We start from the raw sequence: 57,671 nt of genomic DNA, 5'->3' as shown, positions 1-57,671 counted from the left end.
CGACTCTACTTCGCTTGACCTGTGCTCTTTCAGCGACTTCGCCTCGCGTCACTCTCGAGTCGTTGCACCGACACGCGCCGTACACGCTCGCTGCGGCGATCGCTTCGATCGACCGACCAAGCAGGAGATTCTCGTCTTTGGCACTTCTGAAAAGCTGACACGCCTGATCACGAACCGTCTCTGAGACTCCCAGCGCGCTTGCGATCCGACGAACTTCGCCCAAGCCGTGCGCGAGATTCCGCTCGCTTTTCGACCGCCACCGACCCCGGCGCTGTTCTCGACGCAGTCGGCCGAGCTGTCGGCGCTTTCGTGCTGAGAGCTGGGTTCCACTCGCGTCTCGCCAGCGTCCGATTTCAGTCGAAAGACCGCGATCGTGACGTGCAACGGTGAGCGGAGCACCTGTTCGTTTACTGGAGGACTCATCATCGTCGAACGTCCGCCACTCTGGTCCGTGGTCGATTTGTTGTTCGTCGATAACGAGTCCGCAGTCTTCACAGGCTGTCTCTATTGAGTTCGTTCTGACTCGCCCGTTGCACTCCGGACACGCTGTCGTATTGTCTGTCGGTACGTCTTCGTCGAAACCGCTCTCGTAGATATCTCTCGTTGCCATCGATCATCAGCGAGGCACGCTGTCTGCACCCCGCATCCCTCAGGGGGCAGAAAAACTACCGCGGACGTGTTGGTGTTGATCCTCTTCCCCGAGATTATGAAAGAAGAGGCTTCCCAAAGGTCGACTTTACATTCGATGAGCCCGGCGAATAGTCTCGGCGCTTCTGGATAGCTACCGTTCCGGCCGTGGTGCGGTCTCGTACCGCTTGATCTGGTCGGTCTTCTCAACGCGCTCGTAGACCGACTGAAGTGTCTCTTCGGCTCGCAGTAGCCCGTGTTCGTCAAGGAACGCTCGCCCGTCGTCACTGATCCCGTAGAACTTGTAGGGGAGGTTGTTCCGACGTCGGTCTTTCGGGAGTGTGGCTGTCTCGACGATACCCGCGTCAGCCAGCTGTTGGAGATGCTGGCGGATCGTCGTTTGGCTCTTGCTCGGGTTCACGTAATCGAGTTCTTTCAACGTCGAGAGCTGACTAGGATGGCCGAGAATATCCTGCAAGAGCGAGAATCGCGTTTCCTGCGTTACGACGTTCAGCCGTTCTCGGACGCGGTCGATATCGGTCGGCGCCGGGCCAGACGTACTCATACCTATCAGTTCTTCCAGAATCAGCATAGTCATTTCGCTCGGAAGCGAATCGGTGTAGACTGAATCGGTAGGTGATGAAATCGACTCTACACCTGGAATGCCAAAGAAGAGCTAATCGACTGTGTTGAAGACCTCCCGTAGAGCGACTGAAGAGTCGAGTACGGCTTTCAGTGGACAAACCTCAAACAGAGTTACGACGGCTACTTTTTAGGAAGTGTCTTCCGACCAGTCCGAACGCAGTCCCAGCAGGGAAGTTCGTCATTGAGTTCGTCGCAGTCACATTGATCCGATTCAGCAGGTTCGCATCGGTCGTTAGCTGTAGTTCCGCCGTCTGCCGCGACCTGCACCTTCGTCACGAGCTCAAGAATTCGGGGCCGAATCGCGACAGCGACTCGGTGTTTGCAGGGGCCCTCATACGTAGCGTCGGCGGGGCACTCACAAGTAGCCGGAATACCGTCGACAACGGTGACGAGGTACTCGTGGTTTGCTGGGTTTTCGTAGCTCTCATTCCGAACTCGGATGTCTCTGTCGAGAACTGAAAACGCGAAGGCTTCGTACTGTGCTCGTTTCAGCACGCGACTCGTCGGCTCGAAATCTGCGGGTAGTCTTTGATTCATCGGTGAGTGCAGTGCTTGTACGCAGCGCTGCACGGCTCACAGCGCCGATATACTCTCACCGATGCTGATGCTCTGTGGGTGGCTTGACTAAACTCTATCCCATGAGTGGAGTCATGCGAACAAATCACACATCATGAACAAGCAGAGAACTGCAGTTCGTATGCACAGTAATGGCGCCAAGTACGTTCACTTGGGTTATGGTGGGTTTGATGCGCTATTCAGATGCTCAACGTCGTTGTTTTCGTACGCTGCCCGCCACATTGCGTGGACCGCCCGGGTCACGAGTGACACCTCAGTTACGTCGATACAGGATGGTTCGGCCGCCACAGCGGCCGCGTCGGATGGCGGATGAAAATGAATTTCTGGTGAGTGCGTATTCGGGTGGCGGTCAAATCGCCAGTTGCGGCCTTCGCTATCGATGTAATAGAACGAATACATCCGTAGTTCGCTCCACTGGATATCGAATCGCGCAGTGTCGGCATCTCCAAGCCCATCAGTGAGACTGATCTGTAATTCTGTTGGTGCGACGACGTTATCGCACGACGTTTCCTCGACTAACGGTTCGAGTTCGAGCCAGAGATTACGAATCCGCTGGAGGACTGGAAGATAGATGGGGCCGAACTCACCGGCTCGGTCGTCCTCACTCATACAGCGAGCTGGTGACTGGCCTCGTCGTAGGCGAGTGCTGCTTGGGCGACCGCGAGATTCTGTCGCGTCGTCCGCCACGCAGTGAGATCGTCCCAGCCCTCCGTTTCGTCGGCGTCAAGTTGCTGGGCGAGCTCCTCGGGTGACACTACGTCGTAGCGATTCTCGTAGCGACGAACCTCGGCTTTCATCTCCTTGATGCCCTCAAGCAGCTCTGTCCGATTCGTCTCCTCGCGGAGTTCCCGGATCCGGGACATCAGAATCCGGTCGCTATTGCGACGGTACAATGTCGTTTGACCGTCTGGTTCCGTCTCGGCGAAGCCTGTGTTCACGAGTGACTTGCAGTGACGCCGGGCCGTCGGCTCGCTCACGAGGGCACGGTTGGCGATCTCGGCTGCCGATTGTCCGTCGTGAGTCTGCTCAATGATTTCGTATACCCGCTCGAATGGCGTGGTGTCGTCTTTCCAGTCCGCTTTGACCTGCTCGTTGACGTCATCCCACGTCTCGGTCATACTGGATGCTACGTACTGTAACTGCAAATAATTTCCTGAGGAAACTATTCTTTTCTCTATTGTAGTGGTGATCAGGCGGCCAACAGACTCTCATTGAGTCTGGTGCTATGCGAGAGGATCAGATTCCAACACCGAAATTTCGGCTCCCGTGATGCCTCTACGCTTGGTCCCGAACCCACGAGGCGATCTGTTGACTGTATGTATCGTACACCGTGAGTCCTGTTTGAAGCGTTTCGTACACCTCTTCTACATCGACATGCCCATACTCGTGTGCGAGAACGTTCCTGAACCCGACCGCGGAGACGAGCGTCGTCATCGTCTGTTCCTCGATAACGCCCTCTCGGAACAGGACACGGATCGCTTCCTTAGCGGTACTTCCGTCGTATCCGAAATCGCGTGTTGCGATGTGTTGGGCGAGGTCGGAACACGCTTGGATAGCGTTCTCGAACATCCGCTCAACAGCACGCTGTTCAGTTGTGTTCTGGAGAAATTCGTCGCGAGACAGCGTCTTCTGCTTCTCAGTCAGTTCGCCATGGTACTGCTCGATCTGTTCGAGTTTGATCGAGACGACTCGCGTATCAGCCACGCAGTCCGTCCTCCGCGATCCGGTCGATCACGGCACGCTGCTGGCGGCGAAGGTCGTCACGTTGGTCACCGAACGTCGCTTCGATGTCTATCCTGAACTGCTCAAACGCGTCCTTGTCACCGCAGACGAGCGTCCCGTTGACAGCGTCGTGCGCGATGTCGAGAGGAAGCGTTTCAATGTCCGAGATGTCGATGAATGGCCATTCCTCTTGCTGAAGATCTCCCGACAGGAAACACCGCTTTTCGAATCGTTCGCTGCTCGAGAGATCGTCGGAGAATTTGACGGCGATATCGAAATCGGATGCGTCAGTCGCCTCTCCGGTGACTTGGGACCCGAACGCGACCACGAACTCGACGTCCGGGTCGGGGCACGCCGACTCTTCAAGCGAGGCGAACAGTGCCGAATCCTCGTCGCCCTTGCTCATACGTGAACCGACGGCGTATCGTCACAAAAGAATTCCCCCGCATTGGATTGTATGCGGACCCAGACGACATTTAGTACAAACCACCCACCGACGGCGTCTCCGCTGTGATGTGGTGCTTCAGTTTGGGGTTCGCAGCTCCCCAGTGAGAGTAGTGGAGAGTGTACGTGCCATCGGTACGTTCGTACGCAACGAGTGCGCGATGTCCCATCTTCAGTCACCTCACGGGACGATGCTCGTACTGGATCGCCCCGCACCCCTCTCGGGGGATGAAAGACAACTACCGCTTAATCGGCTCGAGGGAACTGAGGTCTGCGTGGAAGACCTCATCGTTGTGAACGACGTACCGTTTGGCTAGCACCGGGAATCGACACTTCGTGAACCCAGCCGTCTGAATGTCGAATTCCTCATCTGGTTCGAGATAGCTGGCGAGCGTCCGGAGGAACTCGTGGGTCACGATTCCACCTTCGTAGTCCAGAAGATCGTTTTCCTAGGCCTCATACGCCTCGAAACCATGCTTATGGAATCTGAAAGTGAACCTCGCTGAGCTAAAGATCGAGAACTCTCAACCGCTCTGTGCGCAATTCTATAGTTTCTGGGTAATCATGCTGACTGGTCACACTGAGTGCGCCGATACCACAGCACAACCATCCCTATACAATCCCTTTCGCTCACCGCTACCGGGACCAGAGCACGACTGTCCCCTTCATCACGTTCGAGAGCCGCAAGAATGGGCCTGGTGAGGTATCTCTTCTGTATGGAATGGACGTACTCGACTCTCAAATCAACGAGCTAGCGGAAGAGGAGACATGGACTGGGTACTTGTTCCCCTCCTTACAGGGAGAAACGCCGTACGTCACCCGAGATACGATTCGAAATTGGTTTCAGAAGCTTGCATCGAAAGCAGGCCTTCCCGAGCGAATCGAGGGAGAGTGGCCGAGTCCGCAGCTCTGTCGTCGCTTCTGGTACGATACCTATACAGCAGTCCTCGAAGGTGTCGACGAAATCGCTGCAGAACAGGGAAGTAGTGATCCTCAAGTGGTAATGCAGAATTACCTCTCAGAGTCGCGTTCTCGCCGAGTCCGCCGCGAGTTCATGCGGGAACTGCTAGACGAAGCCTTCGGAGAGAAGACCTAGCATCAACTTCCGATCTTCTCGTGGCCATTCCAGGGTTAGTAACTGAGTAATGGATCAATGAATCACGGATTCCATGAAGTAGTGGTTATTGGAAATAAAGAGTCAGAGATTACAGGACTCCGAGAATAGTGACGGCACAGAGATAAGGATCAGGAGGTCCAGGAATATTTGAATCATTGAATCAGTGAGTTCCTAAAACACTGACTTAGCCTTCGGAGAGAGGCCGTATCATTAACCTCCGATTTCCCCAGGTCATTCTATGGTCAGTAAATGAATCAATGAATCATGGGTTCCATGAAGTAATAGCTGGAATAGAAAGTCAGAGATTCAGGAATCAGTGACGATACAAAAAGAACGAGTATCATAGAATCGGTGAATGGTGCAATCATTGAATCATTGAATCAGTGAGACGAGCGTAGCCCTGGACTGAGGATTCAAGAATCTATTAGCCTGTGAAGTAAATCAGTGAATCAATGAAACCTATACATTATGAATCATTGAATCAAGGATTCAGTGACTAAAAGAAGAAAGTGCGAGATAACATTTACAACCCCTCACACACGCATATTCGATAAAACAGGTTGAGAGCTACGATGGATTGTCTGACGCGGATTTATGAGTCATTGATTCAATGATCGAATTATGAGCGAGTCACCTCGTGGATGGGGCGCTACACCCTCGACTGGCATCCCCACAATCGCCTTTGGAAATCAGAAAGGCGGGACCGGGAAGACAACGGCTACCATCAACAGCGCAGCAGCACTTGCTACTCGCGACCACAACGTTCTCGCGATCGATATGGACCCACAAGCCGACATGACGAAGGGACTGGGGCTGGGTCCAGGCGACGATAACGACCCTTCGAGTCCGAAGAACGACCTCCCCAACACCCTAGTCAGCGATGACGCAAACCTCCTCGACGTACTCGTTGATAACCCACGTACACACGATACTAGACTGTCGGAAATCGTAATCGAAACCGGAGAGTACGACCACCTGAACTTCGACCTAATTCCCAGTCACAAAGACATGGGTCTGGCACGAGACTGGATGGATGACGCCAGCGCTCGTCTTTCGCTGAAACTGGCCCTCGAAGGAATGGTCGACGACGGCTACGACTACGATTTCATTTTGATCGACTGCCCTCCAGACCTCTCTGTCTTGACGGACGCGGCGTTCATCGCGGCGCAGAACGTCTTCTTGGCCGCGCAGACCCAAGCAACATCACGAGATGCGCTGGACGACCTGTGGGACCAGCTGGAATCCATCGAGGACAATCAGCAGATCGAGATTGCAATCGTCGGACTGCTGGCGAACATGTATCGAGACGACGGTCAGTCGAAAAAGTTCCTCAACGCCTTCGACGAGTCGTTCGCGTCGATGGCACCGATTTTCAAACTTCCGATGCGGGTGGCGATTCAGCGTGCATGGGACAACGGACGAGACATCTTCGAATGGGAGGATCCGAACGACCAGCAAGTAGAGCGTGACGTCTTCCTAGAGATTGCAGAGACGATGGAACGAGCGTTCGACAAGACGCAGGTGGAGGCGTAAATATGCCTCGAGGAATGGACGAGCGATTCGAGAATCCTTCAGACGGAGGGGACAACGAGAACGCAAACAGCGAAGAGGAGACCGCGGAAACGCCAGTAGAATCGGAGGCAGAGAATCGCGATACCGGGGCAGCCGCTGAAAAACAGTCGAACGAGCAGAGAACCGAATCCACGGCAACCACTGAATCATCCACGAATGAAACAGAAGAATCAGACGATGAACCGCTGAACATCCGGGAGGACTGGGATTCAGCTACGATATATGTTGAACCGGAACAGAGCGAGGACATCGAAATTACGTTTACGCGTCTCAAGAAGCAATTGAAACGCGAGGGCCTCACTCTAGAAAAGAACAAACACTTCTATCGCGGCGTCTTCGAGGTAGCATTCAGCGAACATGGAGAGGAGACGAAAGAAAAGATTCGCGAACTAGCAAATCAGGATGCAGATCAGTGAATATGTGAGTTACTGAATCTCGGATATTGGAAAGTGATGGTCTCCGAGCGAGGCCCACAGCACTAGTCGACTATTCTCTCAAGGCCACAATAAACTGTTATACGCGATACTACTACGTCGCTCCTGAAACTCGTAGAGATTCTGTGTACTGATTTCTACAAACAACCAACTGAAGAGCGTCTCAGAGTCGCTGAACTAATACCACGTGTGTGGGTTTGTTAATACACCATACTCAAGGATAAAGTCAAGAACCGCTTTCTTCATCGAACTCTTCCACGAGTCTCAACGGAGAACACATATAGGACCGATAGGACTGTTAACATCCACCGAATATACCCAGATGTATGCGTCCTAGCTGGAACAGCGGCGTCCGCGTCTCGACCGAGTTTACGTACCGAGGCCTCGACACGATACTCTTGGAAAACGCTCATCTCCGAGTTATCCTGTTGCCGGGGAAAGGCGGCGATATCATCTCGTTTCGCGACAAGCGTACCGACGTGGATGTCATGTGGCACACACCGCATAACTGGCACCCACCGGCGGAGCGGTACCTCCCCTCCGAACCGAACTCGACGTGGAACGACCACTATCCGGGCGGGTGGCAGACAAATCTCCCGAACGCTGGCGGTGGTCACGAAATCGCAGGGAGTGCGTACGGCCTCCACGGTGAGAGTGCGTTGCTCCCGTGGGACGCGTCAGTCGTGCGCGCCGACGAGGAGGTTGTCACCGTCCGTCTCACCGTCGAACTCGTGCGCTACCCGTTCAGAGTCGTACGCGACCTGACGCTCCGCGCCGGCGAGTCGCGACTTCGCATCGCGGAGTCCGTCACGAACGAGGGCGAGGTGGAACTTGAGTACGCGTGGCAGCAGCACATCGCCCTCGGTGCGCCGTTGCTCGCACCGGGGGCACGATTGGACGTGCCCGCCCGTCGCGGTGTCGTCGAGGAGTATGGCGACGGCTATCCGAACCGTCGACTAGAGAGCGGTGCCGAGTTCGACTGGCCGGCCGCGCCCGGCGACGACGGCGGAGAAGTGGACCTGTCGACCGATATTCCCGGAAGAGATGCGGGCATTCACGACCTGGCGTACGCTCTCGACCTCGAAGACGGCTGGTACGCACTGACGAACCCGGACCTTGACCTCGGCTTCGCTCTGCGTTTCCCGACGGATCCGTTCGAGACGCTGTGGTACTGGCAACCGTTTGGCGGATACGAGGAGTCGCCGTTTTGGAATCGGACGTACAACGTCGGCCTCGAACCGACCACCGCTTATCCCGGCGACACGCCCGGACAACACGAGACGGGCACGGTGAAAACACTCGAACCCGGCGAGACGGTGGAGGCGGAGTTCGTCGCGGCGATATACGGTGGTCTCTCGGCCGTTGGCACAGTCACGCCGGACGGCGAGGTGCGCGGAACTGAGCACTGAGACGAACCTCTCATCGGGGACATTCCTAACGATGAACGCAACGGGTACGGTGACGGACACCACGTTTCATAACCCGCGGATGCGCAGGCACACGTAGATTCGACATGCAAGAAGAGACCATCTACGAGGAGTTGGGCGTGCCGCGCGTCGTCAACGCAGCGGGGACGAAGACGCGAATCGGCGGGAGCCTCATCCGACCCGAGGCCGTCGAGGCGATGAGTCGCGCCGCGGAATCGTTCGTCCGCCTTTCGGACCTGCAGGTTCGGGCGGGTGAACTCATCTCGGAGGTGACGGGCGCGGAGGCTGGATACGTCGGAAGCGGTGCGGCCGCCTGTATGACGCTCGCCGCCGCCGCCGCCATCGCCGGCGACGACTTGGGGACGATGTCACGACTGCCCGAGACGGAAGGAATCGCAGACGAGATAGTGATGCCGCGCACCCACCGCAACGGTTACGACCACGCGTTCCGCGCGGCGGGCGCGAGAATCGTCGACGTCGGGAACAACGACAACTATCTCGGCACGGGGTCGAACAGTACCGAACCGTGGGAGATAGCCGACGCCATCACCGAGGATACCGTCGCCGTCGGCTACATGGAGAAGGCGTTCAGCACGCCGCCCCTCGAAGAGGTGATCCGAGTCGCTCACGATCATGACGTCCCGGTCATCGTCGACGCCGCCGCCGAGGTACCGCCGCGCGAGAATCTCTCCGCGTTCGTCGACGCGGGCGCGGACATGGTCGTCTTCAGCGGCGGGAAGGCTATCCGCGGTCCGCAGACGACCGGTATCCTAGCAGGCAGGCAGGAATACGTCCGTTCGGCCGCTCTGCAACACCTCGATATGCACGTCGCCGAGTCCGTCTGGGAACCACCGACCGAACTGTTCGACAAGGCGTCGCTGGCGGGCGTCCCCCGGCAGGGAATCGGCCGCCCGCTGAAAGTCGGAAAGGAGGAGGTCGTCGGTCTCATCGCGGCACTGGAGGCGTTCGTCGAAGAGGATCAAGACGCGTTGGACGAGGAGTGGAACGCCCGCCTCGACATCGTCGAGAAGGGACTCGACGAAATAGCGGGCGTGACGACGCGCCGCGAACCCGGTGGCAAACTGATGGTCGCACCGGAGGTACACGTCGAGGTCGACCCCGCAGCGGCCGGCACCGACGCCGTCGAACTCGTCGGGTCACTTAGAACGGAGAACCCGCGCATCTTCGTCGGGTCCGACGACCTGTTGGACGACGCCTTCACGGTGAATCCGATGTGTCTCACCGACGAGGAAGCGGGGTACGTCGCCGAACGAATTCAGAACGCGCTAGAGTAGAAAAGCGGGAGCGACGGGTCAGTCTTCGACTGCGGCGATAACCTCTATCTCGACGCCGATATCGATGGGAAGGTCTGCCACTTCAACGGCGCTCCGCGCCGGGTACGGGTCGGTCACGTACTCGGCGTATACCTCGTTTATCGCGTCGTAGTTCGACATGTCCGTGACGAACACAGTCGTCTTGACCACGCTGTCGAGCGAACTCCCGCCGGCTTCGAGTACAGCGGCGATATTTTCGAGCGTCCGTGCGGTCTGTTCGCCGATGTCCTCGCTCACTACTTCGCCGGAATCGGGGTCGACTGGACCCTGTCCGGAGACGAATATTCGTCCGCTGTCGATGATTCCCTGCGAGAAGGGGCCGATGCTATCGGGTGCTGCGTCCGTGTGAATCTCTTTCATCCGTCGTCCGTGAGGAACACGGGGGCAGGCTTAGTGGTTTCTCTCCAAGAAGCAGGGCGATTCCGAGTCGCTCTCCCCATACGCGGCGGAACGGCTTTGTGGGCAGCAAACGACCACAGATCATGGTCCGACCGGCGATTCAGCTGTACACGCTCAGAGAGATCGGAGAACCGCTGACCGAGACGCTCGACCGCGTCGCCGAGACGGTGTACGAAGGCGTCGAGTTCGCCGGATTGGGTGAGGAGTCACCCGATGCCGTTGCCGACGCTCTCGAATCGACGGGTCTCGAAGCCGTCGGCGCGCACGTCCCCCTCGACGACCTACAGGACGACTACGAGGCGACTGTCGAGGCGTACGACGTGATAGGATGTGAACGAATCGTCGTCCCCACCTACGGCGAGGAGGGATTCACCTCCGAGTCGGCCGTCAAGGCAACAGCCGAGGAACTGACGACGCTCGCCGACCGACTCGCAGACGACGGCTTCGAGGCCCACTACCACAACCACGCCTACGAGTTCGCCGAGATGCGGGGCGAGTTCGGAACGGCGTACGACGCCTTCGCCGCGCGCACTGACGACCGACTGGGTTTAGAGTTCGACGTCGGACTCGCCCGCCACGGCGGCGCCAGTCCGACAGCGTACATCGACCGCTACGCCGACCGCATCTCCTTAGTCCACCTCACCGACACAGTACCGGACGACGAGAAGACACTCCACGTCGACCTCGGCGAGGGCGTCGTGGACCTCCGGGCGTGCGTCCACGCAGCCACAGACGCCGACGTAGCGTGGCTTATACACGAGAATGGCCTGACGACAGACCCCAAAGCGACGCTGACTCGGAGCGCGGACCGAGTCCGAGAACTACTCGACGGCCCGTAGTCCGCACGACCTAACGGCAGCCGAAATAACCGACGGCGGCGTAGGCGGGTCACAATACTTATCAGAAGCGCTGTGGTACGCTGGCGCATGCGAAAAATCGTCGCGGTCGGACCCGAGACGGCGGTGCGAGCCCACGTCGAGCGGTACGACCGGTTCGACGATGCATCTGTTGTCGGCGTCGCTGGCGTCTCCGAGACGTTCGCCGACGACGTGGGCCTATCGCGGTACGAGTCGGCCGCGCGTGCGCTTGCGGACACGTCGGTGGACGGCGTCGACGTTTGCGGACCCGGCGCGGCCCACGGTGATGCTCTCCGCTCCGCTCTCGGTGCGGGGGTTCCGGTTCGGTGTGACCCGCCGCTGGCTCTCGATGACCACGAATTCGACCACCTCGTTTCGCTCGCCTCCGAAGGGGACGGTTGGCTGACAGCGCACTCACCGCACCGGCACTCCCGACTGTACGACCGCCTCCGCTCGGCCGTCGACGCAGGCACCATCGGCAGTATCGGTGTCGCCCGAATCAAGCGCACTGCGCCGTTCGACGGCGCGGGGTGGAACAGTTCGTATGCGGGTGTCTCGGCCGCCGCGGATCCGGTCGACGTCCTCTGTTCGGTTCTCGCGCACGATGTGGACGTGCTCACTTGGACGTTTGGAAGCGTCGAACGCGTGTTCGCGCGAGCGCGAACTAGCAACCAATACGATTACGCGCACGCAATGCTAACGTTTCGGGATGGCGGGCAGGCGACCGTCGAAGCGACGTGGAATAGCAAAAATGCCTCCGAACCGCGCGTCGCAGTCGAATACAGCGGAAACCACGGTCGCCTCGACTTCGACGAGTCCGACGCCGCCACCGCACTGCGAAACGGCGATGGGCCGCAACGCGTCGACCCCCCGGAAGACGACTGCCGAGGGCGACTTCTCCGGACGTTCCTCGACCAATTGGAAGGCGAAGAGCGGTCACCATCGGCCGTCGACCCCACGGCTCCCTCGCGCACCGCCACCGCGATGCGCCGGTCGGTCGTTGACGGACGTCCCGTCACGCTCCCGGGGGGGTCACGGTGACCGTCGACATCGGTATCTGCTCGACCAAGCACGTCAACGCCGAAGTGTACGCCGCTCTCCTGCCGAAGCTCTCCGAGGTGAATCTCGTTGGCGTATCGGGCGAACCACCGGCGCGCGTCCGTAAGCAGGCGAGCAGCGTCGACGCGCCGGCGATGACACACCGCGAACTGATGGACATCGCCGATGGCGTCGTCATCTGCTCGACGAACGCGGCTCACGAGGAGTTGATAGACCTCGCCCTCCGAAACAACGTTGCGTTCCTCTGCGAGAAACCCCTCGCCACGTCGCTGGCGACGGCGCAGGAGATTCGTGACCGCTGTGCGAACGCCAACGTGGTCGCCGGAATGGCGATGCCGGTCCGCTACAGTCGCCCGATGCAGCGACTCAAAGAACGATATGAGGCGGGCACCGTCGGCGAACTCGTGGCCGTCTCCGGGATCAACCGTGGTCGGATGCCTGGCGGGTGGTTCGTTGACCCCGAAGAGGCCGGTGGGGGAGCCGTCTCCGACCACACCGACCACATCGTCGATGTCGTCCGGTGGATAACTGGCGAGGAGGTCGAGGAGGTGTACGCCGAAATCGACACTCGGTTCTACGAGATTCCGGTCGAGGACGTGAATCTGCTCTCGATGACGCTGTCGAACGGCGCGTCGTTCGTGCTCGACGGATCGTGGAGCACCCCACAAAAGAACTCTTTCTGGGGCGACGCCAGCGTCGAACTCGTCGGCACGGAGGAGACGCTGTCGGCCGACTGCTTCGGCTACCAGTACGACCGAGTCAGTGACACCGGACAGGGACGGCACACCGAGTCAATTTACTGGGGTGCCGACCCGAACAACGCTCTCCTCCGAGACTTCGTCGATGCGCTTCGCGGTGAGTCCACGCTGATGGCAGCAACGATAGATGACGCCGTCCGAACCGCCGCGGTCATCGAGGCGGCGTACGAGTCGGCCGAACGGGGAGAACCCGTCGAAGTAAGCGACTAAACCGGCGGCTCTCCGCCTCTCTGCGTTCGTCGTCCGAATCAGTTCGTCGTCGCGGTCGGTTCGTCCGTCTCCACGGCGACGGACTCGGTTCGCTCAGCGGAGGCGTATGCCGCCTTCACGACGGCGACATCGTTGATGGCATCTGCGGCCGTCTTCAACGGCGGGCGGTCCTCGGCGACAGCGTCAACGAAGTCGGCGACGAGGCCCTCGTCCGGGTTCGACCCCCAGTAGATCGATTGGATGCCCGGATCCTTTGCGTCACGGGTCTGCTTTATTTTCTGGTCGAAGCAGTCGACGGAGACGACGCCCTCGGTGCCGACGAGACGGAGCGTCGCGTCGCCCCAGAAATCCCACTCGTCCGGCTTGCTCCACGATCCGTCGAGGACGAACTCCGTCCCGTCAGTGAGTTTCATCGAGAGAAGGTTCACGTCCTCCACAGGGATGTCGTTGAATCGCGTGTCGGTCTCGGCGTACACCTCCGCCACATCCTCGCCCGTGAGCCATCGGACGACATCGACGATGTGCACCGAGTGGTCAGTCACCGCGCCGCCGCCGGACGCCGCCTCGTCGACGAACCAACTGCCGGGCATCTGCCCCCGGTTCGTCCCGCTGAGGAACATGAGATCGCCGAGCAGACCGTCTTCGACCGCCGTCTTCGCGTTCCGAACGGGTTGGCTAAATCGGAGCGGCATCGCCACACCGACGTGCACCCCGGCTTCCCGGCCGGCGTCAACGATGGCTCTGGCCTCCGACACGGAGGGGGCGAGCGGTTTTTCACAGAGGATGTCGACGCCCGCCTCCGCGGCGCGTTCGACCCACGCGAGGTGGTTTGCGTTCGTCGAGCAAACGATGACGCCGTCGACATCGTCCAACAGGTCGTCCGGGTCGCGGAACTCGACGCCGTACTCGTCGGCCTTCGCACGTGCATCGTCGGTGCGGTCCCCGATTTCGGTGAGGCCGACGAACTCGGCATCGGGCATCTCGGTCAGGGCGGCGGCGTAGGAGTCGGCGTGGAGATGCGCGGTCGAACAGATACCGATACGGACAGTCATGTTCCCACCTCCGCGGGCGCGACAGGTTCACCGCACTCTGCGGACTCGATAGCCGCAAGGGCGATGCGGACGGCCTGCCGCGCGTCGTCCGGGGAGATGTCCGGTTCGGTTCCTGTCTCAACACACGTTACGAAATGTTCGAGCTCGGCCGTGTACGGACTCTTTGCGAGGGGACTGGCCGGAGCCTTCGTCCCTTCGGCGCCGCCAGAGACGCGAATGGCGTTCTCGTCACGGGCGTCGAACTCCAACAGACCCTCGTCGCCGGCGAGTTCGTAACTCGTGACGAACGGCGATCCCTCTGGGTAGCCCCACGAGGCCTCGACGTTGCCCGTCGCACCGTCCTCGAAGCGGAGGAGGACCGAGGAGTGTTGGTTCAGGTGCCCGTCGTCCCACTCAGCGGTGCGGGCGAACACGCGTTCCACGTCGCCGACGACCCAGCGGAGGTAGTCGAAGTCGTGGATAGCCATATCGAGAAGGACGCCTCCGCTCTGGTCTTTGTCGCCGAACCACGAGTTGCTGCCGTACCGTGGTGGCGCAGAGAGACGTTCGGTGGAGAGCGTTCCGGGAGTACCTATCTCACCCGCGTCGATTCGCCGTTTCGCTTCGGCGTACTCGGGGAAGTATCGCAAAACGTGCCCGGTCATGAACGTGATTCCGGCGTCCTCGACGGCTTCGACGATGGCGTCGGCGTCCGCAGCGGTGCGCGCGAGCGGTTTCTCGCAGAACGTATCGAGTCCACGCTCGGCCGCCGCCTCGACCAGCGGTCGGTGCGTCGGCGTCGGCGTGCAGACGTCGACGATAGTGATGTCCGCCTCGTCCATCATCGTCTCGGCGTCGTCGTACACGCCGGCCTCCGGTGCATGGTCGGCCGTGAACGCCTTTTTGTCGTCGTCGAGGGACGCAACGGCCACCACCTCGGCGTCCGATACCTCCTGGTAACTGTTAGCGTGAGTCGTGGCCATGAAGCCACTTCCCACTAGCCCAATTCGTTGCATCAGTGTTACCGTGCGGAACTACAGATATTAAACCTTCCCCAGCGGCAACTCGGATGCGGTCGGTGATCCGGACAGCGAATGGGAGGGTGGCTCAGATGTTCGACCACGTCGTCGTCACTTCGCCGGCGGAGAAACCGACGCCCGCAAAGCGGTCGCTCCCATCGAATCCCGACCGGATGACCGAGGGGTCTTCGAGGAGACGGTGCTGGAGATAGCTTCCGCGGGCGCGACCGCCGCCCGTTCGGGTTATCTCCAGCACTTCGAGGAACTCCCACTCGCGCAGGAGGTCGTGAACCCGCCGCTTCGACAGGGTCTCCAGTCCGGACTCCCCGCAGATATCTTCGTAGGCGGCGTACACCTCAGGCGTCTTGAACGTCCGCGTCTTCTCGACGAGGGCAAGCGAAGTGACGGCAAGGAGCGTGGCCTTCTGTTGTATCGTCGCACCGTCGATGAGTTCCCGCATTCGGTCCTGCTCGGCAACGTTCTTCGCGCGGTGGACGTGATCGACGGTGATGCGGTCGGCCTCCTCGCTCGCCGCGAGCTCTCCGCTGTGTCGGAGCAAGTTGATTGCCTTCCGCGCGTCGCCGTGTTCCTCAGCCGCTAGCGACGCGCACTCGGAAATCACGTCCTCGTCGAGGACACCGCCGTCGAAGGCGGCTAGCCGACTGCGGATGATCTCGCGGAGTGCCTCGCGATCGTACGGCGTGAACATGATTTCACGCTCTTGTAGGCTACTCTTGACGCGTTCTTCGAGTCGGTCGCGGTACCGCACCTTGTTACTGATACCGACGATGCCGACCGAACACCGGTCGAGCTTCTTCGCCTCCGTCGCACGGGACAGTTGCATTAGGAAGTCCGTCCCGTCGAGGCAGTCTATCTCGTCGAGGACGACGAACGCGACGTCGAAGCGCGCGTCCAACACTTCCCAGAGCAAACTGTAGTACCGCGACCGACCCAGCCCCGTTTCCGGAATCGTAAGGTCGGTGACTTCGGGGTCGTTCAGCCCGCGGACCGTCGCTCGGACCGCCCGCGTCTCAGTGTTGTCCTGCGAACAATCGACGACGACGCAGCCTACGTCGACTTTCTCCTCGGCCGCCGCGTCGACGATGCGTCTCGTCGTGTACCGCGCGCACAGCGACTTACCGGTGCCCGTTTTGCCATACAGGAAGACGTTGCTCGGTGCCGCACCCGAGATGGCCGGGTTCAGTGCGGTCGCGAGTCGGCGAATCTCCTCGTTGCGCGCGACGATGTGTTCAGGACCGGGGACGTAACCGACATCGAGGAGCGCTTTATCCGAGAACACGCCGTTGCGGGCGCTGAATGCGTCCCCGAGGGCGCTCGCGTTTTCGACCGGATCGTTGCGCCTTGCCATACCATGACAATAGCGCGACGCATCTGATAAATTCACCGGCGCAAACGAAATTGTGAACGTGAATTTGTCAGATTCTTCTACCGTCAACAGAGGTCTCCCGCTTGTAACCCCCACCCCTCGTTTCACCTGTATTGCATTACAGTACTACGTCTGTAACGGGATGTGAGATGATTACAATCACGTAGATTTGCTCGGCCAACGAGAAGCGAATTGGCAGCGGCTCAGCGATATCGATCTCCTCGCGTCGAGGCGTTTCGCAAAAACGATCCGCAGTTCGGTCGGACAGTGCGTCGCTCAGCCGAGGTAGTCGTCAGCGCTCTTGTGGAGGGGGACGAACCCCTCGGCGAACGTCACGCCACGAGTCCGGCCGAGCACCCTCGCCTCGGCGCGCATCCCCTCGATGAGACCGTCGAACTCGGCGTCGATACCGCCATGTTCCTCCAACCACTCGACCTGCGACTCGTGTTCGAGGACGGCATCCTCCTTCGTCGACTGGTGGTCGGTCACGTCAATGTACGTCTCGGGCTCGAACGACGAGGTGGCCTTGCCGAAATAGTAGACGTTCTCCGGTTCCCACGGTTCGGCCTCTGTCTCCAACAGAGGGAGGGAGCACATATAGTAGGCGTCTGTCACCAGTCGAGAGGTGGTCCGATGGTCGGGGTGCATGTCGTCGCGGAAGTGCGTGAGGACGACGTCCGGTTGGAGTTCGCGGAGAGCGTCGACAAGTTCGAGGCGATTCTCCAACGAGTAGGTGATGCGGCCGTCCTCGAAGTTGAGGAACCGCGCCTCGGCGCCCAGTGTCTCAGCGGCGGCCATCGCTTCCGTCTCGCGCGTGGCCGCGAGTTCTTCTTCGGTGGTATCGAACCCTCCGTACTCGCCGCGGGTCATGTACAGTACCGTTACGTCGTCACCGCGGGCAGCGTGCTTGGCTAGCGTTCCCCCGCAGAAGATGTCGGCGTCGTCGGGATGTGCAACTACTGCTGTGAGATGCATACACATGCAAGTCAGACAAACAGGTATTAAGCATTGTGCCGACTGCCGCGGAAGGCGATCCCGCGCGGTTACGAGAACAGATGTGCGAGGTCGGCGCGCACACGCGGCGGCATTCGTTCGGGCGCCGTCCGGTACGGCGACACCTCGGCGGTCACCCATCCGTCGTAGTCGATAGCTTCGAGCGCAGCGTTGACTGCCTCCCAATCCACGTCACCCTCCAGCGGGTAGGTAAAGCCGTCTATCGTGTCGATATCGGTCCGGTAATCTTTCACGTGGACACGTTCGACCCGGTCGCCGAGGATTCGAATCCACTGCTCGGGGCGACCGAACCGCCGGACGTTACCCACGTCGAAGTACGCTGCAACTGGACCTGACTCCGCCGCCTCGTCCACGAACTCGGCGAACTCCAGTGGTGACAGCAGGAAGTCGTTCCAGACGTTCTCTACACAGACGGTCACGCCGGCGTCAGCGCCGACGGCGGCGAGTTCGCCGACTGATTCGAGGGCGCGGTCGTACGCCTCGTCGTAACGCGTCGTCTCGTCTACGACCGCGGGGACGATAAGGACGGCGTCAGCGTTGAGGGTGTCGGCGACGGCGATCATTCGCTTACCGGCTTCGACGCCGGCCGCACGCGTCTCTGCGTCTGGGCTTGACAGCGGGCGGTCCCAGTGCAGCGTCGTCGACACCGCGGGTACGTCTAACCCGATTTCGTCGACGTGGGCGGCGAAGTCATCGACCAGGTCGTCGTCCCAGAGGGGACCGTCGGCGGTCAGATTTGGTTCGATGCCATCGTAGCCGGCGTCAGCCAGTAGCTCGGCGTTCGATTCGAGGTCCTCTGCCGGAAATCCCATCTGGTTGAGTGCGAACCGCATGCGTACCGCTTCGCCCCCGCGCCGAGTTATAGCTTCGCGTGGCGGGCCGAAACGTCGGCATCGGAGCACAGACGTTGACGACGAAGCCGACGACAACGCTGGGACGCCAGCAGATACGCTTAACACGGTGCGACAGTGAGGGTGGAACCGTGACACTCTCGGTCGGATTCGTCGGTGCAGGAGGTATCGCCTCGATTCACATGGAGACGCTGGATGCCGCGGTCGGCGGTGAGTTGTCCGGTTTCGATGACGAAATTGTCGATGTCGAACTGGCTGCCGTTGCCGACGTAGATGAGTCGCGGGCGCGGGAAGTCGCCGGACCGCGGAGCGCGACAGCCTACGTAGACGGCGTCGAACTCATTGAAGAGGAATCTGTGGATGCCGTCGTCGTCGCGGTGCCGCCGTTCGCTCACGGCGAGTACGAACGGGCGGCGGCCGACGCGGGCGTCGATCTGTTCGTAGAGAAACCGCCCGGTCTCGACACAGAGACCGTGCGCGAGACGGGTCAGCACGTCGACGAAGCGGGAATTCTCGCTCAGGTTGGTTACGTCTGCCGCTATGCGCGGATAACGGAACGAGCGCTGGAACTGCTCGACGGCCGGACCGTCGGACACATCGACAGCACGTACTGGGCGCCGATGCCCGAGACGTCGTGGTGGCGCGAACGCGCGCGATCCGGCGGGCAGATAGTCGAGCAGTCGACGCACGTCTACGACCTGCATCGGTACCTCGCGGGCGACGTGACGGAGGCGGCGGGAAGCGGAACCGACGAGCTCTTCGCGGATAGCGTCGACTTTCAAGACTCCACGTCGGTGACGATGGACCACGAGTCGGGTGCCGTCTCGCACGTCTCCTCCGCATGCGCCTCACCCGAGTTCCGGTTCGAGGTTCGAGTCGCCGCCGAGAACGTCGTCCTCGAACTCGACTACGCCGAACACACCCTGACGGGAACGGTCGACGGCGAGTCGATATCGTTCGAGGGCGACGGCGACTGGTATCGCCGAGAGTTCGAGTTGTTCCTCCGCGCAGCGGCTGACGACGGCGCGTCCGGCGGAGACGATGCAGCCACGAAAGCCGGGATGGCGCACGGCGACATCCGGTCGGACTTCGCCGACGCGACGGAGACGCTGGCGCTGACACTCGGAGCCCGCGAAGCAGCGGAATCGAACCGAAGGGTGACGTTTGAGTAGTCCCAAAACGGACTGTCAGACTCAGAAGTCGGCCTGTGCATTTATTATGTACTACCCCAATTCGGCACGTAGTGAGTTTCCATGGGTAACTTAGACATCCGTAATCTCCGAAAGGAGTTCGCGGACGGCGACAGCAGCATCGTCGCCGTGGACGACCTGAACATCGACGTGAAGGACGGCGAGTTCATCGTGTTCGTCGGTCCGTCCGGGTGCGGGAAGTCGACCACGTTACGCTGCATCGCCGGCCTCGAACTGCCGACGAGCGGCACCATCCTCCTCAACGACGACGATATCACGAACCAGAACGCGACCAACCGGGATATGGCGATGGTGTTCCAAAACTACGCGCTGTACCCCCACATGACAGCGCGGGAGAATATGTCGTTCGGCCTCCGGATGGGGACTGACCTCCCGAAAAACGAGATAAACGAGCGGGTCCAGAATACGGCCGAGATGATGGGAATCGAGGAACTCCTAGAAAAACGGCCCGGCGAACTCTCGGGCGGACAGCAACAGCGGGTCGCCCTCGGTCGGTCGATCGTCCGCGAACCCGAGGTGTTTCTGATGGACGAACCGCTCTCGAACCTCGACGCGAAACTCCGCACGACGATGCGGACCGAACTGCAGGAGCTCCAACAACGCCTCGGCGTCACGACTATCTACGTCACTCACGATCAGACGGAGGCGATGACAATGGGTGACCGAGTCGCCATCCTGAACGACGGGCGACTTCAGCAGATAGGAACGCCGTTGGAGTGTTACCACGAACCAGCGAACGAGTTCGTCGCGGGATTCATCGGGTCTCCTTCAATGAACTTCATCGACGTCTCGGTCCGATCGGAAACGGGGGAACTCGTCCACGACCGCTTCACCTACCCACTGAGCGCAGAGACGCAGTCGCTGATAACGGATGCCGGAGCGAGCGACCGACTCACGCTGGGTATCCGACCGGAGGATATCCGAGTCATCCCCGAAGAGACGGACTCGTCGTTCCCGGTGACCGTGCAGGTGGTGGAACCGCTCGGCGAGGTCAGCTACGTCTACTTCGACCTCGGAGGCGAGGAGAGTTACACCGTGAGCGTCGACGGCGACGTACTCATCGACGAGGGGTCGACTGTGCACATCGAGTTCCCCGAGGACAAAATTCACCTCTTCGACGGCAGGACGGGCGAAGCCATCAAGAATCGGACCGCACCGAAGGAGATGACGCTGGACCACCAGAGCATCTGAAATCCGAGAACGAGCACATCCGAGAGTTGTTGTTCTGGAGACTGTTGTGTGTTTTGACTACATGCAAAAACATTATATATCCCGGATAGAGTCATGTGAACGTATGACTAGAGTCAACAGGCGAACGCTCCTCGGAGCGATCGGATCGGCCAGCGTCGCCGGTCTCGCAGGGTGCAGCGGCGGATCCAACGGTAGCTCCGGCGGCGGCGGTTCCACGGGAGGGGACGGTTCGGGAGGCGACTCTACCCAGGGCAGCGGGTCCGGCGACTCGTCGAACCAACTCCCGGACTCGATGACGAACTGGGCGTGGAACGACCCATCGCTCCAACCGGTCCGCAAGGAACAGGCGGCCGAATTCGAGGAGATGACGGGGACATCCATCAACTGGCAGACGTTCCCTTTCGAGAACTTCACCGCCAAGTTCACGTCCGCGCTTCAGGGCGGCAACGCGCCGGATTCGACCGCTCTGTCGGTGCTGTGGGTTCCGCGCTACGCGTCCCAAGAGGTTATCCTGGACCTCGAACAGGAGGGGTTCAACGCGGACGATTACGTCGCCGGCGCGAAGCGCAACGCGATGTCGAACGGGTCGCTATACAGCGTCCCGTGGTACGCCGACTGCCGGGCGCTCGCGATCAACAAGACGATGTTCGAGGACGCCGGATTAGAGGTGCCCGACCCGATGAAGCGCCCCTCTTGGGAGGAGTGGAGGTCGTGGGTGAACGCGTTGGCGAAGGAGCACGATGCGGGGTACGGGATGCCGGCCGGCGAGGGGTTCGACGGCTTCGTGCTCTCAAACGGCGGCGGCTACATCAACGACGACGGCACGAAGGCCATCATCAACAACCAGGCGGCGCTGGAAGCCGCCGAGTTCCTCCAACCGTTGGCGATGGACGGGAAAATACAGACGTTCACCGGCGGCGGCGCGACGACGGCCGGCGCGCAATTCGAATCGAAGAATATCCCGATGTACTACGCCGGGTCGTGGGACTACGGCCGGATGGAGGACTCCGGCATCGACTGGCAGTACGTCCCGCACCCGAGCGGTCCGCGCATCGACACCAGTCACACGTGGAGCGCCGGGGTGTACTACACCGTCCCGAGTCGTGGCGGGGCGAACAAACAGGCCGGTCTCCGGTTCCTCGAGTATATCGCCTCGGAGGAGACGCAGAAGAAGGTGGTCGACGCTGTGGGCGGCTTCCCCGGACTCAAGGCGGCGTACGAGACCGACTACTTCAACAACTATATCGAAGAGCATCCGAAGCTCAAGACCATCGAGCAGGAGATGGAGAACACCATCGCCTTCCCGGACCATCCAGAGGTCAGCACGATGTGGTCGGCAGTCCACACGTCAGCGCAGGCGCTCTGGACGGGGACCGATCCGCAGAAGGCGCTGGACGACGCCGCGAAGGAAATAAAAGGTGTCCTCTAACTGCCTCGAACCAGCATGAGCACGCAATCAGTGCGGGAGATGTCGAAGCGGGTGTCCGAGCGGTTAGCGGACGCCGGTTTCGTGGACGCACAGACGAACCCGACGTGGTACCTCATCGTTATCCCGAAGGTACTGCTGTTCGGGCTTATCATGATCGTCCCGTTCCTCGGGGCGTTCTACGTGAGCCTTCACCAGTGGGCACCGCTGGCACAGACCCATCCGTTCGTCGGACTGGAAAACTACGTGCAGTTGCTCCACGACAAGGTGTTCTGGAAGTCACTGCAGAACACCGTATTCTACGCCGGGATGTTGCTGCTGTTCGACGTGCCGATCGCGCTCGGATTGGCGCTGCTGCTCAACATGAAGCTCAAAGGGACGCGGTTCTACTCGGCGGCCATCTTCCTCCCGGTCGTCACCTCATGGGTTGTTGTCTCGCTCATCTGGACGTGGATCTACAGCCCGACGAACGGCATCCTGAACGTCAGCCTCGCATCGCTGGGCCTCCCGACGTACGACTGGCTCGGGAACCGCGCTCTCGCGATGCCCGCCGTCACCGCGATGAGCATCTGGAAACACATCGGTTTCAACATGGTCATCTTCCTTGCGGGCCTCGGCAGTATCCCCGACCACTACTACGAGGCGGCCATCGTCGACGGCGCGAATCGCTGGCAGCGCTTCCGGTACATCACCCTGCCGCTGCTGAAGCCGACTGCGTTCTTCGTCATCGTCGTCACGATGATATTCTCGTTCCGCGTGTACACGCAGGTGTACGTCATGACGAACGGCGGCCCGGTGCACGCGACGTACACGCTCATGTACTACTTCTGGGAGCAGGGCTTCGGACAGTTCAACTACGGCTACGCCAGCGCGATGGCGGTCGTACTCCTGGTGATCGTGTTCGGACTGAGCATCCTACAGCAACGCACGTGGGGGTCCGACGTTGAGTACTGATCTCGACCTCGGCGGCGAGGATCGAATAGGGACGGGCCGCGCCGCCGGTACCGGCCAGTACGTCGTCAAAGCGCTCGCCCACGGTATCCTTATCGTCGCGAGCGCGCTCGCCATCATCCCGTTCGCGTACGCCCTGCTGACGTCGCTGAAGCCCGAAGAGAAGATCTTCACCACGATGGCCCAGATCATCCCGGCCGAGCCGACGGTGATGAACTACGTCAACATCTGGATGCAGAACCCGCTCGACCGGTGGATATTCAACAGTCTGCTCCTCGCCGCGGGCGTGGTCTTCTTCACGCTTCTGTTGGACAGTCTCGCGGGGTTCGCCCTCGCGAAAGGCGACTTCAAGGGACAGCGGTTCGTCTACCTCCTCGTCGTCGGGACGCTCATCGTGCCGCCGCAGGCCATCGTCGTCCCGCTGTACATCGAGATGTCGCAGTTCAACCTCGTCAACACCTACTGGGCGGTGATGTTCCTCTACATCGCCAACCCGTTCGGGGTGTTCATGATGCGGCAGTTCTTCCTCTCGGTGCCGGACTCCTATCTGGAGGCGGCCCGAATGGACGGCTGTAGCACGCTCCAGATATACACCCGGATCATGCTCCCGATGGCGAAGCCGGCACTCTCGTCGCTGGCCGTGTTCACGTTCACGTTCATCTGGGGGGCGTTCCTCTGGCCGCTCATCGTCCTCTCGGATAACGCGATGTATCCCTTACAGGTCGGCCTCGCCGGCCTCACCGGACAGTACAGCTCGCAGTGGGGACAGCTGATGGCCGCGGCCATCATCGCCGCGTTCCCGGTCATCACCGCCTACCTGCTCGCACAGAAGACGTTCATGGAAGGCATCGCCCTCACGGGGTCGAAAGGATGATCTCCGCTTTCACCCTGGCGCTCATCCCGCTCAAACTCGGCACCGCGGGACTCGATGAGCCGATCTGGACCGGCGTTATCGTCTTCGGCTTCGTCACCCTCGCCATCGGGTATCTCTCGTTCGTGAGGCAGGAGTTCGGCGCGGGAATCGTCCTGAAGGCGGGGACGATCCTGCTGTTCCTCCTGACGCTGCTGTCGTACTTCTGGCCAAGTCGCCCCTGGCCACACTGATCGCGACGGGCGTTGTCTCTGTTTTCAGGGGGTATTTTATCTCCCTCCCTCTTATCCGACTCGCATGAGCGCACGATGGTGGTACGATGTGGCGACGACGTCGCTCGTCTGGGCCGTCTACCTTCTGTTGGGCCGATCGACGGATCTCGTCGCACTGCTGTCGACATCCGAGGTCGGTCTCGGCCTCCGCGGACTGCTGTTCGTCCTCTGGTTCCTCCTTCCGATATTCGTCGCCCTCGACTGGCGTCGCATCCGAGACGACGTTCCATGGGACCCCGCCATCGGTCCGTGGCTGCTCGTCTCGGTCATCTGGCTCGCCAACGCCGCCGCGGGAGCCGCCTACTGCCTTCGCCGCGAGAGTGCGCTCCGGAACACCGTCCCATCCGGGCAGTGGGTGTACGGGGGCGTCGCAGGACTCGCGTTCTGGGCGAGTCTCGTCCTCGTCAACCTCGCGTCAGCAGTGATTCCGACCGGCGTGGTCGGGACCGTCCTTTCGGGACCGCTAGTCCTCGTCGCGCTCGTTGGCTGCCCACTGTCGTTCTATCTCGACGCCGAGCACGTGCGCGGACACACACACTGGAACCCATCGCTGCGGTTCTGGCTCGTCGGTCTCGCCGTCCCCGTCGTGAACGTCGTCGTCGGTGCGGTCTACCTCGTCCGCCGACGCGCCGAGTTCGAGGAGACCAGTGACCCGGATACCGTCGAGCTCCTCGGCGTCGACGTGGAGCCGACTCCGCCGATCCCCTCACCGTGGTACCGTCGCGTGGCGCTCGCGACCGGCCTCTACTTCCTCCTGTTCGTCGTCCTCGGCGGTACGCCCGGACTCGTCACCCTCGGGTTGGGGCGGTTGGCCGCGCTCCTGTGGCTGCCGTTCGGCGTCGCCCTCCTCCCGATGGTCTATCTCGACCTCGCCGCCCTCGCCGATTACGGGTTCAAGTGGGGACCGACGCGCTATCTCTACGGAACGATGCTCTTCCTTCCACCCGTCGCGTTCGTCTACCTCCTCCGCCGATCGACAGTGGGCCGACGAGCGCTCGGTCTATAGGGGGCCTCGTCTCTCATTGACGCCCCGGAGCGATCCCGGGGACTGCCGTCAGGGGACGATTCATGAGGGTGCCTCGCATATCTCCCGGTATGAAAATCGCAGTCGGAGCGATGAGCCACGAGACGAACACGTTCGCTATGGGGACGACCAGCCTCGAGACGTTCGACACCGCCGTTGGTTCCGACCTACTGACAACCGACCGTGTTGGACGTTCCATCGGCGGTATCGTTGAGACACTGGACGATGCGGGCGTCGAGATACTGCCGACTGTCGGAGCGAGCGCGCTCCCCGCCCCGACCGTCGAAACCGAGGCGTACGAGTGGATGAAGCGTGAGTTCCTCGACGCCCTCGACGGCGAGAGTGTCGACGGGGTTTGTCTCGACCTCCACGGCTCGATGTTCGTCGCCGACGAACCCGACCCGGAGGGTAACCTTCTAGCTGCGATCCGGAACACCGTCGGTCCAAACACGATGATAACCGCCGCGCTGGACATGCACGCGACGGTGACGGAGCGGATGGTCGAGCACCTCGACGGCGTTGCAGGCTACCGCACTGCGCCGCACACTGACGTTGTCGAGACGGGCGTGCGCGCGGCGACCCTGCTCCTCGATGCCCTCAACGGCGACACGGACCTCGCCCTCGGCTGGGAGCCGTTCCCGATGCTGCTAGCCGGCGAGCGATCCGAGTCCGAGGCCGAACCGATGTGCACGCTGGTCGGACTGCTCGAAGACGCGGACGGACGAGAGGGAGTTTACGACGCAAACTACTTTTTGGGGTTCCCGTGGGCCGACTCGCCGCACGCGGGATGTCACGCTCTCGTCACCGGCGCTGCCGGGGCGCAGGTCGTTGTCGAAGAGGTGGCGACGGACCTCGCGGAAGAGTTCTGGCGTCGGCGCGACGAGTTCGACTTCACGACCGAGGCGTACGACCCTGGAACCGCACTGGACGAGGCAGCAGAAACGGATGCGCGGCCCGTCGTCGTTGCCGACACGGGCGACATCCCTGGCGCGGGCGCGGGCGAAAACACGACGAATCTCCTCGCTGCGATGCTGGCTCGCGATGATCTCGGAACTCCGCTCGTCGCCGTCGTCGCCGACGTCGAATGCTACGAGGCGTGCCGTGAGGCGGGCAGAGGAGAAGACGTGAGACTCTCGCTCGGGCGGTTGTATCCCAGCGGGGAACCGCTCGAAACGACGGGAACGCCAGTCGCGTTCCGTGAGGAAGAAGGTGCACAGACGGTCCTCGTGTCGCTTGACGGCGTAGATGTGATCGTCGCGGACCGCCGGACGAACGTCCACCGCGACCCCGAGTTCGTTCGCCGACTCGGCGTCGATCCGGCGACGCGGGCTGTCATCGCCCTGAAGAGCGGATACCTGAGTCCGGCGTGGAAGGAGGCGGCCGCGCGGCGACTGTTCGCACTGACGCCCGGAGAGACGAACCAACAACTCGCTGACCTGCCGTACGAACGTGTCCCGCGCCCGACGTACCCACTGGACGAGGACGCGACGTGGCAGAGATGAGACGGAAGCACAGCGGCGGAGGTAGAGCGGTAACGGCGGAGGCTTGACTCAGGGGTCCAACGCCGTCGACTTCGAGTGGTCCTTCACCTCTTCGGCGGTAACTTCTCGACCGAATTCGTTCGATAAGTAGATGCCTTCCATCACGAGCATCGAGTTCAGCGCGATTTCGGCAGTGGGAATCGCCGAGTCATCCTCTTGGATTCCGCGGATCCACTGGTAGAGGTCGTTGTCCCAAAGGTCGGCGTTCTGCGCGGGGTCGTCCGCAGCGAACCGACGCTCACGGCGAGCGAAGTCGTCGACTTCGACTGTCGCCGACAGTTCCGTGTCGGCCATCGTTGTGCGGAACTCAAACGGGTCGAGTTCGATGCCGCCCGTTGCGCCGACGACGGCGCTGGTATCGGAGTCATCGGCGAACATCCCCCACGCCGCCTCCACGGTGAGAATCTTGCCGTCCGCGAGGCGAACGAAGCCGAATCCCACGTCCTCCATCGGATCGCCTTCGGAGAGACGGCTCTCGTATCGGTCGAGGTTGTCACCGACGTGTTCCTCCGAGAAGAGTTCGTCCGTTCCGTCGAATGTCGCGCCGCTCACCCGTTCGACGTCTGGGTTGCCGAGGAGGTAGAGTAGTTGACCGATGGGGTACGTCCCGAGGTCGTAGACGGGGCCACCGCCGGCGGTTGCCTCCTGTTGGAACGATGCGGTGCCGTAGCCGTTGATGTACGGTCGGCCGCGGACGCGCTTGTAGGCCGCGTGGCCGTAGTACAGCGACCCGAGGCGGCCGTCGTCGATAAGGCGTTTCGCCGCCCGGGTCTCAGCGGCGTAGAGATAGACGTTCTGGACTGCGAGTTCCCGGTCGTTGCGCTCGGCTGCTTCGTACATCGCCTCGGCGTCGGCGTAGCTTCCGGCCATCGGTTTCTCGCTGTAGACGTGCTTGCCGGCGTCAAGAGCGTCGACGGCGATAGGGGCGTGGAGGTTGTTGTGGACACAGATGTCGACGATGTCAAGGGAGTCGTCGTCGAGGGCGTCTCGGTAGTCCGTGTGCGTCGTTGGGACGCCGTAACGATCCGCGAACGCCGAGGCTCGTTCCTCGTCGATGTCAACGACAGTGGCGACGTCCGCGCTGTCGGTCTGACTGTACACAGTTTCGATATGCGCCGCGCCGCGGTTGCCGGCCCCGACGATGGCGACGGAGAGTGAGTCCATCGTTGTCGGTCGTACGGTACCGCGCAACGTCTATCAGTTGTTGGAAACCAGCAAAACAACCGTGAGGGACAGGTGGTTCAACTGTCCGTCGGGATCAGTCCGTCGGCACCGAGTGACCCGTCAAGCAGTCCGGTCACCGCGACGACGACCACGCCGACGACGGCGACGTACTGGTACATCGATTGGACACCGACGAGATCCAGCAGGTGGCCTGAAGCGAGTTCGCCCAGTGCGGACCCGGCGACGAAGCCGAATCCAGTGAGGAACGTCTGCGCCGTCGACCCGAGTGAGAGGGGAGCAAGCTCGGCCGCGAGATTCACCGCCGCGAGCATGAACGCGGCGTAGCCGACGCCGAGGAGCAGTTGGGCGGCGACAACGAACGTCGGCGGAGGTGCAGTGGCGTAGAACGCGAACGTGAGGACGTGACACCCCGCTCCGACGACGAGCAGGCGGCGGTACGTCGTCGCAAAGCGCGCGGCGTAAAGGAAGACGACGGCCTCCCCGGCCGTCTTCGCGGCAACGGAGAGGCCGGTTATTGCGTCGCTTCCGCCGAGGCTCCGCACGAGGACAGAGAGATACGCGCTCCCCGCCGGGAACATTGCGCCCATAAGGAAGGCAGCGACCAACAACGCGGCGAAGTTCCGGTTCCGCACAAGGGAGATGGCGCGGAGACCGACGCTCTCCGTCGGCGGGCGATTCTCGACGGGGATGCGCAGGAGGATGACAGCGAGGACGGCCATCCCGACGCCGAAACCGTAGAAGACAGCGGCAGTACCGACATGCGAACTGATGAGACCGAACCCGAGGGCAGCGACGCCGAACGCGACGCTCCCGTAAGCGCGGACGGTCCCGTACGGCACACCTGTCGAGAGCACCATCGCGTTGGCGACGGGCTTGACCGGTGCACGGAACGCAGCGAACGCGACGGAGACGAGAGCGAGGAGGGGGAACACCGACGCAGCACTCGGATAGACCGCTCCGAGTACACCCGAAGTGACGACGCTGGCGAGCAGAATCGTCTTCTGTGCGCCGTATCGGTCACCGAGCAGCCCCCACGCGGGAAGCGCAAGAATGCCCGCCGTGCGGAGCAGAAACCCAATAGTCCCCATCTCGGCACCGGTCATGCCAATATCCTCGAAGTAGGCGTTTCGGAACACGACGAACCCGCTCCAGGCGGCGAAGTAGAGGAAGTAGAACGCCTTGAAGTAGCTCTCCTCGTCTCTTTCGCGCACCACCTCGCGAACGGTCACGGGGTGTCGAACTCGACGACCGTCTTTATTACATCCTCACCCGTCTCGAACGCTGACTCCACCTCCTGGGGTGCGTAAACGCCGGTGACGAACGCGTCGAGGAACCAGTCGGGGAACTCGGAGAGTCGCTCCCTCGCGGCCTCGTATTGTCCGATGTTCGAGTTGACGCTCCCGAACAGCGCCTTGTTTTCCAAGACGAGTTCGCGGTGGAGCCGCCCGCCATCTACCTCGAACGCCCAGTCGTTCGGGATGCCGAGGAGGGCACCGACGCCGTTTGGTGCGAGGGCGTCGACGGTCTGGAAGGCGTGCTTCGCATATCCCGTCGCCTCGTAGACGAAGTCCATCGGTTCGAACGCCTCGGCCACCCTGTCGACGGGCGTTTCACGGGAATCAACGTAGGTACCGCCGAGTCGCTCAATGATGTCGATAGAGGGGTCGGGCCTGTCCCGCCGGCCGAGACAGTAGTTCCGTTCGAACGGCGAGGTATCCGTCTCCAGCATAGCGAGCGTGAGCAGTCCGAGCGGTCCGTTTCCGAGGACGAGGGCGCTCTCGGGCGTCCATTCGAACGCTGATCGGGCGGCGAACGCGTGCTCGAACGCCTTCTCGGAGTTCGATATCGGTTCGACGAGGAACCCGTATTCTGCGTACGAATCGGGAACGGGAACGAGGAACTCGGGTGAACTCACAAAGAACTCCGACATATAGCCGTGCGCGCCGACGATACCGCGTTCGACGTACGCGCCGTCGGGCGCCATATCGGGTTCACCACGCTCGAAGTATTCGCCTCCGTCGACGTCCGTTTCGACGGATGGACGGCGAACTGTCGGTACGACGAGCTGACCCGCTTTCAAATCAGTCCCGTTCGGATCCTCGACGGCAGCAACGGCCTCGTGACCGAGAATCTGATAGTCGTCGTCCACCGGGTAGCCCCCGTGATTGCCTTGGATGACCTCGCGATCAGTGCCGTCGATGCCGACGCGGAGCGTCCGGAGAAGAGCCTCTCCCGCGTCGGGAATCGGTTCAGAAACGTCGAGAAGCGTCGGTTGAGAGCTCCCTCGTTCGACAGCGATAGCTTTCATCGTATCGCCCCTCCGAGCGTTACTCTGGAGTCGGATGTATCTATCAGTCGGCGAACCGCGTCGTCACTACAAGGCATGTCACACGATTTCCATCAGAGCTAATAAACACTCCGACGAGAGCGAAGTCGTGTCCGTAGGACTCCGTTCTGTTCACCAGTCAAACTCGACTGAGATACGCTCTGAAATTTGATAGCAAATTCTACGCCACGGACACCATAATAGTGCTTAGTAGATGATTCACTCCCAATTGAACCGGCTGTGTTCTTGGTGTCGTCCTGTGCCAGACCGGCCAACAATAAATTAGAATCGTATATGAAAAATTGGCGATGGATAAGGCAAATTCTACACTATATAGGGGCAAACTCTTCGCCGGAGTCGGGAAGATACTCAAGGATACTCTGGTAGGCGCCGAATTCGCTGATAATCGTCTGTAGCGCGTTAACGACGGTCGCGATGTCGCGGTTGAGTTGGTGTTCACGGTACGTTCCACCGTCCTGGCCACGGTGTTCCATATGCGAGAGGGTCAGATTGAGGATCTCGAAATCAGACAGGAAGCTACGTATCCGCCGAGTGGTACGCGGATCCCGCCCTTGGAACTCACAGAGTTTTTTGTAGCGTTGGTAGATAAGTCGCGACCAAACTGGTGTAGCTGTCGGGATATTCACCGTTAATAATTGGCTGCAGAGCCGCTTCGTACTCCTCAATCTTGTTGTCTCGTCCAACGATGTTATCTGGGACGTATTCTACTTTGAGTGTGTTCCGACGTTTGTACAACGTGTCGTCCGGATGAAACCATCATTTCCAGTGAAACCAGTAAGTCGTGGATGGCCAACCCACCCCATTGTTTCCGGTAACTTACAGAGACTCTATGTAATCAGTCACGAGAGGAAGAACCACAGGGTTCCAGTATTTCCAGTAAATGGTTCTTTATATACTTGAGGGACCCCACTATTTCCAGTATACTCCATTAGAACGCAAACCAGCAGACAATAGAGGGACGCAGTTGAGGGGGAGACCAGAACACCCCCTCCCCATTATTTCCAGTAAAGCACCACGAAAGAGAACCATCTGCTGGAGAAGAATTCTAAACTAGTGGAAAGTTTATGTTATCAACGCTTGAGTTAGTCCGTAAGAGACCTATAGAATATTACTATTGCGGTTGTTTCTCGTGAAAAGAAAGTAGCAAGAGAGTTCAGGAGACCTTCGTCGCTAGCTTTACTGGAAATTATGGGGGGTGGGTGGCTAGATAGACCCGCTAGTTCTCATCGTGTAAGCCTATTAGTGGAAATAGTGGGGTCTGACACCTGTCAGACGCCTCTGGTTAACCAACGGAAAACGGTGTGTTGTCACTCGTTGGTTAATAACCCATTGTAAGTGGAACAACTTCTACTCATATTCAGTGAGTTAGGGAAACCGGATTCATAGTCACTACACCACCGTTTCCAGTAAACCACCGTTCATCCACTTTACCGACAAGCGAGAACTAATTCTCCGAATCGACCGGTCTTTGTACTTAGAAAGCATTCTTCCGCCCGCTCTCCCCTAACCAGTAGTCGTACTGATTGTTATTGTTTTTTCCACCGTGATCGTCGCTTTCGAAGAGACGTCGTCCGGGAGGTTCTCCGGCCACTCCTAGAATCCTCCAGAATACCTATTAGTTTCTATGTTTTAATCTTTGATCTCAAATAGTCGAACTATTTCATCTAAATTCTATTTTTGAGGGCTGGATTTGACAAACTGACCGCAAAATATTCATATTTGAATATAATAGGTCTGTTTTGATTTACTTTCTTGGCAGATAGAACTGGCTGCGGCGGAATGTACGCATCTACTTCGGTTCTCCGCTTCGGTTCAACCCGGAAACGAGTTAGACACGGTCGTGTGACCTCTTCTCACAGTGGAATCACGTTAGGGAAAGGTATTATAGCTTAGATAAATATACTTACAATTACAGGTATAATTCTGTAATCCGTATCTATTCTGTACGACTACTCGGTCGGTGGAGCGCCACACTCAGTGAGAGAGAATCTGCTGCGCTTCGCGTCGGAACCGGGGACGGTTTCGTCTCCCCCCGAGCCACAGAGTCCTTCGGAACCTCCGCGTCTCGTAGTCGGGCTACGCTTATATTTGCCTCCCGCGAAGTGGGAAGGTATGAACAGTCGAGCAGAAGCGACACCCGGCAGGAGTCGGTAGCAATGGGGGGGTACACAGCGGTCGCGGACGCCAGCGAGACAGTCGTCAAGTTGCTCCGCGGTCGGATGCGCGATTTGCTCGACGCGGACGACGTCGCCCTCTCCTCGCCCGGCGCGACCAGAGCGAACGGCGCCCCTCGACTCACACTGTTTCTCTACCGGACCGCGGTGAACCCCTACCTCCGGAACCGCGATCGCCTCGGCGACGGACCGCCGGACCCGGGGTCGGTCCCTCTTGACCTGCACTACTTGGTGACCGCCCATTCGAGTGATGGCGGAACAGACGAGACGGCACAGTCGCTCGAACAGCACCGCGTCCTCGGCCGGACGATACAGGTATTCGCCGACAATCCGGTCGTCTCGGGATCTGACCTGTTGGGATCCCTCTCAGAGGACCGCGAACTCCGCATCGTCGTCGACTCACAGTCAGCCGACGACGCGTTCGAGGTTTGGAACACGTTCACCGACGTCCCCTACCAACCCTCGCTCGTCTGCGTCGTCGGTCCGGTGTTCGTCTCGACCGAGGCGCCGTCCCCGACGCCGCGCGTCGTCGAACGCCGGGTGGACGACCACCTCATGGGAGGGACTGATGCCGGCGAGTGACCGTCTCGGTGAGCGGCTCGGCACCTCGACCGCGCGACTCTCGCTGGCGGTCCGCCCCGTCGATGCGTTCGCCGGGACGTGCCTCCGCGACCAACTGACGGTCCGATTGTCGGGTGCTGCGAGACCGGTTCCATCGCCGAGCGGTCACTTCCTCTTTTTCGATCTCGACGAGACGAAAGACCCCCGGACCGTCATCGTGACGAGTGAGGATCGGTTCCTCCCCACCGAGGTGGCGGTCACGCTCGCTGATCTCGAACCGCTCTCACCCGTCATCGAGGTTCCGCTAACGCCGGCGCCGGCCTACCGGTTCCCCGCATGGGCGACACTCGTCCGAGGGCGGGTACTCACGGCGGCGACGGAACCGGTCGCCGACGCGACGATCACGCTTTCGGGACTCGATACGACTGGTCGAACTGACGACCGCGGCGAGTTCGTCGTCGGACTTCCTCCGCTCGACGCCCGCGACGTCGTCGAACGGGACGGTCGGCGCGTCGTCGTCCCGGCGGGTGACCCGCTGACGGTGATGGCGACGCACCCGACACTGGACCTCGTCTCGGAGTCGACCGAAGTCACGGTGACGGAGGGCGAAACAGTGTCGGTCTCGCTCTCGCTAGTCAAACATGATTAATAGATAATGTTATATCGGATTCAATCATCTCAGTGGTATGTACGCCGACCCGGCGGGGAGCGTGTCGTAGATGCCCGAGTATCTCGCTCCGGGCGTCTACGTCGAAGAGGTACAGATCGGCTCGCGACCAATTGAGGGCGTGAGTACGAGTACGGCCGGTTTCTTGGGAGAGACGGAGCGAGGTCCGACGGAGCCGCGGCTGCTCGACAGCTTCGCAAACTTTGAGCGGACGTACGGCGGGTTCGACCTTTACCGAAAGAGCGGGGCTCTCCAGACGAAGTACTTCGCCTACGCCGTGGAAGGTTTCTTCAGGAACGGCGGGAAGCGGTGTTACGTCGGTCGGGTAGTGACAAAAGATGCGAAAGAGGCGAAGACGGTCCTCAATGCGGCCGGGGATCCTATGCCGGGAATGCTCGGCGGATCCGCCCGACTCGGACTAGGACTCGTCGCGGTCGGCGAGACGGCGACGAAGACGCTCTCGGTGCGGAACATCGGCAGGACCGACCTCGTCGTCAGCGCCGACGACCTGACCGTCTCGGGCGGTGCCGACACCGAGGACGAAGAATTCGTCGTCACGTCCGAATCCGACGGAGAGACGACACTCGCGCCGGGTGACTCCGTCGAGCTCACGGTCACGTTCGAACCGGAGAGCGCGGGCGAGAAGAACGCGACACTGGAGGTGGATGCCGGCGAGACGCCCCTGGAAGTCCGCCTCGAAGGGAGCGCCCGCGACGGCGTCCTCAACGCGTCCCCGTGGCGCGTCGACTTCGGTTCGGTGTCCGGCGGAGAGACGGCGACGGCGGCGCTCACTCTTACGAATACGGGCGAGGAGGCGGTCACCGTTGCCGAGGAAGATGTCGAAGTCGTCGCCGGCGGGGACACCGGAACCGACGAGTTTGCCGCGGCGGTTGACCTCGGCGAGGAGGGAACGACGACGCTCGCGCCGGGCGACGCCCTCGACCTCTCGGTACGGTTCGCCCCGAACGACGACGAACCCAAGCGAGCGACGGTCGTCACGTCCGCCGCGGACGGACTGGTCGCGGTCCGTGTTGTCGGGAACCTCGCCGACGAAGAGGAGAGGTCGTCCGGACCGACATCGACCGAGTCGGACGCGCCGGTCCTCGAAGCGACCGCCGTCGGCCCCGGACCCTGGGGGAACAACGTTGCCCTCGTCGTCAGCGACGCGTTGGGTGCACAACCCGGTTCCGACGATGCGCCGTTCCGCCTCACCGTCCGATACTGGAGCGACGCCGACGCCGAGGCAGCGTTCGACCACGGCGCCAACCCCGAACACGACGCCGTCCCCGATCCATCGGTCGAGGAGGTGTTCGACGGTCTCTCCGTGAACGAGGCCGACGGGAACTACTACGAGAAGGTCGTCAACGGCACCTCGAACCTCGTCACGGTTCGGCGACTGGGCGAGGGCCGCCCGGCGACCGGGGCGCCCGGGTCGCCCGCGGTCTCTCGGCTCGACGGTGGATCCGGTGGGTCGGCGCAGTTGTCCGACTACGCGGGGCGAACGACAGCGGGCGAGCGTACCGGACTCGCAGCGTTCGAGGAGGTGGACGACATCGCTATCGTCTGCGCACCAGACGAGGTGACGGTCGCGAACCTCACGAACGAACTCGTCGACCATTGCGAGCGGATGGGCGACCGCTTCGCGGTCCTCCAAGCGCCGGAACGAGCCGACCGCCCGTCAAAGCTCCGACCGCCCGTCGACTCCGGTAACGCGGCGTTCTACTATCCGTGGATTCGAGTGGCCGACCCTGCGACGAATGCGGAGAAACTTGTCCCGCCGGGCGGGCACATTACGGGCGTCTACGCCCGAACCGACGCGGAACGCGGTGTCCACAAAGCGCCCGCAAACGAGGTGGTTCGCGGCGCCATCGGCCTCCAGAAGAACGTCTCGAAGGGCGACCAGGACGTCCTCAATCCGAAGGGCGTCAACTGCATTCGGAGCTTCCCGGGGCGCGGTGTGCGCGTCTGGGGCGCCCGGACCACGTCGAGCGACGCCGCCGACCGTTACGTCAACGTGCGTCGGCTGATGCTCTACATCGAGGAGTCGCTCGACGAGGGCACCCAGCACGTCGTTTTCGAACCGAACGACGAACCGCTCTGGGCGCGCGTCAGGCAGAGTATCAGCGGCTTCCTCACCACCACGTGGCGTGATGGCGCGTTGCAGGGGGCGACGCCCGAGGAGGCGTTCTTCGTCAAGTGTGACCGGACGACGATGACACAGGACGATATCGACAACGGGCGATTAAAGATCCTCGTCGGCGTCGCGCCGGTGAAACCCGCCGAGTTCGTCATCATCAGAATCGCGCAGTGGACGGGGGATGCCGCGAACTGACGATGTTCCCCAACTGATCCGGTTGCCGGTCATCACACCCGGCAACCACCCCCGACCGCACGACGAATACACCAACCACGAACACGAAATAATCACCCATGCCAGACAGACACGGACCATTCCGAAACTTCCGCTTCCTCCTCGAGATAGACGGCATCACGCAGGCCGGATTCAGCCAGGCGACCGTCCCCGAAGTGCAGACGGAGTTAGTTGAGTACCGCAACGGCGACGAACCCGCCACAAACAGAAAGCTCGCGGGTCGCACCGCGTACGGCAACCTCACGCTGCAGACCGGCATCACTGAATCGACCGAACTGTTCGAGTGGCGGCAGGCCGTCACGAACGGACAGGTCGACGACGCTCGGCGCAACGTCGCCCTCATCGTCCTCGACGAGGAGGGCAACCCCGGCCCGCGCTATGAGTTCACGAACGCGTGGCCGCGCCAGTACGACGCCCCCGACATGAACGCGACCGAGAACAACGTCGCCATCGAATCGCTCGAACTCGTCCACGAGGGCATGGAGCGGACCGCATGAGTGGGATGCTCCAGACCGAGTTCGAGTTCACGCTCCCGAGTGGCTACGTCGACGACGAGGGGACGCTCCACCGCGACGGTGTGATGCGCCTCGCCACGGCCGCCGACGAGATTCTCCCGCTGAAGGACCCGCGCGTCCGCTCGAACGAGTCGTACCTGACTGTCATCCTCATCTCACGCGTCGTCACGCAACTCGGCAGCCTCGACGACGTCTCGCCGAGCGTCGTAGAGAACCTGTTCGTGACCGACTTGGGCTACCTACAGGACCTCTACGTTAGGGTGAACAGCCGCGGGGCGGATGTCGTTGACGCCGTCTGCCCGGCATGCGGCGAAGAGCACGAGGTGGAACTGCACCCGACCGCGGCGGCCGCAGACGGGTCGTTCGACGTGGGGGCGGACGACGAACTCGCCCCCGCTGAGTCGGCGGGAAGGTCCAGTGCCGCCGGCGATTCCGACGAGGGTGACGACTCCGGCGACACCACTGCCGTCACCTCGCCCTCGGGAAACTCGCGACCGTGACGCGCTATCCGCTCGACCAGTTGTACGAGGAGGTTTCGTTCGTCGCGTACCATTTCAACTGGTCGCACGACGACGTACTCAACCTGCCGCACTGGGAGCGCCGTCGCTGGTGTGAGGAGATAAGCCGCATCAACGAGCGGATGAACGTCGAGCCGGGGAGCGGTGGTGGTGCCGCCTTCGACGGTGCGACGAACGGGACGACCAACCTGCTGGATCTCGGTGATCTCTAGTGACGACCGAAGAGCGGTCCGACCCGTACCTCGGTCACCGGTTCGTCGTCGAGATAGACTCCGTCGTCGCCGGCGGGTTCTCTGGCGTGAGCGGGCTGTCGATGGAGATGCAACCGCAGGAGGTGGAGGAGGGCGGACAGAACGGGTTCAGCCACAAGCTTCCGACGCGCATCGGCCACCAGAACCTCGTCCTCAAGCGGGGGCTGACGGACTACGTCGGCTTCTGGAGCTGGATTTGGGCCGTCGCCAACGGCAGTGTCACCCGCAAGCGAGTCGACGTCTACCTGCAGGACGCCCCTGGCCCCGACGACCGCGTGTGGGGATGGTCGTTCGCCTCGGCCTACCCCGTCAAGTGGACCGGACCAGAGTTCAGCGCCGAGCAGTCCGCCGTCGCGCTTGAGACGCTCGAACTCGCCCACGAGGGAGTCAGCAAAGTCGAGGGGCTCCCGCCGACGTGACCGTCGATGACCGCCATCACTCTCCCCCATCTCGGACGCCTCGCCGATAGCGTCGATGCCGGAGAGCGGACGCGGAACCGTGGCGTTTCGGGCGGTTTAGATGCAGCTACCAGCGGACATCCGTCCGCTGTCGATCTTCCCGACGTTCTGGGGTGGCGAGCGTGACCGACAGATGGACGGATTCCTCTCTCGCGGTGGAACCGTACGTCGACAGCACCGACCACATCCGCGACGCGCTGGAACGACTCGATATCCTCCTCCGATACCACCTAGAAACGTGGTGGGCGGCTGGAGACGGCGTCGTGGACGAGTTACGCGGGCTGTACGTCTCCGATGAGACAGTCGACGTGCTATTTCCTGCCGATGTCGCGGGTCGCGTCCGGTCCGACGAAGCGAACGGAGCGGGGACGGGCGAACGTCCACCGCCGAATCCGGACCTCCTAGTGACCGTCGACGAGCGGGCAGATATCGTCGCAGCGAGGGTGCGCCGTACGCTCGCGGCCGGGACAGACCTTCGCCTTGCCCACTTGGCGGACCAGTTCGACCTCTCCGCAGCGGACGTGGACGCGCTGTTACTCGCATTCGCCCCGACGCACGACGCACGCTACGAGACGCTGTACTCGTACCTGCACGACGACGTGACGGCGAAGCGGCCGACTATCGGCCTCGTCTGCACTGTCCTCGCCCGAGACGGCGACGAGTCGGCAGTCCTCCGGCGGCTGTTCGCCCGTGGCGGTCCGCTCCGGCGCCACAACCTGCTTCGACTCCGCGAGAGCGACGAGCGACCGCTCCGCTCCCGCCCGGTGACCGTCGACGAGCGAATCGCAGAGTACCTCCTCGGTGCTGACGACGTCGACCCGGAACTCGACGGCGTCGCCGAACTCGTCGTCGCCGATGACGTCTCCGCTGACGGCTCAGACCTCACGCGGACGCTCGGACTTTCGACATGCGCGCGGACCGCACTGGACCGACTTCTCGACGCGGAGTCCGACCACCGCGTGCGGAACTCGAACCCGCTGCCCGACCCCGATTCGCGGACGAGGGGGGAATCCCGTCCGCCGATGGCGTACGCTTGGGGCCCGCGCGGGTCCGGTCGGCATGCGGTGGCGGCCGCGGTGAGTCGCAGTCGTGCCCGCGACGCGGCGTTGCTCGCCATCGATGCCTCGCAGCTAACCGACGCGCCGCTCGGACTCTCGACGACGCTCGCCCGCGTCGGGCGTGAAGGGCTGCTTCGGGGGGCCGCTCTCTCGGTGCGAAACTTCGACTCACTGTCGCACGACGAGCGGGAACGCCTCGCCGGGGCGGTGGACGAGTTCCCCGGCCCGGTCGTGCTCTCGGGTGGAACCGAATGGCAGCCACAGACGCCACCGTCGACGCACGTCTTCACGGCGCTGGCGCTGTCGGTCCCCGGCACTGAGGCTCGGCGACGACTCTGGCGGGCGGCGCTCGCGTCGACCGGCGTCGGCGACGACGAGGCGGACGCGCTGGCGTCGAAATTCCGGCTCACATCCGGTGCGATTCGCGACGCCGTCGAGACCGCTCGTCAGACGACGGACGGAGAGGAGCCGAGCGTCGCGGCACTGTACGACGCCTGTCGACACCAGGCGGGCGGGTCGCTGACCGACCTCGCGCAGGCAGTCCCGCAGCCGTACGCGTGGGAAGACATCGTCCTCCCGCCCGAACAGATGGTGCAACTCCGCGAAGTGGCCGCCCACGTCGCCCATCGTGGAACCGTCTACGACGACTGGGGGTTCGCCGAGCGCTACGCCGCCGGTACCGGGCTCATCGCGCTCTTCAGCGGCCCCTCAGGAACCGGCAAGACGATGGCGGCGAGCATCGTCGCCCGAGAGGCGGGACTCGACCTCTACCGCGTTGATCTCTCCTCGGTCGTGAGCAAGTACGTCGGCGAGACGGAGAAGAACCTCGGTCGCGTCTTCGACGAAGCGGGGAAGGGCGACGCTGTGTTGCTGTTCGACGAGGCCGACGCGCTGTTCGGCAAGCGCTCGGAGGTTCGGGACGCGCACGACCGCTACGCGAACGTCGAGGTGAACTATCTTCTCCAGCGCGTCGAGGCGTACGACGGCGTCGTCGTCCTCACGACGAACTTCAAGCGTAACATCGACGAGGCGTTCACCCGCCGTATCCACCTGTGCGTGGAGTTCCCCCGCCCGACTCGGGCGGCGCGCGAGGGGATATGGCGCAGTGTGTTTCCCCCGGAGACGCCGGTCGAGGAACTCGACTTCGAGTTCCTCTCGACGCTGGAACTGACCGGCGGCAACGTGAAGAACGCCGCGCTGACCGCCGCGTTCATGGCCGCCGACGCGGGCGAAAGCGTGCGGATGGCGCACGTCGTCAAAGCGGTGAAACGCGAGTTACAGAAGACTGGGACGCTGGTCTCCCCCGAAGCGTTCGGCAACTACTGGGAGGATCCGACGTGAGACCATGAGAACCGAACGAACCCGCGGCACGTCGGACGAAGCGGCACGGACCCGACGGAGCGGACGGACGAACCCGAACGCACGAAGTGAGGAGCGGTCTGCCGCGACGCGTCGCGGCGACGCCGTCGACGGCGGAATCCACGCCGCGTCCATCGTTCAACTCCAGCAGACGGCGGGTAACCGGGCTGTCCAAGCGCTCCGTCGGAAAGGCAGTGGCCCCGCGGGTCTGGCCGCAATGTCGTCTCCGTCGTGCGCGGCTTCGACGTCACAGACGTCCCCGGCGTCGCACTCGACCGAGTCGCGGTCGAAGAGCGAGAACGCAGGAAATCGAGCGTCGGAGCCACGGGACGATCGGGAGTCCGAGGAATCGATCAAACGAGATGAGATGCCGAATACGACAGTGCAGATGACGGCCACCCTTCCGGCGCCTGAGGCACCACCGGTGCCGCCGTCACCGTCGTCGCCGACCGGCGGACCGGCGGCGCACGGCGTCTTCCCGAAGCTCCGGGTCGGGCAACCGGCCGGTCGATACGAACGCGAGGCGGACGCTGTCGCGCGCGCGGTAACGACGAACGCTCCCGCGCCCGTGATTTCGACGCTCCCCGCGGACGGGTGGAGTGAAGCGGCCCGTCGAGCGATTGTCGAAACGGACGAGGAGGAGGATGAACTCCTGCAGACGCGGCGGAGCGGTCCATGGGGTGAGAAGGAGGATGTCCCACCCGAGACGGTCGCGGCGGTTCGCCGTCCGGGCGGCGGCGCTCCCGTCCCGGAGAGCGTTCGACGCCGCGTCGAACCGCGGCTTGGGGCGGACCTAAGCGGCGTGCGAGTCCACACCGACACGACGGCCGCGACGGCGGTGCGGAGCCTCCACGCGCGGGCGTTCACGCATCGGAACCACATCTTCCTCGGGAGGGGTGAGTCGACGTACGACCTCGGTCTGATGGCGCACGAGGCGACGCACGTCGTCCAACAGGACGAAGCACCCGCGACTGTCCCACAGGTGCAGCGGTTCAGCCTTGACGATCTACCAGGAATCGATGCGAAGAAGATAGCGAGGCGCATCCCCGGTTTCACCCTAGTGACCGTGCTTGTCGGGTACAACCCAGTGTCGGACTCCGACGTGGTGTTCAATGCGGAGAATCTGTTTCAAGGGTTCGTCGAACTGCTGCCGTTCGGCGCCGACGTCTACGACGCATTGAAGGAATACGAGGTAGTGCAGGAGGCGTTCGAGTGGATACGCAAGAACGCCCCGGACATCACGCTGAAGCGCGTCTGGGACACGCTGAAGGCGGCGGCCGACGAAATCGGTCTCCTAGACGTATTCGACACGTTCGACATCATCGAAGAGAAATTCACACCCCTGTACGGGGAAGTGAAAGAATTCTTCTGGTCGACCGTCGACCGGATTGTCGAGTTGGTCAAGGAGGCGGCTATCGGCGTCGCCGAGGGGTTCCTGACGGAGAACGGTCTGTGGCCGCTCGTGAAGAAGGTCCTCGGTTACGATCCGCTCCGCGACGAGGAGGTTGAGGCGACCCCGACGGAGATACTTGAGGACTTCCTGCTGTTCATCGATAAAGAGGAACACCTCGAACGGATGCGCGAGCAGGGGACCGTTGAGGAGACGGCGAAGTGGCTGACGACGCAGATAGAGACGTTCACGGGGCTCATCGATCGGTTGGGTGACCTGTTCACGGAGGCGTGGAAAGCGATTCAGCCCGAGAACTTGCTGAATCTGGCGACTAACCTCCGCTCGCTGGCGACGCAGGTGTTGGAATTCGTCGCCGACGTAGGGTCGTTCGCCTGGACGGTGGCCGAGGAGGTGTTCGCGCGCGTCAAGGACGCCCTCCTCGGTTGGCTGAGCGAACACGTCGACTCGGAACTCCCCGGCTTCGACCTCCTTACGGTTATCATCGGGCGGAACCCGTTCACCAGTGAGGAGGTACCGCGGACAGCAGCGAACCTCGTCAGGGGGTTCATCACGCTGCTCCCGGGCGGACACGCAATCCACCAGCAACTGGCGGAGTCGGGGGTCCTCGCCGAGGCGGGCGCACGTATCGAAGGCGCGGTCGAACGCCTCGGCATCAGCTGGGAGCTCATTCGCGGCCTCTTCGCAGAGATCTGGGACAGTATCACCATCGAAGCGCTGGCCGAGCCGTTCGACACCGTGCTGGCGATGGTCGCGCGGTTCGGAGAACCCGTCTCCCGGCTGCTCGGGTTCGTCAACGTCGTCCTCCGGGAGGTTTTCTTCCTCGTGCTCGCCGCGATGGACTTCCCCGTCGACCTGATCCAGGGTATCGTCGCCCGGGTGATGCAAGCCATCGACGATGTCAAGCGCGACCCGGTGGCGTTCCTCTCGAACATGCTCGAAGCCGTCAAACTGGGCTTCTCGAACTTCTTCGATAACGCCCTCACGCACCTCGGCGGCGGCCTCGTCGAGTGGCTCTTCCGTGGCCTCCGGGATGCCGGCCTCGAACCGCCGGACCTCTCTTCGCTGGAGTCCGTCCTCTCGTTCGCGCTCGACATCCTCGGTGTCAGCGTCGAGAAGCTCTGGGAGAAGCTCGGTGAGCGCATCGGCGAGGAGAACGTCGAGCGTATCCGCGGTGCTATCGATCGGCTGACCGGTATCTGGAACTTCGTGAAGGACGTTCAGGAACGTGGGGTCGCCGCCATCTGGGAGTACATCGAGGGACAGATCAGCGGCCTCTGGGACTCCGTCCTTGAGATGGCCGAAGAGTGGATCATGGAGCGCGTCGTCGAACGCGCCGCCACCTGGCTCCTGAGCTTGGTCGACCCCACCGGCGTCACAGCGATCATCAACAGTTTCAGAGCCGTGTTCAACGCCATCAGTTCGGCGATAGAGTACGCCCGTGACATCCTCGCCATCGTCCACGACTACGTCAGCACCGTCGGCAGCGTCGCGCGCGGCGACCTCGAGTCGGGGGCGAAAATACTCGAAGAGGGGCTGGCCAAGGCCATCCCGGTCGCCATCGGGTTCCTCGCCAAGCAACTCGGCATCGGTGACCTCGGCGAGAAGATAGTCGAGATCGTCGGAACGGTTCGTGCGGTCATCGATGAGGCCATCGACTGGCTCATCGACCGGGCAATGCGGGGCATGGAGTCCATCCTTAGTGGACTCGGTATAGACAGTGAGAGTGACGAAGACGAAGCTACGACATCTACGGACCGTGAGTCGTGGTGGATGCTTCGGGAACCTATCGAAGTGAGAGATCAAAAGCACACACTGCTCTTCGAGGGCGACGGGATCGATTCGGAACTTGTCGTCAGATCCGACCGAACGCCGCTCGTTCAGTGGGTTGAGGAGGCGGAGAGAGAGATATCGATTCTAAAGGCCGAGAGCATGTTGAGCGACGACGAGTACGGGAAAAACAGCGGCGCCCTCTCCCAGATACGGACCCTCGCTTCGCTCATCAATAAACAGCGGACCCGTCTACGGAAGTCGGGCGACCGGCGGGGCCAGCCAATAACTAAGCGCGGCGGACGCGTCATCAGCCGCGCTTACAGGCAGATTCACAACCTGATGAAGCGCATCAAGTACAGAGGAAAGAGCGACGCTCGGCCGCCGACACAGATCCCAGTACAGGTCACGCAGTCGGTCACGTCCACCTCTGATCAGATCGGGAAGGTGATGGTCGCGCAACCGCTCTCAACGAATTCTGGCGGATTGAATCCGAGGAGTCCGGGAGGGGACCGTTCCAAGCTATACACGAAAGTGAAAGCCGTCAGGCCAGGATTCTACGTGCAGGCTCACCTCCTCAGCGATCAACTTCACGGGCCTAACGACAGTCGCAATCTAACTCCATTCCCGAACCGAAGCAACGGAGAGATGGAGCGAGCGTTCGAGAGTGATATCAAAAAAGCCGTCGACCAAGAGAACAAGGTCGTGAGCTATCGAGTCCAATTTGTCTACGGGAGACATGGTAACCCGAATCTGAACCCCTACGAGCGAGAGGTACCGACGGCGGTGTTCGGAGAGGCCTACGAGATGAAGATGAAGCGGAGCGCGCCCTCAACCGACGATGCCGCGATGAACCCGAACAACTGGAAAGTCGACCGTTCGAAGAAAATAGTCGGTCCGCGAGAGGTTCGAGCGGTGATGCCAGGGGCCCCGGCCGCAGTCGTCATCGCGCGGCGGCTGTCACTGAGCGAAAAGCTTCCGTCCGACAAGAGGGACGCGGCCATCGCCACTTTGGTTGAGGTCACAAACATCGGACCGAAGACTGCTGAGGAAATCGTCTCCCGTCTCGAAGAGAGCGGTATCTCCTCTCTCGACGAACTGATGGCGGTTTCGGGTATCGGCAAAAAGCGTGCAGACGCGATCCTCTCCAGCGATCAGATCATTCAACAAGGGAGTTCCGAGTGGGAGGTGGCATGAAACCGTTGTCGCTCTCGAACGTACTTTGAGCAGACGCAGCTCGGTCCTACGATAGGGACTCCCGAACAGAAGCCCACCTCTAGAAGTGGCTCGAAAAAGTCCTCAGCGTCGTGTCGGTGTTGGGCCGCTTCGGGATATGAATATAAAGAAAACGATACGGCGGCTCAGAAGACTGCTGATCACGCCTGTTCGCGGTGTCCGGCGGCGTCTCGAAGGGTTCACTCCCGGCGAGGACGCGCCAACCGACCCGGAGACACCGACGCCGTCGAAGCGCGATGTCCCGACGGGACGACGCGTCCGATGTCCGTGACCCCGCTGGGAGAAACGATTATGCCCGCTCTCGCCGTCTACCTAGCAGACGTCGCGACCGGTGCGACCCCCCCAGTACCATCGTGAAGCCACTCACCGCCGGAGCCGAGATACCGCTCGCCTCGACGCCGCCCGCGCCGACCCGAGCGAACGGCACGCCCCTTCCGAGACGGACGGGCATCCTCTCCGTCCACTCCCCGTTCTCGGGCGTTCTACCCCGTCTCGTTGGCACCCCCGGATCCGCGCCGAATCCGCTCGCCGCGCTCGACCTCTCCTACCTTGTCCTCGCATCCTACGAGACGGTTCGCCGCGAAGTCGTCTCGCGAAAGACCGTTCACCGCGAGTCGACCGCGCGACTCGGGGTCGAACGAGGGAAATTGTCGAGCGTTCCCGGAAGACGCGATGGCCGGGGGCAACTCGCTAACGACGCCGCTCGGCCCGAGGCCGTTCACGTCCGGCACGCCGTGACTCCGCGGGCGTTATCACCGAGTCCGTTCCCGATCTCGACTCACGTAACGAACTTCGTTCCTCTCCCGGTCGGCGTTGGAACCGAGAGCGCGGTGCGTTCGCCCGCGACGACCAACACCGTCGGACGCGCTCGGAGTCCATCCAACGCCGGTCGGAACGACTCCCGATCCGAGTCGGCGCTCTCGCCTTCACTGATCGTTCGTTCTCCTGCGTTCCTCGTCCCGCCCCTCCCGGGGAGGGCCTCGCCGGACGCGTTCGGAGAGTCCCGAGCGCAGTCCTCGCTCTCGGTCCAAGAGACGGGGACCGGGAGGGAGACCGTCGAAGGACCTCAACGGGGCGCCTTCCGTACACTCCCTCCGACCGGCCTCGCTTCCCGGTCGGCGATGCCGGTTCGGTCCCCGGTTCGAACTCCCATCGCCGGCTTCCCGTCGCCCGTCGCGCGGTCCCGCCTATCAATCGAACGCACTCGGTCGCACGCTCCGACCGGCCGCGACGGTCGACGCGGTACGGTCCCCGTCCTCCGTCCCGACCACCTCGCGGGAACGCTCCGCGGATCGTCGACCGACGTCGCCGTCCGTGGCGCCGCGCGGTCCTGCGGCGTCCTTCGCTCGTCGACGACGCCGGCGGTCGACTCGCCTTCGCGCCTCGTCGGCCGGTCGACTCCGGTTCGTCGCACCGACCCTCTCGACGGTGCCACCGGGCGCGAGGAGGGGACGTCAGCCGTTCCCTACGAGACGCGCCGACCACCGGCGGACGAGGACGGCGACCGTTTCGGGGAACAGTCGAACGTGGAGCGGTCGGACGACCATCCGTTGGACGCGGAACGAGCGAGGCTCGTCGCGCGCGTCCGGCAGACTACGGGCCGGTGGTCGACGCTTCGGCGGGCGAGTGAAGCCCGACGTTCGCTCGCGACGCGGTCCCGAGTGAGTCTCTCGACCGGGCGCGCCCGCCGACCCGATGCGCGGTCGTCGTCGACCCGAGTCGACGCGCCCGGACGGAGTGACCGTCCCGAACGCAGAGGCGAGGAAATCACTCATGGCCGATTCGGTTCGCGGACGTCGACCGAGGCGGATGAGGACGACCCACCGTTGGCCGTCGCCTCCTCGACCGTACCCGCCGTACCGTTCTCAAGTCGCGGCAGTTCGCTCACCTATCGCCGGTCGAGCGACCGGTTTGCCCCGCCGTCCGGCGCCGACTCGCCCGCAATCGACGAACCGACGTTCGGTACCTCGGACCACACGTCGGAGGGGCGGACCCCAACGGTGCCGACCGCTCAACCGTCGAACAAAGCGATGTCAAGGCCGAGTTCTCCTCCGGCCCGACCTTCGTCCTCCGCGTCCGCTCCGTCGCCGCTCGATTCGATAGACAGATACGAGGTGAATCGACTCGTCGACCGATTGTACGGTCAACTGGAACGCAAGCTGCGCATCGAACGCGAACGGCGGGGGCTCTGACTGATGGCGAACGATCGTCCGACGAGTTCGGAACTCACGAAGGCGCGAATCGAGGTGCTGGACCGGAGCGGACGGGTCGACGACGACAGGACCGTCACGGTGACGTTCAACCCCGCGGAGTACAAGCTGGTGACGGACGTCAACTACGAGCAGCAGAACACAGCGGGGCGGACGAACGCGGATCCGCAGTTCGCCGGCGGACGGCCGGAGACGCTCTCGATGACGCTGTTGTTCGACACGTACGAGGCTGGCACCGACGTACGAACCGAGTACACGGACAAGCTCGACGCGCTCTTGACGAAGGCTGACGACCGACACGCGCCGCCGAGATGTCGGTTCGTCTGGGGGACGTTCGGGTTCGTCGGCCACCTCATGAGCGCGGACAAGTCGTTCACCATGTTCCGACCGGACGGGACGCCAGTCCGCGCGAACGTCAGCGTCAGTTTCACCGGACTCCAGATGGGCCGCGAGGAGCAGACGGGCGGTGCAGCAGAGACGACCGACCAGACCCGGACACGGACTGTTGTGCAGGGCGACACCCTCTGGGCCATCTCCGGCGAGGAGTACGGCGACCCGACCGAATGGCGACGCATCGCGGACGCCAACGACATCGACGACCCGAAGACCCTCCAAATCGGGACAGAACTCGTCATTCCGCCGCGGAGCGGGTAGATGAAGTACGCCGAACTCGAAGAAAGATACGACGGCTTCTACGCGCCACGGTTCGAGGTGCGGATCGCCGAACAGACGTACACGGAGGCCGAAGGCACGGTCACGGCGCTCGAAATCGACACGGTGGTTGATGGCGCTGACCGGTGTTCGCTGCTTCTCGACGCGCCGTTCGACCCCGAACGGGGGGCGCTTGAAGGGATGAATTGGGACGATATCGCTGTCGGAAATACCCTCGTCGTCGCCATCGGTTACGGTGACCGTCTGAAGACGCTGTTCGACGGTCGGATCAGCTCTGTCCGGCCGGAGTTCGCGACGGACGGGCCGCCGGCGGTCGAGGTGAACGGCTACGACCGGTCGTTCGCGATGACGCACGAGACGAAGTCCCGGTCGTGGGACGAGACGACCGACAGCGACGTCGTTGAGGACGTCGTCTCGGCGTACGAGTTCACGGAGGTCACCGTCGACCCGACAGGCGTGGTCCACCGAAAGCGGTTCCAAGAACGCGAGAGCGACTACCGATTCCTCGTGCGACTCGCCGAACGCAACGGGTTCGAGCTGTTTTCCCGAAACGGCGCGCTCGCGTTCCGATCGCCGCCGTACGATGCCGATCCAAGCGTCACGCTGGCTTACGGGCAATCGCTCGCCGCGTTCATGCCCGAGTTCGCCGACCGGGGCGAGGTCGGGACCGTGCACGTCCGACACTGGGACCCGGCGAATAAACGCGAAATCGTCGGCACCGCGGAGAACCCCGCAGGCGGCGACGCCGTCCGCGTTCTTCGACTACCGGTGGCATCGAAGGAAGAGGCCGACCGTGAGGCCGCGGCGGCGCTCAACAGCCTTCGGAATCGGACGGTCCGTGGGAGCGGCGAGTCGGTCGGAATCCCAGAGATCCGGGCGGGCGAGACGATCGAACTCAAAAACATAGATATGTTCACAAACGTTTATTATATTCAAAGTGCTACACATAGCGTGTCTAATTCGGGATATACCACCGCGTTCGAGGTGACGGAGCGATCCGCATGACCCCGAGAGACCTGTTCGGCGGCGAGGGGGAGGAACGATCTGTCGTCCGCGGCGTGGCCGCCGCCATTGTCACCGACAACGTCGACCCCGAGAGTCTCGGACGCGTCAAGGTGACGTACCCGTGGCGGGACGCCGACGACGAGAGCTACTGGGCGCGACTCGCCGTCCCGATGGCCGGGCCGGATCGGGGGACGTACTTCCTCCCCGAAGTCGACGACGAGGTGCTCGTCGCCTTCGAGGACGGCGACATCCACTACCCGTACGTGCTGGGTGCGCTCTGGAACGGACGGGACAAACCGCCGGAGGACAACGCGAGCGAGACGAACGACGTGCGGGTTGTCCGCTCTCGGAGCGGCCACGAACTCGTCTTCGATGACGCCGAGGGGAAATCGCGGGTAGAACTGACGACCGGCGGCGGGCACCGTCTCGTCCTTGACGACGCCGAGGGGGCCGCAACAGTCGAACTGACGACGACCGGCGGGCACGCCGTGACGTTGGACGACACGCCCGGAGGCGAGTCGATCACGATAACGGACAAGACCGGCTCGAACCGCGTCGTCCTCGACGCCGTTTCGGGCGCCGTCGAGGTGTCCGCCGCCGCGACGCTGCGGGTGAGCGCACCGATGCTTGAATTCTCCGGCGACGGCAACGTCACGGTCGAGGCTGGTGGCATCCTCACACTCAAGGGGGCGATGGTGATGATAAATTGACTCGCGTGACTACCGCGGAGGTGCGCTGACGTGCCACCCGCAGCACGCGTGACCGACCAGACGGCGCACGGAACGCCGCTCACCGGCGTTGGCAGTCCGAACGTGTTCATCGGCGGACTGCCGGCGTGGCGTGTGGGGGCGGACGTCCACGTCTGCCCGCTCATCACCGGGACCGTCCCGCACGTCGGTGGCCCCGTGGCGATGGGGAGCGCGACCGTGTTCGTCAACGGCCTTCCGGCCGCCCGACAGGGTGACCTTATTACGGAGACGGGACCGCCGAACTCCATCGCCCTCGGCTATCCGACGGTCCTCATCGGCTAGTCCGGCGCCGCGAGGATCGTTGAGCGACGTGCGAACAACTACAGCAAACAAACCACGACAAGACAATGACAAAAACGTTTCTCGGGACGGGATGGAGCTTCCCCGTGCGGACGGACGACCGGAGTGCGGTCGCCACCGCGACGGGCGAAGCGGACGTCGAACAGTCGATCAGGATACTCCTCGGCACCGCAAAAGGCGAGCGCGTGATGCGACCGGAGTTCGGCTGCGACATCCATAACTACGCCTTCGCCGTCGTCGACACGACGACGCGCACGCTGATATCCGCGAGCGTTGAGAAGGCGCTCGCCCGCTGGGAGCCGCGGATCGAGGTCGAACGGGTTGAGACGTCCGCGGCCGACTTGGACGCCGGCCGCCTCCTCGTCTCCATCGACTACCGAATCCGGAGCAGCAACGCGCGCCGAAACCTGGTCTACCCGTTCTACGTCGAGGGGTGAGAAGGCGTGTCATCAGACCCGATACTCGACGGACGCGACCGGGACGAGTTCCTCGAAGCGGCGTTCACGCGGGCGCCGCAGTACGTCCCGGAGTGGGAGAGTGCCGAAGGGGAGTTCGGTACCGCCCTGCTCCGCCTCCACGCGGAACTCGTCGGCGACGTGGCCGAACGCGCCGACAGACTACTGGAGAAGCACCGCGCCGCCTTCGCGGACGCGTTGGGGTTCGAGCGCGCGCCGCCATCACCGTCACGTCTCGCCGTCTCCGTCGCCGTCACGCCGACTGCGACCGCGAACGTCCCGATTCCGCCGCGGACGCGCGTCCTCGCAACCGGCCTCGATGGCGTCGAGCGAACGTTCGAGGTGGAGGCGGATGCCGCCTTCGAGGCGACGCCCGCGCGACTCCGACGCGTCTTCAGCGTCGCGCCGCGCGTCGACGCCGTCTACGACCACACGTCGGCCCTCGGTTCCGAGGAGGAATCCCACCACTCGTTCTCCCCGTTCACGGGTGAGAACCGACAACGACACGATCTCTACCTCGGCGACGACGACCTGCTGACGCTCGCGCCGGGGTCGTCCCTCCGGGTGCTGTTCACGACGCGGTGGTCCCCGGCGCTGTTCCGCGACTGCCTTACGTGGGAGTACCACGGCGTTGAGACGGACGCCGAGGGAACAGAGCGGGAGGGTTGGCACCCACTTGAACTCCAGACGAGTGCGCGTGCGTGTCGGTACTCGCTCCGGGCGGTCGCGCGTCGTCTCGCCGACCTCGTCGCCGAGCGACGCCCCGAGTACGTCGTCCGGACCGCGACCGACGACGCGGAGGCCGCCAGCGTCACCGCCGTGGCCGCGGCGCTCCGCGAGTGGGCGACCGACCGGAATCAACGAACGGAGCGGGCCGTCCTCGACGCGCTTCTCCCAATCGACGCGACTGACGACGACCGCGCCGCGGCGACGGATGCGTTCCGGTCGCTGGACTACCCCGACACGCGCTCGGCAGTTCGGGACAGTCCGTCGACGGTGACGCTCGATTTCACCGTGCGTGGCGAACCGACCCCGGTTGCGGTCGCCGGTGTCGAAAGCCAGTGGGTCAGGGGACGGCTCCCCCCGGGAACGCCATTCGAGGGCCTGTTCTCGGTGTCGGTCTCGGAGCCGTCGTTCCGTGTCCTGACGCGTGGAACGGTGTTCACCGGCGGCGTCCGCCCCGATCGACTCCTCTACGGCGTCGTACCGCTCTCCGTCGAGGAGGGATCGTCGTTCCGACCGCTCGGTCCGACGCCGAATCTGCAGGACGCGTTCTACGTGGCCTCCGACGAGGCATTCACCAAGCGCGGCGAGCGCGTCACTCTCGGGTTCACGTACGCCGACGGCGACGACACGGCCGACCGGGGCGTCGAGGGCGGAGCGCCGACGCTCTCGTGGGAGTACTGGGACGGCGTCGGGTGGGCAGAACTCCCGGACGTGACCGACGGGACCGAGGCGCTGACCACCGAAGGGACGGTCGGGTTCACCGTTCCGACCGACCTCGCGCCGACGAGCGTCGTCGGCCGCGAGGGGCGTTGGATTCGCGCCCGCCTCGTCGACGGTCGATATCTCCGGACGACGTACGCGCAGTCGAACGGGACGGTCGAGACGGAGACGACGGGCGCGTCACCCCGATACGGCGACCTACGACTCAGCTACAATACGCGCGCCCCAGCCGCACACGTCCTCACCTACAACGGCTTCGAGTACAGCGCCGACCTGGCCGGAGGCGACGGACCGATACAACCGTTCTCCGGCCTGCCGGACGTCGACCAGACGCTCTATCTCGGCTTCGACGCCCCGTTGACTGACGGACCGCTCAGCATCCTGTTCGACATTGAGGCGCGTGAGTACCCCGCCGAGTTCCGCCCGAGACTTCGCTGGGAGCGGTGTGCGAGCCCGGAGCACGATAGATGGGTGCCCGTATCGTCGACCGACCAGACGGCCGGCCTGACGGAACGCGAGACGACCTCGCTGACGTTCGAGGCGCCGACCGTCCCGACCATGCGCTTCGGGAGCGAACTGCACTGGCTCCGCGCGCGGGTGACGGACGACGCGTTCGCCGTCACGGACGAACCGCTCCTCCGCCGACACCCCCGTCGAGCGAACGACGATGGGGCATCGGCGGAGGGGTTCGTCACCCCCGACCAGACGGGCGAGCGGTTGGTCGCCGGCGACCGGACCGCCGGTCGGACGACGACACCCCCGACTCTCGAGGGTATCCACTCAAACACGGGATGGGCGCGCGACGTCCGGACCGTCGAGGCGGAGGTGCTGGGGTCGAGCGACGGGTCAGTGAACCAGTCCTTTGCGGCCGGTATCTCCCCCGTTTTCGAAGAGACGATCTGGGTGGACGAATCGGCCACGCTCTCGACGGGCGAGCGAGCCGACCTCGCAGCGTCTTGTCCCGAGGACGTCGAGTCAGTTGCTGACGCCGACGGCCGTCTCCGGGCGTTCTGGGTCCGATGGACGCGCGTCTCGGCGTTTCTCGCCTCAGACTCGACCGATCGCCACTACACCCTCGACGCCGTGGCAGGCGAGGTCCGGTTCGGTGACGGCGTGTCCGGTCGTATCCCTCCGCGGGGGCGGGAGAACGTCCGAGCGACGTACCTAACCGGCGGCGGCATCGCCGGGAACGTCCCTCCGGGGGCGGTGACCGGTCTCACCAGCGGCGTGCCGCTGATCGAGGCCGTCGTTAACCCCATCGGCGCCGACGGCGGAGCGGACGGAGAGTCGACCGCCGCGGTACTCGACCGGGTACCAGGAGCGATCCGGGATCGCGGACGGGCCGTCGCGGCCGCGGACCTCGAACGCATCGCAAAGGCCGCAGTGCCGCGAGTGGCGCGGGCGAAGTGCCTCCCGGATCTCGGCCCGTCGGGCGACCCGACGCCCGGGTGGGTCACGCTGGTGGTGGTCCCTGACGCGCGCGAAGGGCTACCCTCGCCGTCCCGCGAACTCCGTCGGGTGGTCCACGAGACACTCCGAGAACACGTCCCCGCGTCACTGGTCGTTCCGGGTCGGGAACGCTTGCTCGTCCGCGGGCCGAACTTCGTCACGGTCTCCGTCGAGACGACAGTCGTCGGCACCGATATCACGAGCGTCACGACGCTCGAACAGTTAGCCACCGAACACATCGGCGCATTCCTCAACCCGCTCACTGGCGGCCCGGGCGGGACCGGTTGGTGGTTCGGCGAACTCCCCTCGCTGTCGGAGGTGTACGCAATGCTCGAACGCATCGAGGGCGTGGATCACGTGGAACGGCTGTCGGTGACGTACCGCGGCAGCGAACGCGACGTGACGGTGACGGAGGGCGAACCGCTTCCTACGGTAGCGGCTGACGTGCTCGCGTTCGGCGGCACCCACGATGTCACGGCCACCGGAGGCCGCTGATGGGCGTCGACGTCCCTGAGCTAGACGACCGCGGCTACGTCGACATCCTGACAGACGCGCGGAAGCGAATCGCCGTCCACGCGGAGGAGTGGACCGACCACAACGCCCACGACCCCGGCATCACGTTACTGGAGACGCTCGTGTGGGTGGCCGAAGCGGCGCGCTACCGGCTCGACCGCGTGACCGAACGCCACGTGCTGAAGTACCTGTGGTTGCTCGGCGTCAGACCGGACCCGCCGGTGCCGGCGTCGGTCGAACTCCGCGTCCGCAGTACCGACGGCGGTCCGTTACCCGACACCCTCGACGGCGTCGAGATTCCGTCTGGTGAGCGTCTCCTCGCGGACGATGGTTCCGACGAGCCGCTCGTCTTCGAGACGACGACTCCGGTCACGCTAATCGTCGCTGACCTCGGCGCAGTCCAGACCGACCACTCCGGCAGAACGGCGAACAATCTCGCGGCGAACCGCTCGGACGGCGTCCACTTCCTCGCGTTCGGTCCGACGGCCGAGCGCGGAAGCAGCCTCGCTCTCGGCTTCACGTCCGACCCGTTCGCGGTCGCACCCCGCCTTGATCTCTCGATCTCTCTCGACGAGACGGACCTCCCGCCGGTCTCGACGCACGAGGTCGGCGAAGTCGTCTTCGAACCGTCAGTAGAACTCGACTGGGAGTACCACGCGGAGACCGACGACGGCGCATCGTGGCTACCGCTGGACGTCGTCCGCGACGGAACCGCGCGCTTCTACGAGAGCGGCCGGGTCACGCTGGCCCGACCCGCTGGATGGTCGCCGGCCGATTGGGCGCCGACGGGCGTCTCCGATCAACGGTTTGTTGCCATCCGGTGTCGGGTCTCGATCCCCGGCTACGAGATTCCGCCGCGCATCGACCGCGTGGCGGTGAACATCGTCGAGGCCCGCCACGACGCGACGCGGCGGGAGACCGTCCTCCACCAACCCGACGGGACAGTTGAGACGACCGCGCTTCCCCATCAGACGTACGTGCTGCCGGATCCGCCGGTCCTCGACGCGACCATCGACCTCGTCGCCGAACGGGGAGACACCGAACGGCGCGAGCGGTGGACCGAGGTCGGAGACTTCGACGCATCCGCCCCGGACGACAGGCACTACGTGCTTGATCGCGCCCGCGGCGAGGTACGTTTCGGAACGAACGTCCGCGGAGCGGTTCCGCCGGTCGGATGCCAAGTCGTCGCCGGAATCTCGCACCACGGGGGCGGTGCTGCGGGGAACGTCCCGCGAACGACCGCGTGGGCGTTCGACGCCGATGGATCCGGCACCGCTGAGGTCGAGACAGGCGAAACCGGCGCGGGCGAGAACGACGACACTCCGTGGCGTGGACGGGCGCTGTTGGGTCCGCTCGGTCCCGCGACGGGGGGTCGGGACGCTGAGTCCGTCGCGGCGGCCGTCGACCGACTCCAGGCAGACATCGAGATGCCTTCCCGGGCAGTCACCGCCGACGACTACCGATACCTCGCCGAACACACACCCGGCGTCCGGGTGGCTCGCGCGGCGACGCACGTCCTCGCCGGCGCCGGTCCCGACGGGGCCGACGTGACGCGGGTCACGGTGATGCCGCACAGCACGCTCCCGAAGTCCGTCGAACCGGTGCCGAGTGTCGGTCTGCTCGCGGCGGTTGATCGGCACCTCCGGAGGCATCGACTCCTTACCGACCGCGTCGAAGTGGCCGCCCCTAAATACGTCGGCGTCGGCGTCACCGTCGAAGCGCGAATCGTTCCGGGCTACTCAATTGAGGGCCGCACGCGAGCGATAGTAGCGGCGCTCGACGCCTTCCTCGACCCGTTAACGGGGTTCGAGGGCCAGGGATGGCCGTTCGGTCGTCCGGTGTACAAATCCGAGCTGTACGGCGTGGTCAAGGAGGTATCGGGCGTCGACTGGGTCATCGGTATCTCCGTCCGGGCGGCGGGCCACGCGGGCGTCGACGGAGAGGGGAACGTGCTGGTCGACGAGTCGGCGCTGGTCCGCCCGCTGGCACACGACGTCTCGGTGCGCTTCCGCTCTGAGACGACGGGAGTGAATCCCCGATGACGGCCGGATTCGTCGGCGCCGCTACCTCGAGCGAGTGGGACGAGTGGAAGCACACGAACGCACTGGTCGAGGAGGGCGTGGTCATCCGGCGGACGTTCGGTCCCAAAACGGTCATCCACGCTTCCGGAGATGACGCGACGGCGGACGTCGCACTCGACCGGTGCGGGAGACTGTACGTCCTGACAGGGGACGGGACGGTCACACGGTACGACCCCGGCATCGGCGACGTCCGACGCTACGACGACTTCGACGGCGACGGCGTCGCCGACGGATTCGCCTCCCCCCGGGCGTTGTGCGTCCACGAGGGGACGCTCTACGTCGCAACCGGTGGACTCGACGACACAGACAGATCAGAGGGACGCCTCTTCGCCGCATCTCGGCGCACGCTCGTTGCTCGCGTCGTCGAAGGTGTCATTCCTGCTGCCGCCGTCGCCCTCGTCGCGTCGAACCAGATGCTCTACCTGCTCGACCGCGGCGCCGAACCCGGTTCGGGTGCCGTCGTTCGAGTCGACCCGTCCGGTCGAACTGCCCCTGAGCGAGTCATCGAGGGACTGACTGCGCCGCGCGATCTCGCGTTCGGCGGCGACGGAACGCTCGCCGTCCTGGACGCCGTAGACGCCGGCGACCCGGACGTGTCGGGTGACTCGGCCGATCCGAACGGACCGGACGACCCCGGGTCGAACGGGACGTGGCGTGTTCGATTGTTCGACGTCATCCGGGGGAGCGACGGTGGGGAGTCGGTCGACCCCCGATCAGACGTGACTGTTGACGACGAGGCGGGCACGCTCGAAGCCACCTGCGTCTCCGTCGTCTCCGATCGGTTTGGCGTCGTGGGCGTCGTCGACGCGTCGGCCCGAGGCGGCGTGCGCCGTTACCGCCTGACCGACGATAGCGATCAGGAGGTGCTCGCCGACTCACTCGACATCCGGCCGATGAGGCTCCTCACCGGTCGTTCGGCGTCGGAGCGGCGCGGCGTCTACTACGTCGTCGACGGCGACACCGACGACGTAGTCGCGGTCGAGGCGGGGGCGCGGAACCGACGCGACGAGTCGACCGGACGGTTCGAGGCACGCCTCGTGACCCGCTTGGACTCGGGCGTGGCGGGCATGCGGTGGCACCGGGTGACCCTCGACGTCGACGAGGGAGTCGTCGGCTCCGGCACCCGCGAGTCGAGTTCACAGGTCCGGCTCCGATACGGCGCTACCGACGACGCCTCGGTCCGCGAGACGTTCGTCGAAGCCGTCCCGGGTATCGGCCCGACGTACGCTCGCCGGCTTCGGGACGCGGGAGTCGTCTGGACCTCACAACTCGCTGCGTACGATGCCGCGGAACTCGCGTCGTTCGCGGCTCCGTCTCCCGAGCAGGCGAGTGGGCTCCGAACGCGGGCGCAGGGGTGGCTCGACGCCGTCGCCGAGCGAGCGGTGCCGTGGAGGGCCACGCCCGCTCCAAACCCGACCGACGCGCTCCTCGAAGCCGCGGGCCGTTACCTGTGGATCGAACTCGAACTCGTCGGGAGCGAGTACGTCTCACCGCGCGTCCGCGAACTCCGCGCCTCCTTCCCGCGAGAGTCGTACCTCCGATACCTCCCGACGGTGTACCGTACCGACGAGGAGAGCGCGGTGTTCCTCGAACGCTTCCTCGCGATTCCCGAGAGCGACTTCGAGAGCGTCGAGGCGAACGTCGATACCTTGACGCGCTACCTCGACCGGGAGGGCGTCCCGGCGGAGTCGCTCTCGTGGCTCGGCCGGTGGGTCGGCGTCAAGACTGACGAGACGTGGCCCGAGCGCGTCCGACGGGCGTTCGTGGTCAACGCCCCGTGGCTCTCTAAGACGCGGGGGACGCCGAGCGGTCTACTGGAGACGCTCCGACTCTACCTTGACGCGAACGCGGCGGTCGACGGGTCGATCACCGGTGTGCGGGAGGCGGGCGAGAACGACGGAAGCGCCGAAAACGGAGGTGGCGAAAGCGGCGGTAACGAGGAC

At 63.0% G+C, this 57,671-nt stretch carries 49 protein-coding genes and 3 pseudogenes (2 of these 52 only partly in view); 33 read left to right on the top strand and 19 right to left on the bottom strand.

Annotation, left to right across the window (positions count from 1 at the left end):
- The 9 genes and pseudogenes from NDI76_RS20800 to NDI76_RS20760 form a co-directional block, all read right to left on the bottom strand.
- On the bottom strand, positions 1-610 hold the 5' portion of the coding sequence (locus NDI76_RS20800; protein ID WP_310926089.1) for a transcription initiation factor IIB. It extends 335 nt beyond the left edge of the window; the window shows 610 of its 945 coding nt (coding positions 1-610); it begins with the start codon at positions 608-610; the stop codon falls past the left edge of the window.
- Between the two features lie 171 nt (positions 611-781).
- Complete coding sequence (locus NDI76_RS20795) at positions 782-1,192, bottom strand: helix-turn-helix domain-containing protein (protein WP_310926088.1); 411 nt, start codon at positions 1,190-1,192, stop codon at positions 782-784.
- Between the two features lie 200 nt (positions 1,193-1,392).
- Positions 1,393-1,809: an SWIM zinc finger family protein gene (locus NDI76_RS20790; protein WP_310926087.1), complete on the bottom strand. Its 417-nt coding sequence runs from the start codon at positions 1,807-1,809 to the stop codon at positions 1,393-1,395.
- A gap of 195 nt (positions 1,810-2,004) precedes the next feature.
- The gene (locus tag NDI76_RS20785) at positions 2,005-2,457 is read right to left on the bottom strand and encodes a toxin-antitoxin system TumE family protein (protein ID WP_310926086.1); all 453 of its coding nucleotides are present in this window, start codon (positions 2,455-2,457) and stop codon (positions 2,005-2,007) included.
- Positions 2,454-2,966, bottom strand: coding sequence for a winged helix-turn-helix domain-containing protein (locus NDI76_RS20780; RefSeq protein WP_310926085.1), 513 nt, complete (start codon positions 2,964-2,966; stop codon positions 2,454-2,456). Before NDI76_RS20780 ends, NDI76_RS20785 begins: the two co-directional genes overlap by 4 nt.
- A gap of 157 nt (positions 2,967-3,123) precedes the next feature.
- Positions 3,124-3,552: a type VII toxin-antitoxin system HepT family RNase toxin gene (hepT, locus tag NDI76_RS20775; RefSeq protein WP_310926084.1), complete on the bottom strand. Its 429-nt coding sequence runs from the start codon at positions 3,550-3,552 to the stop codon at positions 3,124-3,126.
- Positions 3,545-3,976, bottom strand: a complete 432-nt coding sequence (gene mntA / locus NDI76_RS20770; RefSeq protein WP_310926083.1) for a type VII toxin-antitoxin system MntA family adenylyltransferase antitoxin — start codon at positions 3,974-3,976, stop codon at positions 3,545-3,547. Before mntA ends, hepT begins: the two co-directional genes overlap by 8 nt.
- An 82-nt stretch (positions 3,977-4,058) precedes the next feature.
- Positions 4,059-4,184: pseudogene (locus NDI76_RS20765) on the bottom strand (DUF6735 family protein); the annotation flags it as partial.
- Positions 4,185-4,253: 69 nt separating this feature from the next.
- Positions 4,254-4,484 (bottom strand): annotated as a pseudogene (locus tag NDI76_RS20760) (hypothetical protein); the annotation flags it as partial.
- 188 nt (positions 4,485-4,672) lie between these two features.
- On the opposite strand from NDI76_RS20760, the pseudogene NDI76_RS20755 reads away from it, so the two are divergent.
- The 5 genes and pseudogenes from NDI76_RS20755 to NDI76_RS20735 form a co-directional block, all read left to right on the top strand.
- Positions 4,673-5,110: pseudogene (locus NDI76_RS20755) on the top strand (tyrosine-type recombinase/integrase); the annotation flags it as partial.
- A 642-nt stretch (positions 5,111-5,752) separates the two neighbouring features.
- On the top strand, positions 5,753-6,664 hold the full coding sequence (locus tag NDI76_RS20750; protein ID WP_310926081.1) for a ParA family protein: 912 nt from the start codon (positions 5,753-5,755) through the stop codon (positions 6,662-6,664).
- Positions 6,665-6,678: 14 nt separating this feature from the next.
- Positions 6,679-7,119, top strand: coding sequence for a DUF8160 family protein (locus NDI76_RS20745; protein WP_425498400.1), 441 nt, complete (start codon positions 6,679-6,681; stop codon positions 7,117-7,119).
- Between the two features lie 344 nt (positions 7,120-7,463).
- A complete protein-coding gene (locus NDI76_RS20740) occupies positions 7,464-8,546 on the top strand; it encodes a DUF4432 family protein (protein WP_310926079.1) in 1,083 nt (360 codons plus the stop codon).
- Positions 8,547-8,650: 104 nt separating this feature from the next.
- Positions 8,651-9,859 carry an aminotransferase class V-fold PLP-dependent enzyme gene (locus NDI76_RS20735; RefSeq protein WP_310926078.1) on the top strand — a complete coding sequence of 403 codons (1,209 nt, stop codon included), beginning with the start codon at positions 8,651-8,653 and terminating at the stop codon, positions 9,857-9,859.
- An 18-nt stretch (positions 9,860-9,877) separates the two neighbouring features.
- On the opposite strand, the gene NDI76_RS20730 is transcribed toward NDI76_RS20735, so the two are convergent.
- The gene (locus NDI76_RS20730; protein WP_310926077.1) at positions 9,878-10,258 is read right to left on the bottom strand and encodes a RidA family protein; all 381 of its coding nucleotides are present in this window, start codon (positions 10,256-10,258) and stop codon (positions 9,878-9,880) included.
- Positions 10,259-10,380: 122 nt separating this feature from the next.
- On the opposite strand from NDI76_RS20730, the gene NDI76_RS20725 reads away from it, so the two are divergent.
- From NDI76_RS20725 to NDI76_RS20715, 3 genes are all read left to right on the top strand, one after another.
- A complete protein-coding gene (locus tag NDI76_RS20725) occupies positions 10,381-11,136 on the top strand; it encodes a sugar phosphate isomerase/epimerase family protein (protein WP_310926076.1) in 756 nt (251 codons plus the stop codon).
- An 87-nt stretch (positions 11,137-11,223) separates the two neighbouring features.
- Positions 11,224-12,195, top strand: coding sequence for a Gfo/Idh/MocA family protein (locus NDI76_RS20720; protein WP_310926075.1), 972 nt, complete (start codon positions 11,224-11,226; stop codon positions 12,193-12,195).
- Positions 12,192-13,181 (top strand): Gfo/Idh/MocA family protein, encoded by a 990-nt coding sequence (locus tag NDI76_RS20715; protein WP_310926074.1) that lies wholly within the window; start codon positions 12,192-12,194, stop codon positions 13,179-13,181. Before NDI76_RS20720 ends, NDI76_RS20715 begins: the two co-directional genes overlap by 4 nt.
- 38 nt (positions 13,182-13,219) lie before the next feature.
- Here the strand turns inward: NDI76_RS20715 and NDI76_RS20710 are convergent, their stop codons facing one another.
- From NDI76_RS20710 to NDI76_RS20690, 5 genes are all read right to left on the bottom strand, one after another.
- A complete protein-coding gene (locus NDI76_RS20710; protein WP_310926073.1) occupies positions 13,220-14,233 on the bottom strand; it encodes a Gfo/Idh/MocA family protein in 1,014 nt (337 codons plus the stop codon).
- The gene (locus NDI76_RS20705) at positions 14,230-15,228 is read right to left on the bottom strand and encodes a Gfo/Idh/MocA family protein (protein ID WP_310926072.1); all 999 of its coding nucleotides are present in this window, start codon (positions 15,226-15,228) and stop codon (positions 14,230-14,232) included. Before NDI76_RS20705 ends, NDI76_RS20710 begins: the two co-directional genes overlap by 4 nt.
- Before the next feature lie 91 nt (positions 15,229-15,319).
- Positions 15,320-16,600, bottom strand: coding sequence for a Cdc6/Cdc18 family protein (locus tag NDI76_RS20700; protein WP_310926071.1), 1,281 nt, complete (start codon positions 16,598-16,600; stop codon positions 15,320-15,322).
- 294 nt (positions 16,601-16,894) lie between these two features.
- The gene (locus NDI76_RS20695) at positions 16,895-17,593 is read right to left on the bottom strand and encodes a PIG-L deacetylase family protein (protein WP_310926070.1); all 699 of its coding nucleotides are present in this window, start codon (positions 17,591-17,593) and stop codon (positions 16,895-16,897) included.
- Positions 17,594-17,661: 68 nt separating this feature from the next.
- Positions 17,662-18,465, bottom strand: a complete 804-nt coding sequence (locus tag NDI76_RS20690; RefSeq protein WP_310926069.1) for a sugar phosphate isomerase/epimerase family protein — start codon at positions 18,463-18,465, stop codon at positions 17,662-17,664.
- Between the two features lie 149 nt (positions 18,466-18,614).
- Between NDI76_RS20690 and NDI76_RS20685 the strand changes: the two genes are divergently transcribed.
- The 8 genes from NDI76_RS20685 to NDI76_RS20650 all read left to right on the top strand — a co-directional run bounded on the left by NDI76_RS20685 (position 18,615) and on the right by NDI76_RS20650 (position 26,931).
- Complete coding sequence (locus NDI76_RS20685; protein ID WP_310926068.1) at positions 18,615-19,655, top strand: Gfo/Idh/MocA family protein; 1,041 nt, start codon at positions 18,615-18,617, stop codon at positions 19,653-19,655.
- An 81-nt stretch (positions 19,656-19,736) separates the two neighbouring features.
- Entirely contained in the window at positions 19,737-20,885 is a 1,149-nt protein-coding gene (locus tag NDI76_RS20680) for an ABC transporter ATP-binding protein (protein ID WP_310926067.1), read from the top strand.
- A 103-nt stretch (positions 20,886-20,988) separates the two neighbouring features.
- A complete protein-coding gene (locus tag NDI76_RS20675) occupies positions 20,989-22,314 on the top strand; it encodes an extracellular solute-binding protein (protein ID WP_310926066.1) in 1,326 nt (441 codons plus the stop codon).
- 15 nt (positions 22,315-22,329) lie between these two features.
- Complete coding sequence (locus NDI76_RS20670; RefSeq protein ID WP_310926065.1) at positions 22,330-23,265, top strand: carbohydrate ABC transporter permease; 936 nt, start codon at positions 22,330-22,332, stop codon at positions 23,263-23,265.
- Positions 23,255-24,136, top strand: a complete 882-nt coding sequence (locus tag NDI76_RS20665) for a carbohydrate ABC transporter permease (RefSeq protein WP_310926064.1) — start codon at positions 23,255-23,257, stop codon at positions 24,134-24,136. Before NDI76_RS20670 ends, NDI76_RS20665 begins: the two co-directional genes overlap by 11 nt.
- Positions 24,133-24,366, top strand: a complete 234-nt coding sequence (locus tag NDI76_RS20660) for a hypothetical protein (RefSeq protein ID WP_310926063.1) — start codon at positions 24,133-24,135, stop codon at positions 24,364-24,366. Before NDI76_RS20665 ends, NDI76_RS20660 begins: the two co-directional genes overlap by 4 nt.
- Positions 24,367-24,430: 64 nt before the next feature.
- The gene (locus NDI76_RS20655) at positions 24,431-25,411 is read left to right on the top strand and encodes a hypothetical protein (protein ID WP_310926062.1); all 981 of its coding nucleotides are present in this window, start codon (positions 24,431-24,433) and stop codon (positions 25,409-25,411) included.
- An 89-nt stretch (positions 25,412-25,500) separates the two neighbouring features.
- Positions 25,501-26,931, top strand: a complete 1,431-nt coding sequence (locus NDI76_RS20650; RefSeq protein WP_310926061.1) for a M81 family metallopeptidase — start codon at positions 25,501-25,503, stop codon at positions 26,929-26,931.
- Between the two features lie 48 nt (positions 26,932-26,979).
- Here NDI76_RS20650 and NDI76_RS20645 read toward each other — a convergent pair whose 3' ends face one another.
- The 4 genes from NDI76_RS20645 to NDI76_RS20630 all read right to left on the bottom strand — a co-directional run bounded on the left by NDI76_RS20645 (position 26,980) and on the right by NDI76_RS20630 (position 31,185).
- Entirely contained in the window at positions 26,980-28,134 is a 1,155-nt protein-coding gene (locus tag NDI76_RS20645) for a Gfo/Idh/MocA family protein (RefSeq protein WP_310926059.1), read from the bottom strand.
- A 77-nt stretch (positions 28,135-28,211) separates the two neighbouring features.
- Complete coding sequence (locus NDI76_RS20640) at positions 28,212-29,384, bottom strand: MFS transporter (protein ID WP_310926058.1); 1,173 nt, start codon at positions 29,382-29,384, stop codon at positions 28,212-28,214.
- Positions 29,381-30,463 (bottom strand): glucose 1-dehydrogenase, encoded by a 1,083-nt coding sequence (locus tag NDI76_RS20635; RefSeq protein ID WP_310926057.1) that lies wholly within the window; start codon positions 30,461-30,463, stop codon positions 29,381-29,383. Before NDI76_RS20635 ends, NDI76_RS20640 begins: the two co-directional genes overlap by 4 nt.
- A 347-nt stretch (positions 30,464-30,810) precedes the next feature.
- The gene (locus NDI76_RS20630; RefSeq protein WP_425498397.1) at positions 30,811-31,185 is read right to left on the bottom strand and encodes a hypothetical protein; all 375 of its coding nucleotides are present in this window, start codon (positions 31,183-31,185) and stop codon (positions 30,811-30,813) included.
- 1,473 nt (positions 31,186-32,658) lie between these two features.
- On the opposite strand from NDI76_RS20630, the gene NDI76_RS20625 reads away from it, so the two are divergent.
- The 17 genes from NDI76_RS20625 to NDI76_RS20545 all read left to right on the top strand — a co-directional run.
- Positions 32,659-33,258 (top strand): Pvc16 family protein, encoded by a 600-nt coding sequence (locus NDI76_RS20625; protein ID WP_310926056.1) that lies wholly within the window; start codon positions 32,659-32,661, stop codon positions 33,256-33,258.
- The gene (locus NDI76_RS20620; RefSeq protein ID WP_310926055.1) at positions 33,245-33,886 is read left to right on the top strand and encodes a carboxypeptidase-like regulatory domain-containing protein; all 642 of its coding nucleotides are present in this window, start codon (positions 33,245-33,247) and stop codon (positions 33,884-33,886) included. The genes NDI76_RS20625 and NDI76_RS20620 overlap by 14 nt, the downstream gene beginning before the upstream one ends.
- A gap of 400 nt (positions 33,887-34,286) precedes the next feature.
- A complete protein-coding gene (locus NDI76_RS20615; RefSeq protein ID WP_310926054.1) occupies positions 34,287-36,236 on the top strand; it encodes a choice-of-anchor D domain-containing protein in 1,950 nt (649 codons plus the stop codon).
- A gap of 98 nt (positions 36,237-36,334) precedes the next feature.
- A complete protein-coding gene (locus NDI76_RS20610; protein WP_310926053.1) occupies positions 36,335-36,772 on the top strand; it encodes a phage tail protein in 438 nt (145 codons plus the stop codon).
- A complete protein-coding gene (locus tag NDI76_RS20605; RefSeq protein WP_310926052.1) occupies positions 36,769-37,290 on the top strand; it encodes a hypothetical protein in 522 nt (173 codons plus the stop codon). The genes NDI76_RS20610 and NDI76_RS20605 overlap by 4 nt, the downstream gene beginning before the upstream one ends.
- Positions 37,287-37,520 carry a DUF6760 family protein gene (locus NDI76_RS20600; RefSeq protein ID WP_310926051.1) on the top strand — a complete coding sequence of 78 codons (234 nt, stop codon included), beginning with the start codon at positions 37,287-37,289 and terminating at the stop codon, positions 37,518-37,520. Before NDI76_RS20605 ends, NDI76_RS20600 begins: the two co-directional genes overlap by 4 nt.
- Positions 37,520-37,978, top strand: a complete 459-nt coding sequence (locus tag NDI76_RS20595) for a phage tail protein (RefSeq protein WP_310926050.1) — start codon at positions 37,520-37,522, stop codon at positions 37,976-37,978. Before NDI76_RS20600 ends, NDI76_RS20595 begins: the two co-directional genes overlap by 1 nt.
- Before the next feature lie 161 nt (positions 37,979-38,139).
- On the top strand, positions 38,140-40,416 hold the full coding sequence (locus NDI76_RS20590; protein ID WP_310926049.1) for an ATP-binding protein: 2,277 nt from the start codon (positions 38,140-38,142) through the stop codon (positions 40,414-40,416).
- A gap of 385 nt (positions 40,417-40,801) precedes the next feature.
- Positions 40,802-44,809 (top strand): eCIS core domain-containing protein, encoded by a 4,008-nt coding sequence (locus NDI76_RS20585; protein WP_310926048.1) that lies wholly within the window; start codon positions 40,802-40,804, stop codon positions 44,807-44,809.
- A 2,234-nt stretch (positions 44,810-47,043) separates the two neighbouring features.
- The gene (locus NDI76_RS20580; RefSeq protein ID WP_310926047.1) at positions 47,044-47,712 is read left to right on the top strand and encodes a CIS tube protein; all 669 of its coding nucleotides are present in this window, start codon (positions 47,044-47,046) and stop codon (positions 47,710-47,712) included.
- A complete protein-coding gene (locus NDI76_RS20575; RefSeq protein ID WP_310926046.1) occupies positions 47,713-48,735 on the top strand; it encodes a phage late control D family protein in 1,023 nt (340 codons plus the stop codon). It abuts the gene before it with no gap.
- A complete protein-coding gene (locus tag NDI76_RS20570; protein WP_310926045.1) occupies positions 48,732-49,445 on the top strand; it encodes a phage baseplate assembly protein V in 714 nt (237 codons plus the stop codon). The genes NDI76_RS20575 and NDI76_RS20570 overlap by 4 nt, the downstream gene beginning before the upstream one ends.
- Positions 49,446-49,475: 30 nt before the next feature.
- Complete coding sequence (locus NDI76_RS20565; protein WP_310926044.1) at positions 49,476-49,766, top strand: PAAR domain-containing protein; 291 nt, start codon at positions 49,476-49,478, stop codon at positions 49,764-49,766.
- Positions 49,767-49,831: 65 nt separating this feature from the next.
- Positions 49,832-50,221, top strand: coding sequence for a GPW/gp25 family protein (locus NDI76_RS20560; RefSeq protein WP_310926043.1), 390 nt, complete (start codon positions 49,832-49,834; stop codon positions 50,219-50,221).
- Positions 50,222-50,227: 6 nt separating this feature from the next.
- The gene (locus tag NDI76_RS20555; RefSeq protein WP_310926042.1) at positions 50,228-53,629 is read left to right on the top strand and encodes a baseplate J/gp47 family protein; all 3,402 of its coding nucleotides are present in this window, start codon (positions 50,228-50,230) and stop codon (positions 53,627-53,629) included.
- Positions 53,629-55,689: a putative baseplate assembly protein gene (locus NDI76_RS20550; protein ID WP_310926041.1), complete on the top strand. Its 2,061-nt coding sequence runs from the start codon at positions 53,629-53,631 to the stop codon at positions 55,687-55,689. Before NDI76_RS20555 ends, NDI76_RS20550 begins: the two co-directional genes overlap by 1 nt.
- Positions 55,686-57,671: the 5' portion of a phage tail protein gene (locus NDI76_RS20545; RefSeq protein WP_310926040.1), read on the top strand. The gene runs 405 nt beyond the window's last position; the window shows 1,986 of its 2,391 coding nt (coding positions 1-1,986); it begins with the start codon at positions 55,686-55,688; its stop codon lies off the right edge, out of view. The genes NDI76_RS20550 and NDI76_RS20545 overlap by 4 nt, the downstream gene beginning before the upstream one ends.

This window comes from Halogeometricum sp. S1BR25-6 (genome assembly GCF_031624495.1).
In the GTDB taxonomy this organism is placed as follows: Archaea; Halobacteriota; Halobacteria; order Halobacteriales; family Haloferacaceae; genus Halogeometricum; species Halogeometricum salsisoli.
The sequence above is the reverse complement of the archived record's forward strand: the minus strand, read 5'-3'. Positions and strand labels throughout refer to the sequence as shown.

Excerpts from the sequence above, each read along its gene's own strand:
- NDI76_RS20650 (WP_310926061.1), top strand. The coding sequence starts at position 25,501 with ATGAAAATCGCAGTCGGAGCGATGAGCCACGAGACGAACACGTTCGCT.
- NDI76_RS20645 (WP_310926059.1), bottom strand. The coding sequence starts at position 28,134 with ATGGACTCACTCTCCGTCGCCATCGTCGGGGCCGGCAACCGCGGCGCG.
- NDI76_RS20745 (WP_425498400.1), top strand. The coding sequence starts at position 6,679 with ATGGACGAGCGATTCGAGAATCCTTCAGACGGAGGGGACAACGAGAAC.
- NDI76_RS20695 (WP_310926070.1), bottom strand. The coding sequence starts at position 17,593 with ATGCATCTCACAGCAGTAGTTGCACATCCCGACGACGCCGACATCTTC.
- NDI76_RS20705 (WP_310926072.1), bottom strand. The coding sequence starts at position 15,228 with ATGCAACGAATTGGGCTAGTGGGAAGTGGCTTCATGGCCACGACTCAC.
- NDI76_RS20655 (WP_310926062.1), top strand. The coding sequence starts at position 24,431 with ATGAGCGCACGATGGTGGTACGATGTGGCGACGACGTCGCTCGTCTGG.
- NDI76_RS20660 (WP_310926063.1), top strand. The coding sequence starts at position 24,133 with ATGATCTCCGCTTTCACCCTGGCGCTCATCCCGCTCAAACTCGGCACC.
- NDI76_RS20700 (WP_310926071.1), bottom strand. The coding sequence starts at position 16,600 with ATGGCAAGGCGCAACGATCCGGTCGAAAACGCGAGCGCCCTCGGGGAC.
- NDI76_RS20780 (WP_310926085.1), bottom strand. The coding sequence starts at position 2,966 with ATGACCGAGACGTGGGATGACGTCAACGAGCAGGTCAAAGCGGACTGG.
- NDI76_RS20575 (WP_310926046.1), top strand. The coding sequence starts at position 47,713 with ATGAAGTACGCCGAACTCGAAGAAAGATACGACGGCTTCTACGCGCCA.
- NDI76_RS20690 (WP_310926069.1), bottom strand. The coding sequence starts at position 18,465 with ATGCGGTTCGCACTCAACCAGATGGGATTTCCGGCAGAGGACCTCGAA.
- NDI76_RS20570 (WP_310926045.1), top strand. The coding sequence starts at position 48,732 with ATGACCCCGAGAGACCTGTTCGGCGGCGAGGGGGAGGAACGATCTGTC.
- NDI76_RS20680 (WP_310926067.1), top strand. The coding sequence starts at position 19,737 with ATGGGTAACTTAGACATCCGTAATCTCCGAAAGGAGTTCGCGGACGGC.
- NDI76_RS20795 (WP_310926088.1), bottom strand. The coding sequence starts at position 1,192 with ATGAGTACGTCTGGCCCGGCGCCGACCGATATCGACCGCGTCCGAGAA.
- NDI76_RS20625 (WP_310926056.1), top strand. The coding sequence starts at position 32,659 with ATGGGGGGGTACACAGCGGTCGCGGACGCCAGCGAGACAGTCGTCAAG.
- NDI76_RS20620 (WP_310926055.1), top strand. The coding sequence starts at position 33,245 with ATGCCGGCGAGTGACCGTCTCGGTGAGCGGCTCGGCACCTCGACCGCG.
- NDI76_RS20605 (WP_310926052.1), top strand. The coding sequence starts at position 36,769 with ATGAGTGGGATGCTCCAGACCGAGTTCGAGTTCACGCTCCCGAGTGGC.
- NDI76_RS20615 (WP_310926054.1), top strand. The coding sequence starts at position 34,287 with ATGCCGGGAATGCTCGGCGGATCCGCCCGACTCGGACTAGGACTCGTC.
- NDI76_RS20675 (WP_310926066.1), top strand. The coding sequence starts at position 20,989 with ATGACTAGAGTCAACAGGCGAACGCTCCTCGGAGCGATCGGATCGGCC.
- NDI76_RS20585 (WP_310926048.1), top strand. The coding sequence starts at position 40,802 with ATGCCGAATACGACAGTGCAGATGACGGCCACCCTTCCGGCGCCTGAG.
- NDI76_RS20750 (WP_310926081.1), top strand. The coding sequence starts at position 5,753 with ATGAGCGAGTCACCTCGTGGATGGGGCGCTACACCCTCGACTGGCATC.
- NDI76_RS20670 (WP_310926065.1), top strand. The coding sequence starts at position 22,330 with ATGAGCACGCAATCAGTGCGGGAGATGTCGAAGCGGGTGTCCGAGCGG.
- NDI76_RS20635 (WP_310926057.1), bottom strand. The coding sequence starts at position 30,463 with ATGAAAGCTATCGCTGTCGAACGAGGGAGCTCTCAACCGACGCTTCTC.
- NDI76_RS20740 (WP_310926079.1), top strand. The coding sequence starts at position 7,464 with ATGCGTCCTAGCTGGAACAGCGGCGTCCGCGTCTCGACCGAGTTTACG.
- NDI76_RS20790 (WP_310926087.1), bottom strand. The coding sequence starts at position 1,809 with ATGAATCAAAGACTACCCGCAGATTTCGAGCCGACGAGTCGCGTGCTG.
- NDI76_RS20550 (WP_310926041.1), top strand. The coding sequence starts at position 53,629 with ATGGGCGTCGACGTCCCTGAGCTAGACGACCGCGGCTACGTCGACATC.
- mntA (WP_310926083.1), bottom strand. The coding sequence starts at position 3,976 with ATGAGCAAGGGCGACGAGGATTCGGCACTGTTCGCCTCGCTTGAAGAG.
- NDI76_RS20710 (WP_310926073.1), bottom strand. The coding sequence starts at position 14,233 with ATGACTGTCCGTATCGGTATCTGTTCGACCGCGCATCTCCACGCCGAC.
- NDI76_RS20785 (WP_310926086.1), bottom strand. The coding sequence starts at position 2,457 with ATGAGTGAGGACGACCGAGCCGGTGAGTTCGGCCCCATCTATCTTCCA.
- NDI76_RS20610 (WP_310926053.1), top strand. The coding sequence starts at position 36,335 with ATGCCAGACAGACACGGACCATTCCGAAACTTCCGCTTCCTCCTCGAG.
- NDI76_RS20735 (WP_310926078.1), top strand. The coding sequence starts at position 8,651 with ATGCAAGAAGAGACCATCTACGAGGAGTTGGGCGTGCCGCGCGTCGTC.
- NDI76_RS20720 (WP_310926075.1), top strand. The coding sequence starts at position 11,224 with ATGCGAAAAATCGTCGCGGTCGGACCCGAGACGGCGGTGCGAGCCCAC.
- NDI76_RS20730 (WP_310926077.1), bottom strand. The coding sequence starts at position 10,258 with ATGAAAGAGATTCACACGGACGCAGCACCCGATAGCATCGGCCCCTTC.
- NDI76_RS20560 (WP_310926043.1), top strand. The coding sequence starts at position 49,832 with ATGACAAAAACGTTTCTCGGGACGGGATGGAGCTTCCCCGTGCGGACG.
- NDI76_RS20725 (WP_310926076.1), top strand. The coding sequence starts at position 10,381 with ATGGTCCGACCGGCGATTCAGCTGTACACGCTCAGAGAGATCGGAGAA.
- NDI76_RS20580 (WP_310926047.1), top strand. The coding sequence starts at position 47,044 with ATGGCGAACGATCGTCCGACGAGTTCGGAACTCACGAAGGCGCGAATC.